At 63.6% G+C, this 56,794-nt stretch carries 54 protein-coding genes (2 of these 54 only partly in view); 39 read left to right on the forward strand and 15 right to left on the reverse strand.

The genetic code is table 11. From position 1 onward, the window contains the following. Positions 1-635: the 5' portion of a LysR family transcriptional regulator gene (locus CV770_RS00770; RefSeq protein ID WP_165637142.1), read on the reverse strand. The gene continues 334 nt to the left of window position 1, outside the view; the window shows 635 of its 969 coding nt (coding positions 1-635); it begins with the start codon at positions 633-635; the stop codon falls past the left edge of the window. A gap of 173 nt (positions 636-808) precedes the next feature. Here CV770_RS00770 and CV770_RS00775 point away from each other — a divergent pair, with 173 nt between their 5' ends. From CV770_RS00775 to CV770_RS00815, 9 genes are all read left to right on the forward strand, one after another. Then, a complete protein-coding gene (locus tag CV770_RS00775) occupies positions 809-1,429 on the forward strand; it encodes a UbiX family flavin prenyltransferase (protein WP_104461000.1) in 621 nt (206 codons plus the stop codon). Between the two features lie 28 nt (positions 1,430-1,457). Further along, positions 1,458-2,891 carry a UbiD family decarboxylase gene (locus CV770_RS00780; RefSeq protein WP_104461001.1) on the forward strand — a complete coding sequence of 478 codons (1,434 nt, stop codon included), beginning with the start codon at positions 1,458-1,460 and terminating at the stop codon, positions 2,889-2,891. A gap of 123 nt (positions 2,892-3,014) precedes the next feature. Next, positions 3,015-3,854 (forward strand): helix-turn-helix transcriptional regulator, encoded by an 840-nt coding sequence (locus CV770_RS00785; protein ID WP_091952531.1) that lies wholly within the window; start codon positions 3,015-3,017, stop codon positions 3,852-3,854. Positions 3,855-3,997: 143 nt separating this feature from the next. Continuing rightward, entirely contained in the window at positions 3,998-7,009 is a 3,012-nt protein-coding gene (locus tag CV770_RS00790) for a xanthine dehydrogenase family protein molybdopterin-binding subunit (RefSeq protein WP_104461002.1), read from the forward strand. Continuing rightward, positions 7,006-7,821, forward strand: coding sequence for an FAD binding domain-containing protein (locus tag CV770_RS00795; protein WP_104461003.1), 816 nt, complete (start codon positions 7,006-7,008; stop codon positions 7,819-7,821). Before CV770_RS00790 ends, CV770_RS00795 begins: the two co-directional genes overlap by 4 nt. Next, positions 7,818-8,336, forward strand: coding sequence for a (2Fe-2S)-binding protein (locus CV770_RS00800; protein WP_104461004.1), 519 nt, complete (start codon positions 7,818-7,820; stop codon positions 8,334-8,336). Before CV770_RS00795 ends, CV770_RS00800 begins: the two co-directional genes overlap by 4 nt. Next, complete coding sequence (locus tag CV770_RS00805; RefSeq protein ID WP_104461005.1) at positions 8,329-9,873, forward strand: AMP-binding protein; 1,545 nt, start codon at positions 8,329-8,331, stop codon at positions 9,871-9,873. The genes CV770_RS00800 and CV770_RS00805 overlap by 8 nt, the downstream gene beginning before the upstream one ends. Positions 9,874-9,902: 29 nt before the next feature. Beyond that, positions 9,903-10,709 carry an enoyl-CoA hydratase/isomerase family protein gene (locus CV770_RS00810; RefSeq protein WP_104461065.1) on the forward strand — a complete coding sequence of 269 codons (807 nt, stop codon included), beginning with the start codon at positions 9,903-9,905 and terminating at the stop codon, positions 10,707-10,709. 76 nt (positions 10,710-10,785) lie between these two features. Beyond that, the gene (locus CV770_RS00815) at positions 10,786-12,117 is read left to right on the forward strand and encodes an MFS transporter (protein ID WP_104461006.1); all 1,332 of its coding nucleotides are present in this window, start codon (positions 10,786-10,788) and stop codon (positions 12,115-12,117) included. Between the two features lie 60 nt (positions 12,118-12,177). Here the strand turns inward: CV770_RS00815 and CV770_RS00820 are convergent, their stop codons facing one another. Together CV770_RS00820 and CV770_RS00825 are read right to left on the reverse strand one after the other, a co-directional pair. After that, a complete protein-coding gene (locus tag CV770_RS00820) occupies positions 12,178-12,912 on the reverse strand; it encodes an SDR family NAD(P)-dependent oxidoreductase (protein ID WP_104461007.1) in 735 nt (244 codons plus the stop codon). Between the two features lie 9 nt (positions 12,913-12,921). Beyond that, positions 12,922-13,962 (reverse strand): LacI family DNA-binding transcriptional regulator, encoded by a 1,041-nt coding sequence (locus CV770_RS00825; protein WP_091952513.1) that lies wholly within the window; start codon positions 13,960-13,962, stop codon positions 12,922-12,924. Between the two features lie 168 nt (positions 13,963-14,130). Between CV770_RS00825 and CV770_RS00830 the strand changes: the two genes are divergently transcribed. The 8 genes from CV770_RS00830 to CV770_RS00865 all read left to right on the forward strand — a co-directional run bounded on the left by CV770_RS00830 (position 14,131) and on the right by CV770_RS00865 (position 22,470). Then, positions 14,131-15,432: an ABC transporter substrate-binding protein gene (locus tag CV770_RS00830; protein ID WP_091952511.1), complete on the forward strand. Its 1,302-nt coding sequence runs from the start codon at positions 14,131-14,133 to the stop codon at positions 15,430-15,432. Between the two features lie 61 nt (positions 15,433-15,493). Next, on the forward strand, positions 15,494-16,381 hold the full coding sequence (locus CV770_RS00835) for a carbohydrate ABC transporter permease (RefSeq protein WP_104461008.1): 888 nt from the start codon (positions 15,494-15,496) through the stop codon (positions 16,379-16,381). A 4-nt stretch (positions 16,382-16,385) separates the two neighbouring features. Further along, positions 16,386-17,213, forward strand: a complete 828-nt coding sequence (locus CV770_RS00840; protein WP_018316074.1) for a carbohydrate ABC transporter permease — start codon at positions 16,386-16,388, stop codon at positions 17,211-17,213. A gap of 7 nt (positions 17,214-17,220) precedes the next feature. After that, positions 17,221-18,225, forward strand: a complete 1,005-nt coding sequence (locus CV770_RS00845) for a zinc-dependent alcohol dehydrogenase family protein (RefSeq protein ID WP_104461009.1) — start codon at positions 17,221-17,223, stop codon at positions 18,223-18,225. A 5-nt stretch (positions 18,226-18,230) separates the two neighbouring features. Further along, positions 18,231-19,304 (forward strand): ABC transporter ATP-binding protein, encoded by a 1,074-nt coding sequence (locus CV770_RS00850; protein WP_104461010.1) that lies wholly within the window; start codon positions 18,231-18,233, stop codon positions 19,302-19,304. A gap of 62 nt (positions 19,305-19,366) precedes the next feature. Then, positions 19,367-20,260 (forward strand): sugar kinase, encoded by an 894-nt coding sequence (locus CV770_RS00855; RefSeq protein ID WP_245453636.1) that lies wholly within the window; start codon positions 19,367-19,369, stop codon positions 20,258-20,260. Further along, a complete protein-coding gene (locus tag CV770_RS00860; RefSeq protein ID WP_104461012.1) occupies positions 20,257-21,294 on the forward strand; it encodes a tagatose 1,6-diphosphate aldolase in 1,038 nt (345 codons plus the stop codon). The genes CV770_RS00855 and CV770_RS00860 overlap by 4 nt, the downstream gene beginning before the upstream one ends. Before the next feature lie 48 nt (positions 21,295-21,342). Then, positions 21,343-22,470 carry a mandelate racemase/muconate lactonizing enzyme family protein gene (locus tag CV770_RS00865; RefSeq protein ID WP_104461013.1) on the forward strand — a complete coding sequence of 376 codons (1,128 nt, stop codon included), beginning with the start codon at positions 21,343-21,345 and terminating at the stop codon, positions 22,468-22,470. A gap of 19 nt (positions 22,471-22,489) precedes the next feature. On the opposite strand, the gene CV770_RS00870 is transcribed toward CV770_RS00865, so the two are convergent. The 5 genes from CV770_RS00870 to CV770_RS00895 form a co-directional block, all read right to left on the reverse strand. Next, positions 22,490-23,362, reverse strand: coding sequence for an ABC transporter ATP-binding protein (locus CV770_RS00870; RefSeq protein ID WP_177237457.1), 873 nt, complete (start codon positions 23,360-23,362; stop codon positions 22,490-22,492). Next, on the reverse strand, positions 23,359-24,255 hold the full coding sequence (locus tag CV770_RS00875) for an ABC transporter permease (RefSeq protein WP_104461014.1): 897 nt from the start codon (positions 24,253-24,255) through the stop codon (positions 23,359-23,361). Before CV770_RS00875 ends, CV770_RS00870 begins: the two co-directional genes overlap by 4 nt. Beyond that, complete coding sequence (locus tag CV770_RS00880) at positions 24,252-25,673, reverse strand: ABC transporter substrate-binding protein (protein WP_165637085.1); 1,422 nt, start codon at positions 25,671-25,673, stop codon at positions 24,252-24,254. Before CV770_RS00880 ends, CV770_RS00875 begins: the two co-directional genes overlap by 4 nt. Before the next feature lie 181 nt (positions 25,674-25,854). Next, a complete protein-coding gene (locus CV770_RS00885; RefSeq protein ID WP_104461015.1) occupies positions 25,855-26,628 on the reverse strand; it encodes a Crp/Fnr family transcriptional regulator in 774 nt (257 codons plus the stop codon). A gap of 211 nt (positions 26,629-26,839) precedes the next feature. Further along, on the reverse strand, positions 26,840-27,139 hold the full coding sequence (locus CV770_RS00895) for a gamma-butyrobetaine hydroxylase-like domain-containing protein (RefSeq protein WP_104461066.1): 300 nt from the start codon (positions 27,137-27,139) through the stop codon (positions 26,840-26,842). Positions 27,140-27,324: 185 nt separating this feature from the next. On the opposite strand from CV770_RS00895, the gene CV770_RS00900 reads away from it, so the two are divergent. From CV770_RS00900 to CV770_RS00915, 4 genes are all read left to right on the forward strand, one after another. Continuing rightward, positions 27,325-28,098: a ferredoxin--NADP reductase gene (locus CV770_RS00900; RefSeq protein ID WP_104461017.1), complete on the forward strand. Its 774-nt coding sequence runs from the start codon at positions 27,325-27,327 to the stop codon at positions 28,096-28,098. A 104-nt stretch (positions 28,099-28,202) separates the two neighbouring features. Continuing rightward, positions 28,203-29,945 (forward strand): fumarate reductase/succinate dehydrogenase flavoprotein subunit, encoded by a 1,743-nt coding sequence (locus CV770_RS00905; protein ID WP_104461067.1) that lies wholly within the window; start codon positions 28,203-28,205, stop codon positions 29,943-29,945. Positions 29,946-29,979: 34 nt separating this feature from the next. Continuing rightward, entirely contained in the window at positions 29,980-30,213 is a 234-nt protein-coding gene (locus CV770_RS00910; RefSeq protein ID WP_007593252.1) for a 4Fe-4S dicluster domain-containing protein, read from the forward strand. A 2-nt stretch (positions 30,214-30,215) separates the two neighbouring features. Beyond that, a complete protein-coding gene (locus CV770_RS00915) occupies positions 30,216-31,193 on the forward strand; it encodes a HEAT repeat domain-containing protein (RefSeq protein WP_104461018.1) in 978 nt (325 codons plus the stop codon). A gap of 91 nt (positions 31,194-31,284) precedes the next feature. Here the strand turns inward: CV770_RS00915 and CV770_RS00920 are convergent, their stop codons facing one another. Beyond that, on the reverse strand, positions 31,285-32,109 hold the full coding sequence (locus CV770_RS00920) for an SDR family NAD(P)-dependent oxidoreductase (protein WP_104461019.1): 825 nt from the start codon (positions 32,107-32,109) through the stop codon (positions 31,285-31,287). A 23-nt stretch (positions 32,110-32,132) separates the two neighbouring features. Then, positions 32,133-32,966, reverse strand: a complete 834-nt coding sequence (locus CV770_RS00925; protein ID WP_104461020.1) for a MurR/RpiR family transcriptional regulator — start codon at positions 32,964-32,966, stop codon at positions 32,133-32,135. Positions 32,967-33,150: 184 nt separating this feature from the next. Here CV770_RS00925 and CV770_RS00930 point away from each other — a divergent pair, with 184 nt between their 5' ends. The 9 genes from CV770_RS00930 (at position 33,151) to CV770_RS00970 (ending at position 43,882) form a co-directional block, all read left to right on the forward strand. Beyond that, a complete protein-coding gene (locus CV770_RS00930; protein ID WP_091952479.1) occupies positions 33,151-34,395 on the forward strand; it encodes an ABC transporter substrate-binding protein in 1,245 nt (414 codons plus the stop codon). 89 nt (positions 34,396-34,484) lie between these two features. Next, positions 34,485-35,405 carry a branched-chain amino acid ABC transporter permease gene (locus tag CV770_RS00935; RefSeq protein ID WP_091953844.1) on the forward strand — a complete coding sequence of 307 codons (921 nt, stop codon included), beginning with the start codon at positions 34,485-34,487 and terminating at the stop codon, positions 35,403-35,405. A gap of 3 nt (positions 35,406-35,408) precedes the next feature. Further along, positions 35,409-36,452 carry a branched-chain amino acid ABC transporter permease gene (locus CV770_RS00940; protein ID WP_104461021.1) on the forward strand — a complete coding sequence of 348 codons (1,044 nt, stop codon included), beginning with the start codon at positions 35,409-35,411 and terminating at the stop codon, positions 36,450-36,452. Continuing rightward, complete coding sequence (locus tag CV770_RS00945; protein ID WP_091952477.1) at positions 36,449-37,192, forward strand: ABC transporter ATP-binding protein; 744 nt, start codon at positions 36,449-36,451, stop codon at positions 37,190-37,192. Before CV770_RS00940 ends, CV770_RS00945 begins: the two co-directional genes overlap by 4 nt. Continuing rightward, entirely contained in the window at positions 37,189-37,890 is a 702-nt protein-coding gene (locus CV770_RS00950) for an ABC transporter ATP-binding protein (RefSeq protein ID WP_091952476.1), read from the forward strand. The genes CV770_RS00945 and CV770_RS00950 overlap by 4 nt, the downstream gene beginning before the upstream one ends. Before the next feature lies 1 nt (position 37,891). After that, positions 37,892-38,551: an ATP-binding cassette domain-containing protein gene (locus CV770_RS00955; protein ID WP_091952475.1), complete on the forward strand. Its 660-nt coding sequence runs from the start codon at positions 37,892-37,894 to the stop codon at positions 38,549-38,551. A 33-nt stretch (positions 38,552-38,584) separates the two neighbouring features. Beyond that, a complete protein-coding gene (locus tag CV770_RS00960; protein ID WP_091952474.1) occupies positions 38,585-40,021 on the forward strand; it encodes an NAD-dependent succinate-semialdehyde dehydrogenase in 1,437 nt (478 codons plus the stop codon). A 747-nt stretch (positions 40,022-40,768) separates the two neighbouring features. After that, positions 40,769-41,968 carry an ABC transporter substrate-binding protein gene (locus CV770_RS00965; RefSeq protein WP_104461068.1) on the forward strand — a complete coding sequence of 400 codons (1,200 nt, stop codon included), beginning with the start codon at positions 40,769-40,771 and terminating at the stop codon, positions 41,966-41,968. A 111-nt stretch (positions 41,969-42,079) separates the two neighbouring features. Continuing rightward, a complete protein-coding gene (locus CV770_RS00970; RefSeq protein WP_104461022.1) occupies positions 42,080-43,882 on the forward strand; it encodes an AMP-binding protein in 1,803 nt (600 codons plus the stop codon). 109 nt (positions 43,883-43,991) lie between these two features. On the opposite strand, the gene CV770_RS00975 is transcribed toward CV770_RS00970, so the two are convergent. Further along, the gene (locus CV770_RS00975) at positions 43,992-44,504 is read right to left on the reverse strand and encodes a winged helix-turn-helix transcriptional regulator (protein WP_091952473.1); all 513 of its coding nucleotides are present in this window, start codon (positions 44,502-44,504) and stop codon (positions 43,992-43,994) included. Between the two features lie 236 nt (positions 44,505-44,740). Between CV770_RS00975 and CV770_RS00980 the strand changes: the two genes are divergently transcribed. The 7 genes from CV770_RS00980 to CV770_RS01010 all read left to right on the forward strand — a co-directional run bounded on the left by CV770_RS00980 (position 44,741) and on the right by CV770_RS01010 (position 51,462). Next, positions 44,741-45,370 carry a 2-hydroxychromene-2-carboxylate isomerase gene (locus CV770_RS00980; protein ID WP_104461023.1) on the forward strand — a complete coding sequence of 210 codons (630 nt, stop codon included), beginning with the start codon at positions 44,741-44,743 and terminating at the stop codon, positions 45,368-45,370. A 43-nt stretch (positions 45,371-45,413) separates the two neighbouring features. Further along, on the forward strand, positions 45,414-46,151 hold the full coding sequence (locus tag CV770_RS00985; protein ID WP_091952469.1) for an SDR family oxidoreductase: 738 nt from the start codon (positions 45,414-45,416) through the stop codon (positions 46,149-46,151). Positions 46,152-46,164: 13 nt separating this feature from the next. Next, positions 46,165-47,346, forward strand: a complete 1,182-nt coding sequence (locus tag CV770_RS00990; RefSeq protein ID WP_104461024.1) for an acyl-CoA dehydrogenase family protein — start codon at positions 46,165-46,167, stop codon at positions 47,344-47,346. A 24-nt stretch (positions 47,347-47,370) separates the two neighbouring features. Beyond that, positions 47,371-48,501: an acyl-CoA dehydrogenase family protein gene (locus CV770_RS00995; protein ID WP_104461025.1), complete on the forward strand. Its 1,131-nt coding sequence runs from the start codon at positions 47,371-47,373 to the stop codon at positions 48,499-48,501. Positions 48,502-48,516: 15 nt separating this feature from the next. Next, positions 48,517-49,704 (forward strand): acetyl-CoA C-acyltransferase, encoded by a 1,188-nt coding sequence (locus CV770_RS01000; protein ID WP_104461026.1) that lies wholly within the window; start codon positions 48,517-48,519, stop codon positions 49,702-49,704. Positions 49,705-49,727: 23 nt separating this feature from the next. Further along, a complete protein-coding gene (locus CV770_RS01005) occupies positions 49,728-50,732 on the forward strand; it encodes an NAD(P)H-dependent flavin oxidoreductase (RefSeq protein ID WP_104461027.1) in 1,005 nt (334 codons plus the stop codon). 118 nt (positions 50,733-50,850) lie between these two features. Beyond that, complete coding sequence (locus CV770_RS01010; RefSeq protein WP_091952457.1) at positions 50,851-51,462, forward strand: TetR/AcrR family transcriptional regulator; 612 nt, start codon at positions 50,851-50,853, stop codon at positions 51,460-51,462. A 92-nt stretch (positions 51,463-51,554) separates the two neighbouring features. Here the strand turns inward: CV770_RS01010 and CV770_RS01015 are convergent, their stop codons facing one another. Continuing rightward, positions 51,555-52,715, reverse strand: coding sequence for an iron-containing alcohol dehydrogenase (locus CV770_RS01015; RefSeq protein WP_104461028.1), 1,161 nt, complete (start codon positions 52,713-52,715; stop codon positions 51,555-51,557). A gap of 319 nt (positions 52,716-53,034) precedes the next feature. Next, positions 53,035-53,208 (reverse strand): dihydroxy-acid dehydratase domain-containing protein, encoded by a 174-nt coding sequence (locus tag CV770_RS44170; protein WP_146101227.1) that lies wholly within the window; start codon positions 53,206-53,208, stop codon positions 53,035-53,037. A 168-nt stretch (positions 53,209-53,376) separates the two neighbouring features. On the opposite strand from CV770_RS44170, the gene CV770_RS42045 reads away from it, so the two are divergent. Continuing rightward, complete coding sequence (locus tag CV770_RS42045; protein ID WP_161499969.1) at positions 53,377-53,754, forward strand: hypothetical protein; 378 nt, start codon at positions 53,377-53,379, stop codon at positions 53,752-53,754. 489 nt (positions 53,755-54,243) lie between these two features. After that, positions 54,244-55,533, forward strand: coding sequence for a c-type cytochrome (locus CV770_RS01025; RefSeq protein ID WP_201759642.1), 1,290 nt, complete (start codon positions 54,244-54,246; stop codon positions 55,531-55,533). A 5-nt stretch (positions 55,534-55,538) separates the two neighbouring features. Here the strand turns inward: CV770_RS01025 and CV770_RS01030 are convergent, their stop codons facing one another. Then, positions 55,539-55,838: a hypothetical protein gene (locus tag CV770_RS01030; protein WP_245453637.1), complete on the reverse strand. Its 300-nt coding sequence runs from the start codon at positions 55,836-55,838 to the stop codon at positions 55,539-55,541. 50 nt (positions 55,839-55,888) lie between these two features. Continuing rightward, positions 55,889-56,794: the 3' portion of a 4Fe-4S binding protein gene (locus CV770_RS01035; protein WP_104461031.1), read on the reverse strand. 1,065 nt of this gene lie beyond the right edge of the window; 906 of the gene's 1,971 nt are visible here — the last part of the coding sequence; the start codon falls outside the window, past its right edge; it ends in the stop codon at positions 55,889-55,891.

A 56,794-nucleotide genomic window follows, 5' to 3' on the forward strand; every position in this document is an offset into this window, starting at 1 on the left:
GGCCGCAGGTCGATGCCGAGGGCTGCGGCGTGCTCGTCCAGGATCAGCCGCAGGCCGTGGCGCTTCGAGGGTAGCACCAGATCGAAATTCGCGATGTGGTCAAAGCGCAGCTTGGCCGGCGGCCGGATCGGGCCGTCCTTGCGGCAGGCGAACACCATCTCCTCGTCCATGATGTGATGCGCGGCGAGTGGCGTCCTTCGGCGCGGCACGTTGATCAGCGCGAAATCGAGTTGGCCGCTGTTGACCCAGTCGACCAGCGTCTCGGTGTAGCCTTCGCACGCGGAGAGGATGATCTCGGGATAGCGGCGCGCGACAGTCGCCGACGAGCTTGCCATGGTGCTCTGCGCGACCGAGGTGATCAGCCCGACCGAGACGCGGCCCGAAATTCGTCCGCCCAGCTGGGCCATCTCCTGGCGCGCATACTCGGCATCGCGGACGATCGGCGCCGTCAGCCGCACCAGCGCCTCGCCGGCGCTGGTCAGCGTCATGCCCTGGACGCTGCGGTCGAACAGCTTTTGGCCGAGCTCGGCCTCGAGCTTGGCGATCTGCATGCTGAGCGCCGGCTGCACAATGTTGAGCCGGCGCGCGGCCCGCGTGACGTTCTTTTCATCGGCCAGGCACAGGAAATATTGCATCTGCCTGAGTTCCACGGGGCCAGTCCTTCGTTCACCAACTCGCTCGCGAGCCATCATCTCCGATGATGAGCGATATAATCAATCATTATTTGTTGTGATGGCCGAGATTGCCTAGTTTTGCGGCCGGCCACGTGACCTCGAGGGTACGTGCCCACGGGAGCGAAATCAGACATATGCAGCACGCAGCGCCCAAGCGGATGATCATCGGCATTTCCGGCGCCTCGGGCGTCACCTATGGCGTGCGCCTGCTGCAACTCCTGCGCAATGCCGGCGTCGAGACTCACCTGGTGATGTCGAAGACGGCCGAGCAGACCTTTGCCTACGAGACCGACCTGAAGATCGCGGAGGTGAGGGAGCTCGCCAATGTCAGCCATGCGATCGACGACATGGCTTCGGCAATCTCGAGCGGCTCGTTCCGTACCGCGGGCATGATTGTGGCGCCATGCTCGATGCGCTCGATGTCCGAGATCGCCTCGGGCGTCACCACGACGCTTTTGACCCGCGCCGCCGATGTTGTGCTCAAGGAGCGCCGGCGCCTGGTGCTGATGGTGCGCGAGACCCCGCTGCACACCGGGCATCTCAGGACGATGACGGCGCTATCAGAGATGGGCGCGATCATCGCGCCACCTGTGCCCGCCTTCTACGCAAAACCCGAGAATCTCGAAGACATGGTCGAGCACACCGTCGGCCGGGTGCTCGACCTCTTCGATATCGATATCGGCGTGGTGCGCCGCTGGGGTGAGGACAAAGCGCTCAAGCGCCGCTCGCCGTCGCTGCGCAAGATCGCGCCCTGACCCGAATGCCCGAGGAGAGGTACGTCAGATGCGAATTCAAAATTCGGCGAGGCAAAATTCGGCGAAGAGCACGAACGCACCGGCCGATCTGCGTGCCTGGCTTGCTTACCTCGCCGAGCGCGGCAAGCTCGCGATTGCCCGCGAGGGTATTGCGCTGACCGATGAGCTCGCCGCCATCGCGAAGCGGCTGGAGCGCGACAGCGCGGTGCTGTTCCCGCGTCCCGATGGGCACGAGATTCCCGTCATCGCCAACCTGTTTGCCGGTCGTGATTGGGTCGCCGATTCCATCGGCGTCACCGAGGACCAGTTGCTGCCGCGATTCCTTGCCGCCGCAAGCAATCCGCTGCCGACCCGCGAGGTTCCGGACGGTCCAGTGCAGGAGGTCGTTCACGACGACATCGACCTGCTCCGACAACTTCCGGTGCCGAAGCACAATGAACGCGATAGCGGTCCCTATATCACGGCCGGCCTGTTGATCGCGCGCAATCCGAAGACCGGCGTTCAGAACGTTTCGATTCACCGTTGTCAGGTCAGCAGCAAGAATCGTATCGGCGTTCTGTTGCTGCCGCGGCACACGTTCTCTTACTATCGCATCGCGGAAGAGCTGGGCCAGGCGCTGGAGATCGCCATCGTCATCGGCGCGCATCCGGCGCTGCTGCTGGCTTCGCAGGCGATTGCCGCGCTGGACGAGGACGAGATGGCGATTGCGGGCGCGCTGCTCGGCTCGCCCGTGGACGTCGTCAAATGTCGCACCAATTCGGTTCGCGTTCCCGCCCATGCGGAGATCGTGATTGAAGGACGGATCCTGCAAGGCGTGCGCGAGCCGGAGGGCCCGTTCGGTGAGTTCCCTCAATATTATGGCCCGCGCGCCAATCGCGAGGTGATCGAAGTCGATGCCATCACGCATCGCGCCAAGCCGATCTTCCACACCATCGTCGGCGGCGGTTTCGAGCACCTGATCCTCGGCGGCGTGCCGCGCGAAGCGACGCTGCTCCAGCATCTGCGCCGCAGCTTCCCGACCGTGCTGGATGTTCGCCTCACGCGCGGCGGCACCTGCCGCTATCATCTCGCGATCAAGATGGACAAGACCAATGAGGGCGAGCCGAAGAACGTCATGATGTGCGCCTTCGGCGCGCATTACGACATCAAGCAGGTGGTTGTGGTCGACAAGGACGTCGATATCTCCTCCTCCGAGGAGATCGAATGGGCGGTGGCGACGCGCTTCCAGGCCGACCGCGATCTCATGGTCGTCGCCGGCGCGCTCGGCTCGAAACTCGATCCGACCACGGATGACGGTATCGGCGCCAAGATGGGCCTCGATGCGACAGCGCCGGTCAGCGCGTCCGATCTCGCCTTCAAGCGCATCCGCGTCAAGGGCGAGGAGGACGTCGACCTGACGACAGCGTTGCAGGCCGATCCGGGCGCTGCGGTCGCGCGCCTTCTTGCGGAGGCGCGGATGTGAGCGGGTTATCGCCCGGAAGCGGCTTGCGTCCGTTTGCGCCGTTGGAATAGTAGCTGGGGCGGCCTATAGTGCCGCACCAGCAAGGCAACCATTTTGCGGCGCAACGCCGGGAGGAAGAAACTGATGTCGACGGCCCTGCGCATCGCTCATGGCGCTTTCGGCAGGGTCGCTCTGCTCGACATGGACCGTTCGCTGGTCCGCCACGCTCATCATCACTGCCACGTCCTGCTCAAGGTCGAGGGCGCCGACACCCAGTTTCTGGTCGGCGACCAGGTCACGCCGCTCACGGACACGGCCGCCGTTCTCGTCGACGGCTGGAAGCCGCATGCCTATGTGCATGACGTCAATCGCCCGCGCACGCTCATCATGGCGCTCTATATCGAGCCGGAATGGCTGAAGGAGTTCCGACCCGGATGGGCCGCGAGCGGCGCGCCCGGCTTTTTCGAGCGTCCCTCGGGCGAAGTCTCGCCGCGCATTCGGCAACTCACGCTGCATCTTGCGGCCGAAATGATGGCGAATCCCGATGCGGTGCGAACCCACGAGCAGACCCTTTCGGACCTCATGATCGCGGTGATCGAGCGCTTCACGCCCTGGCGCAGCTTTCCGACCTCGATCCGCGGCATGAGCGCGGTGAGCTGCGACTGGCGGATCCGCCGCGCGATGGACGCGATGCGCGTGAACGATTCCTACGCCAACGTCGATCAGTTCGTGAAGGGCGCGGGCCTGTCGCGCGCGCAGTTCTTCCGCCTGTTCGAGACCTCGCTCGGCGTTTCGCCGAAGCTTTACCTCAACGTCGTCCGCATGGAGCGCGCGCTCGACGCGGTGATGCGCGAGGACACGCCGCTCGGCGAGCTCAGCGAGCGCTTTGGCTTTCCGGAGCCTGCGCATTTCACGCGCTTCTTCCGCGATCATGCCGGTGTTAGCCCGCGCGAGTTTCGCAACGTCTCGCGCCTCGCGGGCTGATCCTTGCGGGCTGATATTGCGCTGCACGCTCTCGAATGAGACGATTTGGTAAGTCGTGAGAGCGGGCGGTATGGCCCTCGCGCCTCCTGTCCTGACAAACGTCGCCGTCGCGTCAGAGAACGCGTCGGGAGGTATGCCGGGACATGGTGCAGGCTGCGGTTCAATCCGCAAATTCGGTTGATCAGAGCGGCGACAAGCCGTGGGTCGGGCGTTCAATCGAGCGCGTCGAGGATGCCGCGCTGCTCAGTGGCCGCGGCCGTTTCATTGACGACCTCGGCGTCCAGCCGGGCACGCTGCATGCGACGATCCTGCGCTCGCCGCACGCGCACGCCGATATCGTTTCGATCGACGTTGAAGCGGCCAGGCGGCTGCCGGGCGTTGCCGCGGTCCTGACCGGCGAACAGATCAAGGCGGTCACCACAAGTCTCGTCGTCGGTGTGAAGGCGCCGGTCGAGTGCTGGCCGATTGCGGTCGAGCGCGTGCGCTATGTCGGCGAACCGGTCGCCGTGATCGTGGCGACCGATCGTGCCCGCGCCGAAGATGCGGCCGAACTCATCAATGTCGCGTATCGCCCACGAGCGGCCACAGTCGATCCGCTCGGAGCGATAGCACCAGGTGCGCCCGTTCTGCATGACGGCTTTCCCGGCAATCTCGCCAGCGACCGCGCGTTTCGCTACGGCGATCCTGAAAAAGCGTTTGCGGATGCGCCGCATCGCTTCTCCATCGACATCCGCTATCCCCGCAACTGCTGCACGCCGATAGAGACTTATGGCGTCGTTGCCTCGCATGATGCCGGCGAGGATGCCTTTGAGGTTCTCGCGAATTTTCAAGGGCCCTTCAGCATCCACACCGTGATTGCGCGTGCACTGAAAGTTCCGGGCAATCGGCTGCGGCTGCGCACGCCGCCGGATTCCGGCGGCAGCTTTGGCGTCAAGCAGGGCGTGTTTCCGTACATCGTTCTGATCGCAGCTGCTGCGCGCGTCACGGGGCGGCCGGTGAAGTGGATCGAGGACCGGCTCGAGCATCTCCCGGCGTCGGTGTCGGCGACCAACCGCGCGACGACCTTGGCCGCGGCGGTTGCTGCCGACGGCAAGATCCTCGCGCTCGACTGGGACCAGGTCGAGGATTGCGGCGCGCATTTGCGCGCGCCCGAGCCGGCCACGCTCTACCGCATGCACGGCAACATGACGGGGGCCTACGACATCGGCCACGTCAGGATCCGTAATCGCGTCGTGGTCACCAACAAGACACCGACCGGCCTCAACCGCGGCTTCGGCGGGCCGCAGGTCTATTTCGCGCTGGAACGCCTGATGCAGCGGATTGCGATCGGGCTCGGTCTCGATCCGCTCGATGTCATCAAGCGCAATCTGATCGAGGCAGGTGCCTTTCCCTATCGCACCGCGACCGGCGCGTTGCTCGATTCCGGCAACTACCAGGATGCGATCGCGCGCGCGGTCGAGCAGGGCAAACTTGCGGAACTGAAGGCGCGGCGCGACGCGGCGCGGGCAGAGGGGCGTCTCTACGGGATCGGCTTCACGGCGGTGGTGGAGCCCAGCGTCTCCAATATGGGTTATATCACAACGGTGCTGACCGCGGCCGAGCGCCGCAAGGCCGGGCCGAAGAACGGGGCGCAGGCGACCGCCACTATCGGACTCGATCCGGTCGGCAGCGTCACTGTTCATGTCGCCTCCGTGCCGCAGGGGCAGGGTCATCGCACCGTGCTGTCGCAAGTGGTAGCCGACGTCTTCGGCCTGGAGCCGAAGGACATCCGCGTCAACACCGAGATCGATACCGCCAAGGATGCCTGGTCGATCGCGTCGGGAAATTATGCCAGCCGCTTCGCCGCCGCGGTGGCCGGCACGGCAAAACTGGCAGCCGAGCGCATTGCCGGCCGTCTCGCCCGCATCGCCGCCAGCCAGTTGAACGTCGAAGCTGCGGACATCGTGTTTGCTAAGGGCTTCGTTGCCTCCAGGCACAATCCGGAAAACCGGATCGCGTTCTCGCGTGTCGCCGCGCTCAGTCATTGGTCGCCGGGCTCGCTGCCTGACGATGGCGGTCAGACCATCCGTGAGACTGTGTTCTGGACGCCGCCGGAGCTGACGCCGCCCGGCGAGGACGACCGCATCAACTCCTCGCTGTGCCATGGCTTCATCTTCGACTTCTGCGGCGTCGAGATCGACCGCACCACTCTGCAGACGCGGATCGACCGCTACGTCACGATGCATGATTGCGGCACCATCCTGCATCCCGGCATGGTCAATGGCCAGATCCGTGGCGGCTTCGCGCAGGGGCTCGGTGCCGCGCTCTACGAGGAATATGCCTACGCCGAGGACGGCAGCTTTCTGACCGGAACGCTGGCGGACTATTTGCTGCCGACCACCACCGAAGTGCCGGAGCCCGAGATCTTCCACATGGAGACGCCGTCGCCGTTTACGCCACTCGGCGCGAAAGGCGTCGGCGAAGGCAATTGCATGTCGACGCCGGTCTGCCTCGCAAATGCGGTCGCGGATGCGCTCGGCGTTGCCGACATCACGTTGCCTCTGGTGCCCGCGCGGCTTGCCGAGCTGGTGCGCGGCGCCGAGCCGCCGCCTCCCGCGGGGGGCGTGGCTGCGGTGCCTGCGCGCGAAGCGGATCGGCGGCTTCGCGGCGAAGGGCAGGCCTCGGTGAGGGGGACGCCCGAGCAGGTCTGGGCCATGCTGCTCGATCCCGCCACGCTCCAATCGATCATTCCCGGCTGCCGGCGCGTCGACAAGATCACCGAGACGCATTTCCGCGCCGACGTCACGCTCGGCATCGGACCCGTCACCGGGCGCTATCGCGCCGACGTGGAGCTGTTCGATCTCGATCCGCCGCGCGCGGTCACCTTGCGCGGCGGCGCCACCGGCGCGCTCGGCTTCGGCAGCGCCGAGGGGCGCATCATGCTCGCGCCCGACGGCAGCGGCGGGACGAAGCTGACCTACAGCTATGACGCCGCGATCGGCGGCAAGATCGCAAGCATCGGCGGCCGGCTGCTCGACGGCGCGACGCGGGTGATCATCGGCCAGTTCTTCGCAGCGCTCGCCCGCAAGGCCGGCGGCGGTGGTGATGCCTCGGGCGGCTTCTCGCTGTTCGCTCTGCTGGCGAAATTCGCCGACCGGTTCGGGGGGCGCCGATGAAGCCGCCCGCATTCGACTATCTCCGCGCCGAAACTGTCGGTGATGTCCTCGATGGGCTCGCGCAGCATGGCGGCGATGCCCGTGTGCTCGCCGGCGGACAATCGCTGATGGCGATGCTCAATATGCGCCTGGCCAAGCCGAAGCTTCTGATCGATATCATGCGGATCCGGGAGCTCCGCAAGATCGAGCGGACAGCCGATGCCGTCGTCATCGGTGCCGGCGTGCGCCAGGCCGATCTGCTGGCCTGGCCGGATCTGGCCGAGGCATTGCCGCTGGTGGCGTTGGCGCTGCCCTGCGTCGGTCACATGCAGACCCGCAGCCGCGGCACCATCTGCGGCTCGCTCGCGCATGCCGATCCCAGCGCCGAGATGCCGCTCGCGCTGGTCGCGCTCGGCGGCGAGGTGCTTTTGCGCAGTGCCAGGCGCCGTCGCCGCGTCGCGGCCAAGGATTTCTTCGCCGGCACGATGCTGACGGCGCGCAGCGACGACGAGCTGATCGAGGGCATCTCGCTTCCGGTCATCAATGGATCTAACTTCGCGTTCCGCGAGGTCGCGCGCCGGCACGGCGATTTTGCCATCGTGGCCTGCGCCGCGATGAAGACGCCATCGGGCGTCCGCCTCGCGGTTGGCGGCGTTGCGGACGTCCCAACCGCGCGGGACTGGCCGCGACTTGAGGGCAGCGCGCTCGACGATGCCCTCAACGCCTTTGCCTACGAGCTCGGTGCGCGCGACGACGTTCATGCCACCGCGCGCTATCGCCGCGACCTCGTGCGCATGATCGGCCGCGATCTGATCGGCGAGGTTCTGCGATGACCCGTCTCAAATCCGACGCCCGCCATCCCATCCACGTCTCGCTGAATGGCGAGCCCGTCGCGGGGGAAGCCGAGCCTCGGACGCTGCTGTCCGATTTCCTGCGGCACCAGTTGGGCGCCACCGGCACCCATGTCGGCTGCGAGCACGGCGTCTGCGGTGCCTGCACGGTCGTCGTCGACGGCATGCTGACCCGTTCCTGCCTCACCCTGGCGGCGCAGGTCGACGGCTGCGAGATCAAGACGGTTGAAGGGCTTGCACCCGCGGCCGATCGCCTCGGCGTGCTGCAACAGGCCTTCCGCCGCCACCACGCGCTCCAGTGCGGCTTCTGCACCGCCGGCATCCTGATGTCGCTCGATCATTATCTCGCCAGGAACCCGGCGCCGACCGAGGCGGAGATTCGCGATCTTCTCAGCGGGCATCTGTGCCGCTGCACCGGCTACACGCCGATCATCCAGGCGGCCCTCGAAGCCGCCGCCCAGCTCGCTTCATCGAAAAAAGAGACGTCAGATGCTTGATCTCGCCAGCAGCTTCATGGCCAGCGCCGCGCGCGATCCGCGCGCCATCGCGCTGGTCGACGGCGATCTCCGCCTGACCTACCGGCAATGGTACGACAAGATCTCTGCTTTGGTCGCATCCTTCGGTCGCCTGGACCTCAAGCCCGGCGACCACGTCGTCACGCTGCTGCAAAACCGCTGGGAGGCCGCGACGCTGCATTGGGCCTGCCAGTTCGCAGGACTCGTAATCACCCCGATCAACTGGCGAGCCAAGGCCGACGAGCTGGACTTCTGCATCGAGAACGCCGAAGCCCGCGCGGTTTTCTACCAGGATGTTTCTGCTGAGGCGGTGCAGGGTTCGGCGCTCGCCGGCCGGCTGCTACGCGTGTCGGTCGATCCGGGCACAGGCGAGGCGACAGGCTTTGCCGATCTGATCAGGGGCAGCGCGCCCGACGCCGAGCCGTGCGTCGGCTCTGATGCCTGGTCGATCATGCTCTACACATCGGGCACGACCTCGCGGCCGAAGGGCGTGCCGCGGCGTCATCGCGCCGAGCGTGCCGCGGCGATCGCCCATGTCGCGCAAAATCTCTACGGCCGCGGCGAGCGCACGCTCGGCGTGATGCCGCTCTACCACACCATGGGCGTCCGCTCGTTGCTCGCGATGTCGCTGATCGGCGGCAGCTTCATCTGCCTACCGCGCTATGACAGCCGCCAGGCGCTGGAGCTGATCGAGCGGGAAGGGATCACCAATCTCTATCTGGTGCCGACGCTCTATCACGATCTCGTCCATCACGAGGCCTTTGCCCGGACCGACGTCTCCAGCGTGCGCAAGCTCGGCTTTGCCGGCGCCTCGATGACGGATGGCCTGCTGAAGAAGCTGAACGAGGCCTTCAGGCCGGAGCTGTTCGTCAATCATTACGGCAGCTCCGAGATCTACACCTTCACGATCGATCAGAACGCCGCCGCAAAGCCCGGCTCGGCAGGCAAGGCCGGGCTGAACCAGCACGTCAAGGTCGTGCGCATCGGTGCGCGTTCGGTGACGGAGCTTGCCGCGGTCGGCGAGGAGGGCGAGATCATCGCCACGCTCGCGGGCGACGAGGCTTTTGAGGGCTACTGGCGCCGCCCCGAAGCCGACGCCAAATCGTTGCGCGAAGGTTGGTATTTCACCGGCGACACCGGCTTCGTCGATCCCGACGGCGACCTGTTCGTCACGGGCCGCGTCGACGACATGATCATCACCGGCGGCGAGAACGTCTCTCCTGTCGAGATCGAGAGCTGCCTGTCGCTGCATCCCGGGGTCGACGAGGTCGCCGTGGTCGGTGTGGCCGACGAAAAATGGGGCAAGGTCGTCGCCGCCTTCGTCAAGCGCAATCGCAACGTTTCCGAGATCGAACTGGAGCAGTTCTGCCGCACCTCGGGTCTCGCCAACTTCAAGCGGCCGCGCCGCTACGTCTTCGTCGACGCGATTCCGAAATCGCCGGTCGGCAAGCTGCTGCGGCGCCTGCTCGTCGCCGGAGAATACGAGACCGAGCGTCGGCCTCCATCAGACGCCGCTTGATCGTCACGCATCAACAGAAGGAAGCGAAAATGCCGTCACCCTATACTTTTGCCGATCCCCGGCTTGCCAAGCTCGACGGGTTCAAGGTCGAGATCGATGAGGCGCATGAGCGCGCGGACATCATTCTGGGACGTCCGCCCTACAACGTCGTGGCGATGCCGCAGCGCGACCAGCTCCGGCTGACCTTCGAGACGCTGGACGAGGATCCGCGCGTGCGCATCATCGTGCTGCGCGGTGAGGGCGAGCATTTCTCGAGCGGCGGGAACATCGGAGGCTTCATGGAAGCGAGCCCCGAGCACGTTTCCAAGCTCGCCTGGAACATCGCCGCGCCGGCGCGTTGCGCCAAGCCTATTATCGTCGCCAATCGCGGCTATTGTTTCGGCGTTGGCTTCGAGCTGTCGCTGGCCTGCGACTTCCGTATCGCCTCGGAGACCACGCAGTACGCGCTGCCCGAGCAGAAGCTCGGCCAGATTCCGGGCTCCGGCGGGTCGGCGCGGCTGCAGAAGATGGTCGGCATCACCCGCACCAAGGACATCGTGATGCGCTCCAAGCGCATCTCGGCGAAGCAGGCGCTGGAGTGGGGCATCGCCACCGAATGCGTGCCCGATTCCGAACTGGAGAAGGCGACCGACAAGCTCGTCGACGAGCTCCGCAGCTTCTCGCCACTGGCGCAGCGTACCGCCAAAAAACTCCTCAACGATACCGAGAATTCGACACTCGCTATCGCCATCGAGCTCGAGGGGCACTGCTACAGCCGCCTGCGCCAGTCGGACGATTTCAAGGAAGGCGTCGAGGCCTTCAACGCCAAGCGTCCGCCGAAATTCGTCGGCCGTTGATACGCGACGCAACAAGCTGCCGCGGTTCGCAATGGCGCGGACCGCGGTCCTATTCAAACGGGGAGGGTAAAACAAAATGGCTGAGATGGATATGCCGGTCGCCGGTGCACGGGCATCGACGGATAACAAGCAGATGGTCAATGCGATCATCGCGTCAGTGCTCGGATGGGCGCTCGACCTGTTCGATTTGTTCATTCTGCTCTATGTAGCGCCGGTGGTCGGCGCGCTGTTCTTTCCGTCGAGCAATGCTGCGCTGTCGCTCGCCGCGGTCTACGGTTCGTTCGCCGTTACGCTGCTGATGCGGCCGCTCGGTTCGGCGGTGTTCGGGCACTACGCCGACGTGCACGGCCGCAAGCAGGCCATGCTGATCGCCATCGTCGGCGTCGGCATCAGCACGGCCGCGTTCGGCCTGCTGCCGACCATCGCGCAAGTCGGCGTGATCGCTCCCATCGTGTTCCTGATTCTGCGCCTGGTGCAGGGCGTGTTCGTCGGTGGCGTGGTGGCCTCGACCCACACGATCGGCACGGAATCGGTGCCGCCCCATTGGCGCGGCGCGATGTCGGGTCTGGTCGGCGGCGGCGGCGCCGGCATTGGCGCGCTGCTGGCGTCCTTCATCTTCCTGATCACGTCCTCGGTATTCCCCGGAGATGCCTTTGCCGTCTGGGGCTGGCGCTTCATGTTCTTCTCGGGGCTGCTGAGCTCGCTGCTCGGCTGGTTCATCTTCCGTAATCTTGAAGAATCTCCCTACTTCAAGGAGCTCAAGCGCCAGCAGGGCAATAAGCAGGCGACGGTCTCGAAGGCGCCAGTCAAGGATGTGTTGTCGCGTGAGTATCGCGGCGTCCTGCTGATCAACCTGCTCATTACCTTCGGCGGCGGCGCCGGTTATTATCTGACCTCGGGGTATCTGCCGAGCTTCCTGAAAGTCATCAACGCGGTTCCGAACCAGACCTCCTCGCTGATCCTGATGGGCGCCAGCGTCTCGGCGTTCTTCGCCGCGGTGCTGGTCGGCGCGCTGAGCGATCTCATCGGCCGCAAGAAGACGTTCCTGCTGATCGGGGTCCTGGCGGCGGTGCTGTTGCCGCTATGCTATCTGAACCTAGCCACGACCAAGGACACCACGCAGATCACGCTCTATGCGCTTGCCATCGCCTTCATCGGTAATGCCGGTTATGCGCCGGTGCTGATCTTCCTGAACGAACGTTTCCCCACGGCGCTCCGCGCCAGCGGCACCGGCCTGTCCTGGAATATCGGCTTTGCGCTGGGCGGTATGATGCCGACGTTCGTTTCGCTGGTAAGCGGCAGCCCCGCGGAGATTCCGATGTCGCTGGCCTACTTCGCGGTCGGCGTGTTCGTGATCTATTTGATCGGCGCGGTCGTGATCCCCGAGACCAAGGGCAACTTCCGCTGAGCTGGATCGGCGCGGCTGCACCTGCGGCCGCGCCAGCTTGCGAACGTGTGACAGCTGCCGCTAGCCCGCAAGAAATCCGCCATCCACCGCGACCACCGTTCCGGTCGCGTATTGCGAGGCTGGCATGCAGAGGAAGGCGACGGCACCGGCGATGTCCTCGGGCTGGCCCCAGCGCTTGAACGCGGTGCGGTCGGCGATGCGCTCATAATGGGCGCGGTCGGTGCGGCCGGCGGCATTGATCGCGGTTTCGACATAACCGGGCGCGACGGCGTTGACGCGGATGCCGTCTTCGGCCCACGCCAGGGCCAGCGCCTTGGTCAGCATCACGACGCCGCCCTTGCTGGCGCAATAGGCCGGAATTCGCGGCAGGGCCAAGGTTGCATTCATCGAGGCGATGTTGACGATCGAGCCTTTCATCTTCGCCAGCTGCGAGCGGAACGCCATGCAGGTCCGGAACGTGCCCGTGAGATTGACGTCGAGCACTTTCGTGAAGGTCTCGATTTCGTATTCCTTGTCCCGCGCCAGGATGCCGGCGCAATTGATCAGCGCGTCGACGCGTTGGTGTTGCCCGGCGAGTGACACGACGGCTTCATCGCTCGTGACATCGAGCGTCGTGAGCGCAAGTCCGGCGCGCGGCTTGAGCAGGGAGCGTGCGAGATCGGCGTCATTGATGCCTGTGGCGGTCACCGTCGCCCCGAGGTCGCAGAACTGGTTGCTGATCGCGGCGCCGATGTCCCCGGCGCCGCCGATCACGACGGCATGAAAACCGGAGGTGAGAGAAAAGCTGGTACTCATCGGAGGATCTCACTTCAGGATTGCCGGAGGGGGAGCCGTCGATTCCCGGACCACCAGCGAGAAGTCGATCTCACGATGCATGATGGTCTGCTCGCCGGCGAGGCTGCGCACCAGATATTCTCCGGCGCGCTGCCAGGTCTCGTCGGTTGGGACGTGAATCGTCGTCAGGCTCGGTCGCAAATGGCGGCTCCAGTCGAGGTCGTCGAAGCCGACGACCGACAGATCACGCGGCACCGAAAAGCCGCTGCGCTCCGCTTCCAACAGGACGCCGTAGGCAATGACGTCGTTGCCGCAGACCACTGCCGTCGGGCGATTCTTGAGGTTGAGGAGATGGCGGGCCGCCTCGCGCGCGTCGTCCAGGGTATAGGGCACCTCGACATGCCATTCCGGAGGCAGCTCCAGGCCGTTCTCCGCGAGCGCGCGGCGAAAGCCGGCGACGCGGGCGCCGGCGCGGTCGTTGTTGCGCTGGAGAGCGGAAACGATTCCGATCCGGCGATGGCCGAGCTCGATGACATGCCCGGCCGCCCGATGGGCGGCGGCCTCGTTGTTCGTACCGACGCAAGGGTAGGGCCGGTCGGGCTGATAGATCCCGACATTGATGAAAGGCACCGCATTGTCCGCGAGTAGCTTGCGCAACCCTTCGTGATGGCAGTCGCCCCGCAGCACGAGGCCATCGACGCCGCGGCCGATCAGGTTGCGGGCCTGTTGCAGCTCGACGTCGAGATCGTATCCGCTCGTGGTGAGAAACAGCATGTAACCCACCGAGGAGAGATATTTTTGCAGTGAGGCGATGCCGCGCGCGAACATCGTGTTGTCGATCGTCGGTACGATCGCGCCAAGCGTACGCGATCGCCGCGATGACAGAATCCGGGCCGGCGCATGAGGGATGTAACCGACGGCTTCGATTGCCTGCGCGATGCGCGCGCGCAGGGACGGGCTCACTGCATCGGGATTGTTGAGCGCACGCGAGACCGATGCCGTCGACACGCCGGCCCGTGCCGCGACGGCGCGGATGCCTTGCTTCGTCAATTTGGCGGACGGTCGATTCATGATGTAACGTTACAATCTCGGATCGCGGGCGCGGCAAGGAGAATATCTGCAATATTGCCGCACAAAATATCGATTGTCCATCGCTTGACAGAGGTGCGTCGGCGCTTAGGATGTAACCGTTTACAGAATACGCCGACAGCATAAGGCGGCCAGCGGGAGGAGAGTTCGATGAAGGCCAGGATGCTCGCGACGCGCGTCGCGTTGCCCGTTCTTGCGATTGCCGCCGTGAGCGCGCAGGCGCGCGCGGCCGAATTCGACTGGATGAAGTTCAAGGGCAAGACCGTCACCTTTCTCGCCAACAACAATCCGGTTTCGCAGGCGCTGCTCACCTATAAGGCCGATTTCGAGAAGCTGACCGGCATGACCCTGAAGGTCGACGGCTATCAGGAACAGCAGATGCGCCAGCGTCTGGTCACCGTCATGAATGCGAACAGCGACGAGGTCGATGTGTTCATGACGCTGCCCTCGCGCGAAGGCGAGCAGTTCGCCGCTGCTGGCTGGTACGGCGATCTCACCGCGATGGCCAAGAACGAGGTCGCCAAGGACTATGACCCGGCGGGGTTGAGCCAGGCCTTGCTGAAGGCCGCGACGTTCGGCGGCAAGCTGACCAGCATGCCAATGAACATCGAGGGCCCGATTTTCTATTACCGCACCGATATCTTCAAGAAGTGCGGCCTCGAGGCGCCGAAGACCATCAAGGACGTCGAGGCCGCCGCCGAGAAGATCAAGACCTGCGACAGCACGGTGACGCCGTTCGTCTCGCGTGGCCTCAAACCTGCGATCGCCTACACCTTCAGCAACATGCTGCACAATATCGGCGGCACGTATATCGCGAGCGGCAAGTCGAGCCTGTGCTCGGCCAAGGGCAAGGAGGCGCTCGACACCTATAGCCGACTGCTGCGCGACTTCGGACCGCCCGGCGTCGTCAATTACAGCTTCCAGCAGATTTCGGCGCTGTATCGCGGCGGCCGCGCGGCGATGGCGTTCGAATCCTCGAATGAATTGCGCACGGTGATGGAAGGCGGCGCGCGCCTGAAGGACACCGGCCTGTTGCCGTTCCCGGCGGGCGAGGCCGGCCAGGTGCCGACCACGATCGGCTGGGGCATGGCGGTGTCCTCGCACAGCAAGCAGCCGGATGCCGCCTGGTACTTCGTGCAGTGGGCAACGAGCCCCGAGGTGCAGAAGAAGATGGCTTTGCAGGGCATTGCCCCGCCGCGCCCGTCCGTCGCCAAGGACCCCGAATATCGCAAGTGGATCGACGAGGAGCCGGTGCGCAAGGAATGGCAGGCCGCGCTCGACGTGCTCGCCACCAAGGGCTCGTCCGAAGTCGGCTATCCCATCGTCGCCAATCCGCAATCGCGCGAGTTCATTGGTCAGGCGGTGCAGGATTTGATCCTGAAGCAAAAGACCGTCGATCAGGCTTGCGCGGACGCCGACAAGGCGCTGGACGCGCTGATCGCGCTGAACTGACCGCCCGGTGCCGGCTGGTTTCGCGCCGGCCGGCACCTAACTCGATCGAGGACAGGAATACATGTCTGACACGGCTGCGACACTCACGCAGGACCGGCAGAAGCTGGAAATGGCGGCGCTCTCGGCGCCGGCCGTGATCTTCACGGTCGCGATGATCGCATTTCCGGTCGTCTATACGATCTGGCTCGGCTTCCAGACTTTCTCTTCGACCGGCAAGCAGTCCTTTGCCGGCCTTGCCAATTACACGAAGCTGATGTCCGACGTCGAGTTCTGGCATGGGTTGTGGATCACCATTGCGCTGTTCGTGCTCTCGCTGGTGCTGCAGCTCGTCTTCGGCGTCTGGCTTGCGCTGGTGCTGTTTCATGCCAAGCGCCTTCCTGGGATCGTGCGATCGCTGTTCATCTCGCCCTTCATGATGCCGCCGGTGGTCGCCGGAATGATGTGGCTAGTGATCCTCGATCCGTCGCTGGGCGCGGCCAATTACATCCTGCAATCGCTCGGCCTGCCGCCGTCGGACTGGCTGGCCTCGCCGGCATGGGTCATTCCGACGGTTGCGTTGATCGATAGCTGGCAGTGGACACCGTACGTCGCCCTGATCGTGCTCGGCGGCCTGCAATCTCTGCCGCCGAGCGTCTACGAGGCCGCGCAAATCGATGGCGCATCTGCGTTCAAGACCTTCCAGCGCATCACGCTGCCGCTGCTGCTGCCGACCATCGTCACTGCAGCCATTCTGCGCAGCGTCGATCTCCTGCGCTTTTTCGACATCATCTACATCACGACCCAAGGCGGGCCCGGCAGCGCCTCGAATACGCTCAATATCTACGGTTTCCGGGTTGGCTTCGAATTCTTTAACATCGGCTATGCCAGCGCGTTGATGCTGACGCTAACCGCGATCGTGTTCGGCGCCGTGCTCGCCTTCAACCGCCTGCGCGGCGCAGTGGCGTGGTGATCTCATGACCGACGCAGTCAACACCGACCGCTGGATACGCTGGCTCAACCTGGTGCAGCTCGTGCTGGCCGGCGTTATCATCATGACGCCAACGGTCTGGATGGTGCTGTCCTCCTTCAAGCCGTCCTTCGAGGTGACGGCCTATCCGCCGACACTGATCTTCACGCCGACGCTGGACAATTATGTCGAGCTGACCAAGACGACGCCGTTCCTGAGCTACGCCCTCAACAGCCTGATCGTCACCGTCGGCTCGACGGCGCTCGGGCTCCTGTTCGGAATCCCTGCCGCGTTCGCCGTTTCCTGGACGCGTATTTCGTGGCCGGCGATCTTGACGCTCGCGGCGCGCATGGCGCCCGGAACGCTGTTCCTGCTGCCGTGGTACGTCATGTTCCGGCAGGTCGGCATGATCGGATCGTACACAGCGCTGATCCTCAGCCACGCGGTGATCACGCTCCCGATCGTGATCTGGGTGCTGCTGCCGTCGTTCGATGCCATTCCACGCAGCGTGTTCGAGGCGGCACAGGTGGATGGATGCAGCGTCACGCGCATCCTCTGGCGCATCGCGCTGCCGCTGGTGGCGTCCGGCATCGCCGTCTCGGCCATACTCGCCTTCGTATTCTCTTGGAACTACTTCCTGTTTGCGCTGGTGCTGTCCAATGGCGACACCAAGACGCTGATCGCGGCTGCCTTCAATTTCATCGGCGAAGGCTCGACGCAATGGGGCGCCCTGATGGCCGCGGCGACGCTGATCGCATTGCCGCCGCTGGTCCTGGCCGCCCTGGTTCAGCGCTGGCTGGTGTCCGGCCTGACGCTCGGTGCGGTGAAAGGCTAGGTATTTGATGAACGTGTCCCCCCGTCCGAACTCAATCATGCAGGCCGCGGTCTTCCACGGCAACGACCGCATCACCATCGAGCGCGTCGCAATGCCTGATGTCGGCAGCGGCGAAGTGCTGGTCCGTGTCTCGCGCACCGCGTTGTGCGGCTCGGACTTCAAGCTCTGGCACAAAGGCGCCGAGTTCACCGCCGGCCACGAGATTTTTGGCGTCGTGGAGCAGCCCGGCCACCGCCTGCATGGCCGCCGCTGCGCCGTCTATATCCCGCTGCACTGTGACCACTGTGCGGCCTGCAAGCGCGGCGACACCCAGATGTGCCTGGAGGTCTCGAGCCTGATCGGCTGGAACAGGCCGGGCGGCTATGCCGAATACGTGCCGGTGCCGGAAAACTGCCTGCTGCCGGTGCCCGACGATATCGAGGACAGCCTCGCGCCGCTCTTGCTCGACACGATCGGCACCTCCGGCCACGCCGTGCGGTTCGTCAGCCGCGTAGTGCCGCCGGACGAGGCAGGTGCGGTGCTCGTGATGGGAGCGGGGCCTGTTGGTCTCGGCGTCGTGCTGGCGCTCCGCAGTCTCGGTTATGACGATATCCAAGTGGCTGATCCGAACGCGGCACGCTTGAATATCGCCCGATCGTTCGGCGCGAAACCGCATCCGGTCGGCGACACGTCGAAACGGTTCGCCCTCATCATGGAATGCTCCGGCGCGCATGCGGCGCGCAACCTCGGTATCGAGCTGGTTCTGCCGCGCGGGGCGCTGGTGCTGGTCGGCGAGAACGCCGCGCCCTGGACCATCGAGGAAGGCAAGGTCTTCCGCCGCAAGGATTTCTACATGATCCGGACCTTCTACTTCCCGTTCCAGGATTTCGAGCCGAACGTCGAACTGCTGCGCAGGTACAAGGACGAATACCGCGTTCTCGTCGACGGCGAGTTCGGCCTGTCCGCTTTGCCCGAGAATTTCGCCCGCTTCGCCAAGGGCGAGTTGATCAAGCCTGTACTGGCGCTGGACTAAGCGATATGGCCTCGATCTCGATCCGCAACCTTACCAAACGCTACGGCAATTTCACTGTGATCCCGGATCTCAACCTTGAGATCGCGGACCACGAATTCGTGGTTTTCGTTGGCCCGTCCGGTTGCGGCAAGTCGACCTTGCTCCGGATCATCGCAGGCCTCGAGCCGATTTCCTCCGGCGACCTCTACATCGGAGATACGCGCGTCAACGGCGTGCAAGCGGCGCAGCGCGACATCGCGATGGTGTTCCAGGATTACGCGCTCTATCCGCACATGCGGGTCTACGACAACATGTCCTTTGCGCTGGAGCTGCGGGGAACGCCGAAGGCGGAGATCGACGCGCGGGTGAAGCGCGCGGCGGCGCTGCTGCACATCGAGCCGTATCTCGACCGCAAGCCGAAGGAGCTCTCCGGCGGCCAGCGCCAGCGCGTCGCCATGGGGCGTGCGATCGTGCGCAATCCAAAAGCCTTCTTGTTCGATGAGCCGCTCTCGAATCTTGACGCCAAGCTGCGCGGGCAGGTGCGCGCTGAGATCAAGGCGCTGTCGCAGGAGCTCAAGACCACCATGGTCTTCGTGACGCATGACCAGATCGAGGCCATGACCATGGCCGACCGCATCGTGGTGCTCCAGAGCGGCACCATCCAGCAATACGATACGCCTGAGGCGGTCTACGAGCGGCCGGCCAACCAGTTCGTGGCCGGCTTCATCGGCTCGCCAGCCATGAATTTCTTTCCGGTCGAATGGCGACAGGAGCGTGCGATCCTTTCGCAAGGCGGAACGGTGGTGCCGCTGGGCGAGGAGACGGCGAACGGGCTGCGGCGGGCCGGCAGCGCTGTGCTTGGCATTCGTCCCGAACATTTTGCCGTTGCCAACGATGCGGCCGACGGCATTGCAGTGAATGTCAAGCTCGTTGAGCCGCTCGGCTCGGACACGCTGATCCATTTCGATCTCGCCGGCGCGGCATCCATCGCGCGGGTCGATCCGTCGCTACGACCGAAGGTCGGCGATCGCCTCAGCCTCCGCCCGCAACCCAGCCGGACGCATCTGTTCGACGCCGCAAACGGGCGGGTCTTGCGGTGAGCTCGCTAGCGAACATTGGAAATCCGTCGGCGCTGGCAGAGCTCGTTTCTAAGGCGGATCGCGTGCAGGTGATCTGCCTCGGGCTGTCGGCGCTCGACCAGATCTGGCGCGTCGACCGGCTCTTTGCGGGCAGAAGCGAGAAGATCAAGGCCGCCGGCTACGGGACCCTCGGCGGCGGCATGGCCGCCAACGCCGCGGTTACGGTTGCAAGGCTCGGCGCGGCGGTCGCGTTCTGGGGCCGGGCAGGCAATGATGCCGCCGGCCAGGAGATGCGGTCCGCCTTCGGCGCCGAGGGCATCGATGTCGAGAATTTCCGGCTGTTTCCCGATGGCCGCTCGTCGGTCTCCGGGATCATCGTCGACAGCTCGGGCGAACGGCAGATCGTCAATTTCCGCGGTCTCTATCCGGAAGCAGCCGACTGGCTGCCGTTGGAGACGGTTGCCCGCGTATCTTCAGTGCTGGCAGATCCGCGCTGGGTCGAGGGGGCGGCAACGTTGTTCCGCGAAGCCCGCGCGCGCGGGATCCCGACGGTGCTCGACGGCGACATGGCCGATGCCGAGGTGTTCGAGCGGCTGTTGCCCCTGACCGACCACGCAATCTTCTCCGAGCCCGCGCTCACGGCTTTTGGCGGCTCGGCCAAGGATGAAACCCTCGCCGCGCTCGCCCGCTTCGGGTGTCGCATCATCGCCGTGACGCGCGGTGGCGAGGGTGTGAGCTGGTTCGAGAACGGCCGCCTGCACCGACAGGCGGCCTTCGCGGTCGATGTGGTCGACACCACCGGCGCCGGCGACGTCTTCCATGGCGCTTATGCCCTCGCGGTCGGCGCCGGCCTCGACGTGCGCGACGCGATGGCGTTTTCCGCCGCGGCGGCCGCGATGAAATGCCGCCACGCAGGCGGACGCAACGGAATCCCCACCATCAACGAGTGTCTTGCATTCATGAGGACGAAGCCATGAGAACGATTGGAAAGAACCGCGGCCTGGCGCGTCTGGCCGACGCGGACGGTCATTTTCGCATGGTCGCGCTGGATCAGCGGCCGCCGCTGTTTGACGCCATTGCGAAAGCAAAGGGGATTACGCGGGACCAGGTCGAGTATTCCGACGTGACGGCAGCAAAGCGTCTGCTCGTCGAGAACCTCGCGCCACATTGCAGCTCGATGCTGTTCGATCCGAATTTCGCGGTGCCCGCGGCGATCGATCTTCTGCCACCGCGTTGCGGTCTCATCATGACCCTTGAAGAGCACCGGGTGGATGAGACCTCGGGCGGACGCAAATCGCGGGCGATCACCGATTGGAGCGTTGAGAAAATCCGCGCCATGGGCGGCGACGCCGTCAAGGTGCTGGCGTGGTACCGGCCGGACGCCGATGCTGCGGTCAACGAGCATCAGAAGCGGTTCGTTCGCGAGATCGGGCAGGACTGCGCCCGTCACGACATTCCCTACGTTCTGGAGCTGTTGGTCTATCCGTTCCTCGGCAGCGCCAATCACACCGCCGACTACGTGGAATCGCCCGGAAAACTTCCAGGTCTCGTCATCGATAGCGTGCGCGAGTTCGCCAAGCCGGAATATGGCGTCGATCTTCTGAAGCTGGAGAGCCCGCTTGCGGCCAACAGTCTGCCTGCCCGGGATGGCAGCACCGAGGCGAAAGCCGCGCAGACGGAGTTCGATGCGATCGGCGACATCTGCCGCGCGCGCAGCATCCCCTGGGTGCTGCTCTCCGGCGGTGCTGCGCCGGAGAAATTCGAACGGGTACTCGACTTTGCCTATGCCGCGGGCGCGGGCGGGTTTTTGGCGGGCCGCACGATCTGGCTCGATGCCGTCTTGAAGAATTTCCCGGACCGCGCGGCAGTTGCCGCCAGCCTGCGCAAGGATGGCCTTGGTGTGCTCGAACGGCTCAACGAGCTGACCAAGGCCAAGGGAACGCCGTGGAAAGCGCGCTTTCCCGTATTTACTGATATCAAGCGGGAAGGGGACTTCGCGCGCGCATACTGAGCTGGTGGCCGTTCCGGGTGGTCCGATCCCGATCGCAGGATCTGCAACATGACGTCTGACAGCTTCACTATCCGCTCGATCGAAGCATTCTGCTATCGCTATCCGTTGGCGACGCCGGTGGTGACGTCGTTCGGCCGGATGCTCAACCGCCCCGCCGTCTTCATTCGCGCCGTCGATGAAGATGGCGTCGAGGGATGGGGCGAGGCTTGGTCGAATTTCCCTGCACCCGGTGCGGAGCATCGCGCGCGGCTCGTGAACGAGGTGCTCGCGCCCGGTCTCGTCGGGCGCAGGTTCGACGGTCCGGCTCAAGCCTTCGAGAGCCTGACGAGGGGCACCGAAGTGCTGGCGCTGCAATGCGGTGAACCCGGTCCCTTTGCGCAGGCGATCGCGGGCATCGATCTCGCGCTATGGGACCTCTCGGCGCGCCGTCGGCGCTTGCCGCTCTGGCGGCTGCTCGGTGGGCACGGCAGCACGATCAAGGTCTATGCCAGCGGCATCAATCCCGGCGGCGCTACGCAGACGGCCGAAGCCGCACTCGAGCGTGGTCATCGCGCGTTGAAACTGAAGGTCGGATTCGGCGCCGACATGGACCTCGCCAATCTCGCAGCCCTGCGCCAGATCGTCGGCGCGGGCATGCTTGCGGCGGACGCCAATCAAGGCTGGTCGGTCGAGCAGGCGCTTCAGATGCTGCAGCAGCTTGGCGGGTTCGATCTGCGCTGGCTGGAAGAGCCTATCCGCGCCGATCGGCCACGCGAAGAATGGCAAAGACTGCGCGCAAGCGCGGACATGCCGATCGCCGCCGGCGAGAACATCTCGAGCGCCGAAGGCTTCAGGCAGGTGTTGACCGAGGACGTGCTCGGCGTGGTTCAGCCGGACATCGCGAAATGGGGCGGGCTCACGGTCTGTGTCGGAGTGGCGCGTGATATCCTCGACGCGCGCAAGACGTTTTGCCCACACTATCTCGGCGGCGGCGTTGGACTGCTTGCCTCGGCTCATCTGCTTGCCGGCATCGGTGGAGATGGCTGGCTGGAGGTCGACGCCAACGACAATCCGTTGCGCGATTTGTTTTGCGGTTCCCTGGTCGACGTGCGTGAAGGCACGGTTCAGCTGAGTGACGACCCGGGACTCGGAACAGTGCCGGATCTTTCAGCTATCGAGCGCTATCGCAGCGTCTAAACAGTTCGGGGGGCTTCGCCTAAAGTACCTCGGCCAAAGATTGGCCGTGCAGCTCGATGTTCAATCCCCGCATGCCGAGGTCGTTGATCTCGCCGCCCATCGCCTTCAGGCTCTCCTCGCGGATCAGGGACATCAGCCCGCGGCGTAGCGCCAAAAATTCCGAGGACATCATCATGGATTGCTGTCGCGGCCGTTCCAACGGAATTGGGATCTCCGCCTTGATCGAGCCGGGGCGTGCGGTCATGCAGTAGACGCGGTCGGACAGGAAGATCGCCTCGTCGATATCGTGGGTGACGAACAGCACCGAGATCTTCAGCCGCTGCCACATGTTGGTGAGGATCTGCTGCATGATGACGCGGGTCTGGGCGTCGAGTGCACCGAAGGGCTCGTCCAGCAACAGCACTTTTGGCCCCGTGGCGAGCGCGCGGACGATGCCGACGCGCTGCTTCATGCCGCCGGAGAGCTTTTCCGGATAGTGCTTCTCGAAGGCCTCCAGGCCTGCTAGTCCGAGCAGCGTCCGGGCCGCGCGCTCACGCTGCGAGCGCGGCATGCCCCGCATCTTCAGGCCGAACTCGACGTTCTCCCGCACCGTTTTCCAGGGAAACAGCGAATATTGCTGAAACACCATGCCGCGCTCGGCGCTGGGTCCGCTCACACGTTCGCCGTCGACGGTGACAATACCGGTGGTCGGCTTGAGGAAGCCTGCGACCGCATTGAGCAGCGTCGATTTTCCGCAACCGGAGGGCCCGACGATCGAGACGAACTCGCCCGGTTTCACGTGGATCTGCGTATCGGTGACCGCCTGGACCGGTCCCTCGATGCTGTCATAGCTGAGGGAGAAGCTCCTGACTTCGATATGGCCTTGCGGTGCCTTGGCGGGGATCTCGCTCATTTCGCTCTCCACGGCATCACCAATTGTCCGGCGCCCCGGATCAGCAGGCTCGATCCCAGGCCGAGAACGCCAATTGCGATCATGCCGAGCGCGATGTCGGCGTACTGGACCAGCGAATAGGCTTCCCAGGTGAAGTATCCGATGCCGTACTGGCCCGAGATCATCTCGGCCGCGATCAGCGAGACCCAGGCTACGCCCATGCCGACCGTGAGGCCGGTGAAGATGTGCGGCAGCGATGCCGGAAAATACACCTCCCGGAAGATCGAGCGCTCCCGCGCGCCGAGGCACTGTGCCGCGCGCACCAGCACGGGATCGACCAGCGTCATGCCGTGAAGTGTATTCACCAGGATCGGGAAGAACGAGCCGAGGAAGGTGATGTAGACGATGCTCTGCTCGTTGGTCGGCCATAGCATGATCGCCATCGGCACCCAGGCGATTGCTGGGATCGGTCGCAGCACTTCGGCGACCGGGAAGATGATCTCATGGACGAGCTTGAAGCGACCCATCACTAGACCGAGCGGCACCCCGACGATGGCTGCAAGGGAGAAGCCGACGAGGATGCGCCGGCAGCTCAAGAGAATGTGCATCAGGAATTTTGGATCGTGGATCGCCTTGGTGAAGCTGGCATAGACCGCGAGCGGCGAGGGCACATTGGTGAAGCGCACGAAGAACACGACGCGATAGGTCGTGAGCAGATGCCAGACCAGGAGGAATGCCAGCAGCGAGGTGATGCCGATCGCGATCGCGCGCAGGCCGCTGCGGTTCAGTCGGTACCAGCGCAGCGCGAGCGTGCCGAAGGACGGTGGGGTGGCGACGGGCCCCGGGCCCGCTTCTGCAATGGCTGTTGCCGGCATGCTGTCCTCGGGATGTCTGAGGATGGCGGGACTGCTCACGTCTTGCCTCCGCCCACCGCCGCCTTCACCGCGTCGTCGAAGCCCAGCACCTTGCCGCCGATCTTGGCGGCATAGGCTTCGGCGTCCTTCTTCAGCAGGAACGGCGCGACGTCGCCATCGCCGACGGCGAAGAAGGCCTGGTCGGCGAACAGCTTGATGCCGCGCGTGGTGTCGAAGACGTAGGCGACGTTGATCTTCTTGCCCTTGGCCTTGAAGTCGGCATAGGCCCCCAGGGTGCACGCCGCGGACGCAAACGGCATGATGCCGGCATCATCCACCCAGACTTCGCCGGCCTTGCGCGGATCGGTGATCGGCTTCTTGCAGAAGGCGTCTTCGCCAGCGATCTCGTAATTCTTGGTGCTCGCGAGTTGCGCGTCGTAATCGAGCTTCATCTCGGCATGGGCTTTGCGGATATAGCCATCGTCGACCCACTTTTTCGGATCGAACTCCTTCATCCGGCCGAGATTTTGCAGAACCTTGACGTCGGCGGTGGCGGCGTCGATCAATGCCGGTTTGACCGTGGGATCGGTGGTCATGTTGCCGCTGGGCCCCAGGAAGATGTACACCACTTCCTTGCTGATGCCGGTCCATTCCTGGATCTTCTCCGCGGCGCGCTTGGGATCGTCGCGCAGCCACTGATTGGCGGCGATGACCGCCTTCAGATAGGCGGTGACGACCTCCGGATATTTATCGGCGAAATCGGTGCGGACCACGATGCCGTGGAAGGTCGGGACATTGGTCTCGACGCCGTCAAAAATCTTCCGCGCGAAGCCGCGGAACGGCAGCAGCTCGGCAAAGGGAACGAAGTCGGCATGCGCGTCGATCTTCTTTTCCTGGAGATTGGTCGAGCCGACCTCCGGGCTCTGGCTGACGAGCTGGAAAAAGTCAGACGTGTAGCCACGGTCCTGCATCGCCTTGAGCACCATGCCATGGGCGGCGGAGCCGAACGGTACACTGACGAGCTTGCCCTTGAGATCGGCGAGATCGTAATAGGGCGAGTCCTTGTGAACGACGATGCCGTTGCCGGAGCCGGACAGGCTGTAGGCGGCGATACCGATCAGCCGGCTCTTGCTTTCGGGGTTACTTTCGAAGGTGAAGCCGTTCACGATCAGCGGATAGTCGCCCATCATGCCGATCTGCAGCTTGTTCGCCATCATCGCGTTGGTGACGGGCGGGCCGGAGGTGAAGTTCTGCCACTCCAGCTCGAACTTGATGTTGCTGTATTTGCCGTCTTTCGGCAGGTATTTCTCGAGCAGGTGCAATTGGCGGATGACGACGCCGGCGGTTACCGTGTTGGTTGTCGTATCCTGCGTTCCGATGCCAAGCGTGACGGTTTCCGCCGAGGCCGGCTGCGCGACCAGAAGGGCCAGCGACGTCACCGACGTCGCGATCGAGAGCGTGGAAAGACGGCGGACCATTCTCATCCTCATTCGGTTGGATGTGCTGTGGTTGCCATGATTGGGTGAGGGCCCGGTCAGGGCAAATCCGGAATGAGCGCTGCAGTCGATTAGTTGCCGGGAAAAGCTGATTGCATACTCCTTGAGCAGTCCTGCACTATAAAGCCGCTTGCCTGAGCACGGGCGGTGGTCGCAAATTCGGTCAATCGGATGCGTGGCCGCGCATCTCCTCCAGCACGTCCGTCCGGCAGACCACGATCTGTGACCGCTTGGTTTGCACGATTCCCTTCTCTTGCATCCGCTTCAGGCTGATCGTGACCCATTGCCTGGTGGCACCGACCATGTGCGCAATGTCGGCATGGGTGAAGGCGGCCGCGATCACCCTGCCATCGGCGTCCTCGACACCATAGAGTTCGACGAGATGCAGCAGCAAATGCGCAAGGCGCTGCGTGATCGAGCGCGTTCCCAGCATCTGGGCGAGAGCCGAATAGCATTTGCCCTTGAACGTCAGGCCTTCGATCAGGCCGATCGCAAGGTTCGGGATCTCGACGGCAAGGGATCGCAGCTCCTTTCCGGGAAGATGCACGACGCTGCAATTGCTGGACGCAACACCGGACCATTGATGCACGGTGCCCTCGAACACTTCCGGCCCGCCGACGAAATTGCCGACATGCCAGTAGGCGAGCGTGATCTCGCGTCCGAGCGGGGAGGTGTAGAACACCCGGATACGGCCGCTCTCGATCAGCCAGATGCCGTCGTGCTTGCCGCCCTGGCTGAACAGCGTCTGGCCGCGGTTGAGCACTTTTCGGCGGCCTTGCTTCAGCACCTGCTCCCGCTCGCGCGGGGAGAGCTTGTCCATCAGCGGCGGGGGCCCGCCGATCCATTGCTGGTTCTCGGTGAGCAGCAGCGAGGAGCTGCCTGCAGGCCGGACTGCCGGGGGAACAGCCCCGCGAACCCCATTCGCCGCCTGCAACATCGTCTGCCTCCGGAACGTTCAAATCGTTCTAAAGAGGAGCAATGTCCGTGCCAGATTCACTCAACTGTCGTCGCCCGGCTTGTGCGCAATTGCGCACTGGGGCGGGCGACCCAGTATTCCAGAGACGTCCGTGGGATACGGAGAGGCCGCAGCGTACTGGATTCCCCGCCTTCGCGGGGAATGACAGCGATATGCGTTGGGAGATCGAGGCCTACCGCCCGGCCAAGCTCAGCAGATACGGCTTGGGATAAATCCCCCTGTTATGTCCGTCCGAGAACGAGATGTTCAGCCCATAGCCGAGATCGCCGATCTCGGTGATGGCGATGCCGGGAAAGTGTTTAGGGAAACGGCCGTCGAAGCGGGCGCGGGTGCAGTGGGCGCATTTGCAGGAGAGGCGAAGTTTTTCGGCAGGGACGCTCAGCGCGTCGTCCAGCGTGGTGCGGACGAGGAGCGTCGCCAGATCGGCGCTCGCTTCGTAGTCGGCCACGGTCGGTACTACCAAGGTCCTCATGACGTATCTCCGACCCTCTTCTACGGCGTCGCAGACGAGTGCGGATAGCAACTAGTTGCCAACGCCGGCTGCTCTCCGATCATCGCCCGCGAAATGTGAAACTAATCGACCGGGAATTTCACTTCCGCGTTGCCGGATTCCCGTCTCTCCGAAACCTTGTGCGCGATCGAGGCACGGAGACGAGGATGAGCGCATTTCAGAAAGAGACGGTTTTGTCGGTCCGGCACTGGACCGAGTCCCTGTTCAGCTTCACCGCGACGCGCGATCCCGGCTTTCGCTTCCAGAATGGCCAGTTCGCCATGATCGGGCTGGAGGTCGAGGGCAAGCCCTTGATGCGGGCCTACAGCATGGCGAGTGCCAATCACGAGGAAGCGCTCGAGTTCTTCTCGATCAAGGTGCAGGACGGTCCGCTGACCTCGCGCCTCCAGAAGGTCAGAGAAGGCGACATCATCCTGGTCGGCCGCAAGGCGACGGGGACGTTGATCACCGGCAACCTCATTCCGGGAAAGCGCCTCCTGCTGCTTTCGACCGGCACGGGGCTCGCGCCGTTCGCCAGCCTGATCAAGGACCCCGACGTCTACGAGAACTACGAGACGATCGTGCTCGCCCATGGCTGCCGCCAGGTCTCTGAGCTCGCCTATGGCGAGCACGTGGTCGAAGGCCTCCGCAATCACGAGTTCTTCGGACCGCTGATCCGCGACAAGCTCGTCTACTATCCGACCGTCACCCGCGAGCCGTTCAGGAATCGTGGCCGCATCACCGATCTGATCGCCTCGGGCCAGCTCTTCGACGATATCGGGCAGGGCAGCCTCGATATCGAGACCGACCGCATCATGCTCTGCGGCAGCCCGGCGATGCTGGAGGAGCTCCCCGCGATGTTCTCTGCGCACGGCTTCGTCGAAGGAAACCACAGCCAGCCCGGCCATTTCGTGATCGAGAAAGCCTTCGTCGAGCGCTGAGGCGCAAATCGCGTTCCGGCGACAACTAATTGCTATCGCCGCGACGCCCTCTGAACAAATCTGATGCAAAGGCGCCGGAGATGCCGGCGAACCAGGAGCAAGCGATGGCACTAGATCAGATCGTCGACGGACTTTCGGAGGTTTCCTGCGATGTGCTGGTCATCGGCGGCGGCACGGCCGGCCCGATGGCTGCGCTGAAGGCGAAGCTGAAGAATCCGAAGGCCAATGTCGTCCTGCTCGAAAAGGCCAACGTCAAGCGCTCCGGCGCGATCGCGATGGGCATGGACGGCTTGAATAACGCCGTCATCCCCGGCTATGCGACACCGGAGCAGTACACCAAGGAAATCACCATCGCCAATGACGGCATCGTCGACCAGAAGGCGGTCTATAAGTACGCGCAGAACTGCTACGGCATCATCGAAGAACTCGACAGCTTCGGCATCCGCTTCCTGAAGAACGAGAACGGCGACTACGCCGTCAAGAAGGTGCATCATATCGGCACCTACGTGCTGCCGATGCCGAACGGCGAGACAGTGAAAAAGGCGCTCTACCGCCAGCTCCGGCGCGCCCGCATCCTGATCTCCAATCGCTACATGGCGACGCGTCTGCTCAAGTCGGCAGATGGGCGCATCGCTGGCGCGGTCAGCGTCAATACACGTACCGCAGAGATGCTGGTGATCAAAGCCAAGGCCGTCATCCTGTGCATGGGCGCGGCCGGCCGCCTGGGTCTGCCGACCTCCGGCTACATGTTCGGAACCTACGAGAATGCTGCCAATTCCGGCGATGGCTATTCGATGGCCTATCACGCCGGCGCCGCGCTTGCGAACCTCGAATGCTACCAGATCAATCCGCTGATCAAGGATTACAACGGTCCCGCCTGCGCCTATGTCGCCGGTCCCTTCGGCGCCTTTACCGCCAACAACGAGGGATCGCGCTTTATCGAATGTGACTACTGGTCCGGACAGATGATGCTCGAATTCTACAACGAGCTGCTGTCGGGTAAGGGCCCGGTGTTCCTCCAGCTCAAGCATCTCCACCCGGATACGATCTCGGAAATCGAATCAACGCTGCACAAGGTGGAGCGGCCGACGCGTGGCCTGTTCCAGCAGGGACGCGGGGTCGATTACCGCAACGATTCGATCGAGATGCACATCTCCGAGATAGGCTTCTGCTCCGGCCATAGCGCCTCCGGCGTGTTCGTCGACGACAATGCGCGCACCACCGTGCCCGGCCTCTACGCCGCCGGCGACATGGCGAGCGTGCCGCACAATTACATGCTCGGCGCCTTCACCAACGGCGCGGTGGCCGGCATCGACGCGATGGAGTTCGCCGACAACCACGACTTCGCGGAGTTCGATGCCGCCGACGTGGCCAGGGAGCGCGACCGCGTGATGGCGCCGACCAGGCGCGAGGACGGCATTCCGCCGAACCAGGTCGAGTACAAGACGCGGCGCCTCGTCAACGATTATCTCCAGCCGCCGAAGGTCACGCGCAAATACGAGCTTGGCATGCGCCGCCTCGCCGAGGCGCGGCAAGACATGCAGGAGCATATGATCGCACGTAACGCACACGAGCTGCTCCGCGCGCTTGAAGTGCAGTCGATCATGGACTGCGCCGACATGGCGGTACATGCCTCTTTGTATCGCGAGGAGAGCCGCTGGGGCCTCTATCACTGGCGCACGGATTTCCCGGAGAAGGACAACGAGAACTGGTTCTGCCACACCCTGCTGAGCAAACAGAACGGCAGGATGACCAGTGAGAAGCGCGCGGTCGAGCCCTATGTCGTCCCGATCGCGGACGACGAGAAGGACCTCTACGACAAGCAGCGCATCCGCGCGACCGCCTGATCCATCGCCAACGACAAGCAACAGGAGATCTACGATGCCTCTCGCGTCCTATCAGACATCGGTCCCGGTGGTCGTCGACGACGCCAAATGCATCGCCGACAAGGGCTGCACCGTCTGCGTCGACGTCTGCCCGCTCGACGTGCTCCGCATCAGCGACATGACCAACAAGGCCTACATGGCCTATGACGAGTGCTGGTACTGCATGCCCTGCGAGGCCGATTGCCCGACCGGCGCCGTCACCGTGAACATTCCCTATCTCTTGAGGTAGTCATGTCGAGCCCGTTCGAATCCTATGACGATCTCGAAGACGCCGACGAGCGGTTGCAAGCCGCAGATCCAGCCGAGCGGCGCGTCGCCATCATTGCGCTCGGCCATTCCGGCGATCCGGCCGCGGTCGCGCATCTCGCCAACATGGTGTCAGATCCCGACGCGGGCGTACGCCAGCAGGTCGCGATGGCGCTCGGCGAGTTCGACGGGCGGGAAGCGGCGAATGCACTCGTCAAGCTGCTCGTCGATCCGGAGCGAATCGTGGCGTCGGCCGCAGCCGACAGTTTGGCCGAATTCAAGGACCCCGCTTGCGCCGAAATCATCCTGCCGCTGGTCAAGCATGCCCACGCCTTCGTCCGCATGGGCGCGCTGCGCGCGCTCAAGGAGTTGCGCCGCAAGGACACGCTGAAGCCTGCGCTGGAAGCGCTCCAGGATGGTGACGCGGCCGTCCGCGTGCAGGCGATCGGCGTCATCGGTTTCCTGAAGCTCGAAGAGTCGATCCCGGCGCTCACCGCGCTGATCCATGATCCCGACGCCCATGTGCGCCGCGCCGCGGTGAGCGCGCTCGCCTTCTCCCAGATGAAGCCGGCGGCCGAGACGATCACCCGCGCACTCAGGGATGCCGACTGGATGGTCCGGGAGATGGCAGCCGAGACGCTCGGGCTCAACGTCAACGGTTCGCTCGCCGCCGATCAGCTTATCGTCTCACTTGCCGACGAGTTTTGGCAGGTTCGGCTCAAGGCGATCCGCAGCCTCGGCAAGATGAAGGTCGAGCGCGCCCTTCGTCCGATCGGTAACTGCATCAACCATGAGCAGGCGAATTTGCGGAAGGAGGCGGCTGCCGCGCTCGGCGAGATCGCCGCTCCCGAAGGCGAGGCATACCTCGTGGTGATCGCCAACGATCCCGATCCTGACGTGCGCAAGAACGCGCGCTGGGCGCTCCAGCAGATCGCCGCGCGCAAGGGGAAGGCGGGGCCGTAGGGCGGAAAGGGCCAGTACAACTTCGTTGTACCGCTGTGCTAGCCGCGACATGCACCCTGGAGCATGCACCCTGGAGCATGCACACCGGAGCTCACGCCGGCCATGCCTGTCCGCCACCGTCGATGCGCAGCACCTGACCCGAGACGAAGGCGCCCATGGGGCCGGCGAAGAATTCGACGACCCGGGCGACCTCGTCGACGGTCGCGATACGGTCGAGCGTGCCGGTCTCGACCATCCGGCTCGGATCGACTGCGCGGGTGCCGAGAAATCGGCCGGTGCGGGTGTCACCGGGCGCGATGCAGTTGACGGCGATGTCGTAGGAGCGGAGCTGGTCGGCGAGGCAACGCGTGTAATGCGTCACGCCGGCCTTCGCCACCGCATAGATCGAGCCGTGAGTGCGCCCCTTGAAAGCGGCGACCGAGCCGAGCGTGACAATACGGCCGCGCCGCCGCTCCATCATGCCCTTCGCGACCGCCTGGCAGGTCAGAATCGTCGAAAGCAGGTTGCGCTCCAGCACGGCGCGCACGTCGGCCTCCCTGATGTTCACGGCGTCGTTCGGATCGGGCTTGCCGCCGGCAGCCGCGATGTCGCCACCGGCATTGTGCACGAGGATATCGATCGGACCGAGAGAGCTTTCCGCCTCGGCGATCACGCGCGCGATGTCCTCTCCCTCCGTGAGATCGCCAAGCACGCGTTGGCTGCGGACGCCATAGTCCTTGCCGATTTCCGCGGCCACCGCGGTCAGCGTGGTGCCCTCGCCATATTCTGCCGGCCCGTTCTCGCGCATGCCGTGGATGGCGACGTCGGCGCCGAGCGCGGCAAGCTTCTCTGCAAAGGCGCGGCCGAGCCCGCGTCCGGCGCCCGTCACCAACGCGACCTGACCAGCCAAGACCTTCGTTCCGTCATGCGATGCCATGATCTTCCCCTTGTTATGAAATGTCAGTCCGCCGCGAGGTCGAGGCCGATCGCCAGCGCCTGCACCAGGCACATCGGCGCCACCAGCGTGCGCAGGGCCGGCTCGGGCATGTCCTGGATCTCGAAGACGACGCTTGCGCCCTCGACGATCGGGCTCAGCAGGCTGTCGGTTATCGATATCGTGGGCACGCCCCGCGCGACGAGCTCGGGGAACAGCCGTGCCGTGTCGGGATAGTAGTTTCGGAAGCTGATCGCGACCAGCGCATCATCCGCGGTGGCCGCGTGCGACTGCTCATGAATGCTGCCGCCGACACCGTCGAGCAGCACAACGCGGCGTCCGAGCTTGCGCAAGACGTAGGCGAGATGTATCGCGACCGGAAATGAGCCGCCGAGGCCGAGCAGATAGATGTCGCGCGCTTTCGCAAGGATCGCGGTCGCCGCCTCGAGCTCGCGCGTGTGCACGGACTGGCTCAGCGTCACCAGCGCCGATTGCGCCTCCGAGACGAAACGCGAAAGCACTGCGGCCGGCTGACGGCCGAGCACCGATTTCTCCTCGCTCTTCATGCGGGCGAGCCGAGCCTTGTAGCTTGGCGCGACACCGGCGACGAGGCGGGAGCGGAACACCTGCTGCATTTCGGTGAAGCCCCCAAACCCGAGCGCATGGGCGAAGCGGACGATCGCCGAGGGTGGCACGCCTGAGCGCTGTGCGACCTCCGCCACGGTGCCGAGTGCGACATCGGTCGGATGATCGAGCACGAATTCCGCGATCTGCTGGAGCCGGCCCGACAGGGCGCGGTGCCGCTGCGCAATCGCGCCGCGCAGCTCGTCATAACTCATCACGTCCTGGGCCTTGTTCATCGAGTCGGGTCTCCGGATCGGCCACCTGTTTAACGGCATTTCACCATTTGGATCAAATATTCTACTTTACTTCTATAATGGAATTAATATTCTAAACGCAAAAGAAGAGCAAAAACATCCAAAACGGGAGGAAACGATGAGAGGGCGTCAGATCTCACGGCGAAGCGTTTTGAAGGGCAGCTTGATGGCGAGCGTCATCGGCGGCACCGGCAGCTTCTTCGGGCCGTGGCGGGAGAACCATGCCTGGGCGCAGGGAGCAAAGCCAATCAAGCTCGGCCTGACATGCGATGCCAGCGGTCAATATGGCAACAGCGGCCAGGATGATTTCCGCGGCATCAAGATGGCAATCGACGAGTTCAACGCCAAAGGCGGCGTGCTCGGGAGACAGGTGACATTCATCACCGCGGACACTGAGACGACGCCGGCGACCGGCAGCCGCGTCGCCGAGCGCTTCATCACCCGCGAGGACTGCACGATCCTGGTTGGCGCGCTGCATTCCGGGGTTGCCAATGCCATCACCCAGGTCGCCAGCAAATACGGCGTCATCTACATGAACACCAATTCCTCCGCGCCAAGCGAGGCCGGGGAGAACTGCTCGCGCGTGAAATTCGTCTGGGACGGAAACGGCACCAATTTCTCCAAGGCATCGGTCAAGAACTCGGTCGATTCCATCGGCAAGAACTGGATGTTGCTGACCAACGACTATGTCTGGGGACACACGACGTCTGCCGCGACCAAGGCGCAGGTCGAGGCTGCCGGCGGCAGGATCATCGACAATCTCCTGGTGCCGCAGAACACGCGCGACTTCACCGCGTATCTCCTGAAGATCCAGCAAGCAAAACCCGACGTGGTCGCGACCGCGATTGGCGGTGACGACATCAAGGCGCTCCGCGAGCAGGTCGCGCAGCTCAAGCTCGACGGCAAGCCCGCCTGGATCAACAACCAGCAGGACTGGCCCGACGTTTGGGGTGCGCCCGACAGCCTGTTCGGCGTGTTCGGCACCACCTGGTATCACAAGCTGCAACTGCCTGGCGTCGCCGAGTTCGTGAAGAAGTGGCAGGCTGCCAACAAGGACGGTCCGATCCCGGTGCCGGGGAACGTCTCCTACAACGGATATATGTCGACGCGCGAACTGCTCCGGGCGATCGAGCGGGCAGGGTCGACCAACAACGTCAAGATCATCAAAGAGCTCGAGAACCTGAAAGTCTCCGCGACCGACCGAATGCAGCATTTCGATGCATACATGGATCCGGTGACGCATCAGATGCAGCAGACGATCTATCTGGCGCGGCGCAACGCCAAGCCGGCGGACAACACCGATCTGTTCGAAATCATCAGCTGGACGGAACCGAAATCGGCCGCCGATGACGCCGCGCCCACCAAGTGCAAGCTCACGCCCTATGAGCAGGTGCCGACCGTCGATTCCTGAGGACGGGTCGTCTAGTCGCAGAACGATGGCGCCGCCAGCGCGGCGCCATCCGCGCCCCGGCCCTGGAAAGACAGTTGCGAGACGAGACCTTGTTCGACCTTCTTCCGCATCTTTTGAACGGCCTGACGCTTGGCCTGTTGTTCGCGCTGATCGCGCTCGGATTCATGCTCATCGTTGGGCTGATGGAGCAGATCAATCTCGCGCACGGCTCGCTGTTTGCGCTCGGCGCTTATGTCGCCATGCAGCTCACGGGGCCTCGCCCGCCCTTACCGGCTGATCTTGCAAAGTTGTGGCTCGCGCTGCCGCTCGGCTGGCGCTACGCGGCAACCCTCGTCATCGCGCCCGTCATCGTCGGCCTTATCGGCATGTTGATCGAGTTCTGCATGCGACGGACCTACGGAAAGGACCCGCTCTACGGCCTGTTGCTGACCTTTGGCGCGGCGATGGTGATCGAGGAATTGATCCGCCTGGTCTGGGGCACGCGCGACTATGTGCTGCAGGTGCCATCAGCCATCAATGGCGGCTTCCTGTTCGGCGACCTGATCTGGTCGAGCTATCGCTTCTACGCAGCCGGCATCGCGGCCGGGATCATCGCCCTGGTCTGGGTCCTGATCGAAAAGACCTCGTTCGGCGCGACGGTGAAGGCGGGAGCCCATGACAGCGAGATCGTGCGCGCGCTCGGCATCAATCTGTCGCGGCTGCGGCTCCTGGTGTTCGTGTTCGGCACCATGCTTGCGGCGATCGCCGGCATCATCGTCGCCCCGATCTGGGGCATCCGACCGCATATGGGCGTGGACGCCGTCATCCCCGCGTTCCTCGTGATCGTGCTCGGCGGGGTCGGAAGCTTTTGGGGCGCGGTCGTTGCCGGCCTCCTGGTCGGGCTCTGCGTCGGACTCGCCGGTGCCTATGCGTCCGAATGGTCGCTGCTATCCATGTATATCCTGCTCGTTGCCGTCGTGACGTTCCGCGCGCGCGGCCTCTGGGGCAAGAAGAGCGTGCTCGAGGTCTAGGGAATGATGGCGAATTCGACGACCTCATCCGACGCTGCGCGTCTGGTCACGCCGACGATGCTGGTGCTCTGGCTGGTGCTGGCGACGGTGCCGCTCTGGATCACGCGAATTGGTCTTTATCCCTATCTCGGGATCGAGATCCTGATCTGGTCGCTCTATGCGCTGGCCTTCAACCTGGTGCTGGGTACGGCCGGGCTGCCGTCGTTCGGACATGGGGCCTATTTCGGCATCGGTGCCTATGCGTTCGGACTCTGCCAGTTCGATATCGTCGCTAATCTCTGGGTTTGTCTTGCTGCTGCAGCCGTGGTCGCTGGGATTGCCGGCGCGCTGGTGGCGCTGTTCATCTCGCACCGGCGCGGCATCTATTACGCCTTCATGACGATCGCCTTCGGTCAGATCTTCTGGACGCTTGCGATCAAGTCTCACAGCGTCACCGGCGGGGAAGACGGGCTTCTCAAGATCAGCCGGCTGCCGGCGGATTTCGGCCTGGTGTCGTTCGATCTCACCGACAATGTCGCGTTCTACTATTTCGTGCTTGCGGTCTTCGCGGTCGGCACTGCCATATTGTGGCGGCTGGTACATTCGCCCTACGGCCGCGTGGTCGCAGCCATCAGGCAGAGCGAGGTTCGCGCAGCGCATCTGGGCTATAATGTGTGGCTCTACAAGGCCTCGGTCTTCACCCTCTCGGCCGCGCTATCAGGCTTTTCCGGCGGCCTGTTCGCGATGGCGCAGCTTGCCGCATTTCCCGATGTCATGAGCTTGCATCAATCCGGCTACGTCGTGATGATGACGCTGGTCGGCGGCGGGCTCGTCAGCTTCTGGGGTCCCATGATCGGCGTGTTTCTCTTCCTCACGGCCCGCGACGTGATCGGCGCGCTGACCAATGCCTGGATGCTCTATTTCGGTCTTCTGTTCATGGCGATCGTGCTGTTCCGTCCCGAGGGCATCGCAGGCGCGCTCTCGGCCGCCGTGCAACAACATTCCATCAACGCTCTGAGGCGGCGCGGTACGTCCGCGATGCGGTTGCTAGTCGGGGGTGGGCGATGAGCATGATCGAGGCCGCGGGCGTACATGTCCGCTTCGGCGACCGCGTGGTGCTGGAGAGCGTCGATCTCGCGGTCGGCGAGGGCGAGTTCCACGGTGTGATGGGGCCGAACGGTGCCGGCAAGACCACGTTTTTCAACGTCCTCACCGGCCGGGTGAAACCGAGCCGCGGTTCGATCCGGCTCGGTGGCGAGGACGTCACGGGCTTGAGCCCGCATCGCATCGCTGCCAAGGGCATCGCCCGCTCGTTCCAGATCATGACGCTGTTCGACGAATTTTCAGCGCGCGACAACGTCATGATGGGCTTGCCGGCGTTTCGCGCGCGCGGCCTTGACATAGCGCGCGCAGCGGCTGGTGACCGCCGGCTTACCGATCAGGCGACCGAAACGCTCTCCGGGGTGGGGCTTGCGGACAAGGGCGACATTCGCGCCAAGGATCTCTCCTATGGCGATCGACGCGCGCTGGAGATCGCGGTCGCGCTGGCACAGGCGCCGCGGGTGCTGTGCCTGGACGAACCGACCTCCGGCCTCGGCTCGGATGGTGTGCAGCGGCTGGCCGCTCTCGTTGCACGGTTGAAGGGCAAGCTCACCATCGTCGCCATCGAGCACGACATGGAGTTCCTGTTCTCGCTCGCCGACCGCATCTCCGTCATCCACTGGGGCCAGGTGGTGGCGCGTGGCACGCCGCACGAATTGCAGCAGAATGAATGGGTCCGGCGCTCCAATCTCGGGAAATTCGCATGATCCTCGAAGTGGACGGGGTCGATACTTTCTACGGCGAGACCCAGGCGCTGTTCGGCGCCTCGCTCGCCATCGAGCACGCAAAGGTCTTTGCGCTGCTCGGGCCGAATGGCGCTGGCAAGACCACCATGCTGCGCTCGATCCTCGGGCTGACGCGGCCGCGCCGTGGCGCAGTGCGCTTCGACGGCCATGACGTCACGCGCAACCCGACTCACGAGATCGCGCGCGCCGGCATCGGCTGGGTGCCCGACGACCGGCGACTGTGCCCGACCCTGTCAGTGGCGCGCAATCTGTCGATCGCGCAGAAGCGCACGCGCTTCCGCAACTGGTCCGTCAAGGAGGCCGCTGCGATCTTCTCGCCGCTCGAATATCTGATGGAGCGCGACTGCGAGAATCTGTCGGGCGGCGAGATGCAGATGGTGGCGATCGCGCGCGCGCTGGTCGGCTCGCCAGGGCTGGTGCTGTTTGACGAGCCGAGCCAGGGGCTGGCGCCGAAGATCGTTGGCGACGTGCTCGCGACGATTCTGCGGATGAAGGACGAGGGCATTGCCTCGCTGGTGGTCGAGCAGAATGCCGAGATCGCGCTGTCGGTCGCCGACCATGCCGCGGTGATCGACCGCGGCCGGATCGTCTGGACCGGGGAGGCCGCCACGCTCCGCGACGATCGCGGGCTTCGTCAGCGCTTGCTGGGAGTGCAATAGAGTGTCCGCGCCGCTGCTCGTTCTCGATGATATCCGCAAGGTCTACACCAGAGGCCGCGTCATCCGACGCCCCACCTTCACGCTTGAAGCAAATCTGTCGCTGGAGGAACCCGGCATCGTCGGCGTCGTGGGGCCGAACGGAGCCGGCAAGACCACGCTGTTCGAGATGATGACCGGTTCCAATGCGCCCACCTCAGGCCGCGTGCTAGTCGCCGGCACCGATATCCACGGCGTCAAATACCGCGAGCGCGACCGGCTAGCGATCCACTATCACCAGTCCTACCAGGTCCGGCGCTTTCGCAAGCGGATCCCGTCGGCCTTCCTGGCGCCATCGCCGACCCGGACACCGCTGGTGCACCTGTTCGACGAGCCGCAGTTCAACCTGCAGGATGGCTATATCGGCTTCATGCTCGATTTTTTCCGCAAGCTGCGGGACGAGGGCAGGCTGGTCATTCTCTGTATGCATCCGACCGCGAGCTGGCACCTGGACATCTTGGCGGAGATCGCCGGGCAATTCCTGTTCGTAGCCGGCGGCGGGGTGACGCGCATGGCGGATTTCCGCTCCCTGGTCGCCGAGCAGCGCTTCCGCCTTTATCTCGGACCGGAGATGACGCGGGCCGCCGATGCCATTGCCATGGCGGCCCGATCGTCCACACGTTGAAACCAATACAGAAGCGATTACAGGGAGAGACCGTTGGCTTATTCGAACACCCAGCTTTTCATCGGCGGCAAATGGCGTCCGGCCCAGTCGGGCAAGGTCATCGAGGTCCTCAACCCCGCGACCGAAGAGGTGATCGGCACCGTAGCCCATGCCGGCAAGGCCGACCTCGACGAGGCACTCGCCGCGGCCGCGGCAGGCTTCAAGGTCTGGCGCAACGTCGCTCCGTTCGAGCGCTGCCGCATCATGCGCAAGGCCGCGGCGATCATGCGCGAGCGCAATGACGAGATCGCGCCGCTTCTAACGATGGAGCAGGGCAAGACGCTCGGCGAAGCCAGGATGGAAGCGATGGCAGCCGCCGACGTGATCGAATGGTTCGCCGAAGAAGCCAAGCGCTCCTATGGCCGGCTGATCCCGGCGCGCGGACCGGGCATCTACCAGCTCGCGATGAAGGAGCCGGTCGGTCCGGTCGCGGCGTTCACGCCGTGGAATTTCCCGATCAACCAGGTCGTGCGAAAGCTCTCGGCCGCGCTCGGCGCCGGCTGCTCGATCATCGTCAAGGCGCCGGAGGAGACGCCCGCCTCGCCCGCCCAGCTCATCCGTGCGTTCGCTGACGCGGGCGTGCCGGACGGGGTCATCAATCTCGTCTATGGCGTGCCGGCAGAGATTTCCGAATATCTCATCCCGCATCCGGTGATCCGGAAGATCTCCTTCACCGGATCGACCCATGTCGGCAAACAGCTCAATGCGCTTGCCGGCCTGCACATGAAGCGCGCTACCATGGAGCTCGGCGGTCACGCGCCGGCCATCGTGTTTAGGGATGCCGACGTCACCTCAGCTGCGAAGGTTTTGGCGGCGGCGAAGTATCGCAATGCCGGCCAGGTCTGCATCTCGCCGACCCGCATGCTGGTGCAGGACGATGTGTTTAGGGAGTTCGTCGACAAGTTCGTGGACGGCGCCAAGACGTTCAAGGTCGGCAACGGCCTCGATCCCGATTCCAAGATGGGCTCGCTGGCCAATCCGCGCCGTGTCACGGCGATCGAAGGCATGGTGCAGGACGCTGTCGGCAGGGGCGCCAAGCTCGAGACGGGCGGCCAACGCGTCGGCAACAAAGGCTACTTCTTCGAGCCCACGGTGGTGAGCGACGTGCCGAAGGATGCACGGGCGATGAACGAGGAGCCGTTCGGCCCTCTGGCGCTGATCTCGCGCTTCTCGACCTTCGACGAAGTCGTCGAGGAAGCTAATCGCCTGCCGTTCGGTCTTGCCTCCTACGCCTTCACCAGCTCCACCAAGACTGCAACCGCGATCGGCTCGGCGATCGAAGCGGGCATGATGTCCATCAACAGCTTCGGTCTGGCCTTGCCCGAAGTGCCGTTCGGCGGGATCAAGGATTCCGGCTACGGCTCGGAAGGGGGCACCGAGGCGATGGAAGCCTACCTCAACACCAAATTTATAAGCCAGACCGGTCTGTAGATGCGATGGCCCCAGACCCCGTGAATGTCACCGTTCAAGCGAGGCTCATCGTTCGGCGGCAGGTCAAATCACGGGTTCTTCTTGGAAGCCTGAAGTGTGCGCTTATCTTCAGCGCGGTCCACGGATTGGCTTGCCAGTATGACCCGTAGCGTCCGTGTCGCGAGATCACGGGCGGCGTCGCCTGCGCCCTGAACGTCTTGAAGACCTTGGAATTCGCCCCTCTCAGTGGAGCGTGCTCCCGCTTTGACGTTCCTTTGTCTATAGCCTGAGCCCTTCAATCCGCGCATCTAAAGCGGATCGCTGGCCTACTGGCCGGGCGTGTTGCAGCGCAGCCGTCGGTGCTATTTGACGGCTCACCTCCGATCATCTCTTAAGTTCAATAACAGAATGAATTGGTCTGATATTGTGACGCGCGATATCCGGGCCGAGAGGGGCGTCTCCGCGCCTGGACATCGGTATCAGCCTCTAGCTCTGCTGTTGTCGAATCATGCGTACAACTCTTCACAAAATCGCAAGCGCTTCGTCCTTTGTCAGGGGGAGATGCATCTAAGCGCTTGACGAGTTCTAAAAAAGAACTGTAGGTTCGAGGAATGAGGCGGCCAATCCAAGAGCCGCAACGGTTGACGCGTTTGGCCATCGACGCTCGGCGAGCGCGCTCGATTTCGCACGGCATTACGCCTAGCGAGCCGTAGAGACACATAAGAATCGAACGGCGCACCGGAAGAGTGCGCCTCAGGGAGGATGCCGATGTTGCCGAGATGGAAGAGTCTTGCCGTTCTGCTGGTGCTATTGGGCAGCCCGGCATCCGCGGCCGACGAGCCCGGGGTTACCGCGACCGAAATCAAGATTGGCGGGGTGTTTCCGTTCAGCGGACCGGCTTCATCGATCGGTCTCGTGGGCAAGGGGCTGATCGCCTACATTCAGTCCCTGAATGACCGCGGCGGCATCAGCGGGCGCAAGATCAATTACGTCGCCTACGACGATGCCTATAGTCCACCCAAAGCGGTGGAGCAGGTTCGCAAGCTCGTCGAGAGCGATGAAGTTGCATTCATGTTCGGCCAGCTCGGCACTCCCGCCATTTCGGCGACGTCAAAATACCTGAAGTCGAAAGGGGTGCCCAGCATCGCGATCGTCAGCGGATCGTCCAAGTTCACCGACGTCGCCAGTTACCCGCTGATCACGACAGGTCTCGTCAGCTACGATACCGAGGGAAAGATCTACGCTAAATACCTCACGAAGGCTCTGCCGAACGCCAAATATGCGATCCTCTACCAGAATGACGACCTCGGAAAAGACTACGTCAACGCCTTCAAGGCGTTTCTCGGTAAGGACTACGATCGCAGGGTCGTCACCGCGTCCTATGAGGTCACTGAACCGACCGTCGATTCGCAGATCACCAACCTGAAGAGCTCCGGTGCGGATGCCCTGATGATCGCGGGCACGCCGAAATTCGCTGCGCAGGCGATCCGGCAGGCCTCTTTGATTGGCTGGAAGGCGACCGTCATCATCAACTTTCCGTCCGGTTCGGTTGGAGGCACGCTCACGCCGGCCGGCCTCGACAAGTCGACTGGCGTGATCGTCGGCACCATCAACAAGGATGTCGTGGATCCGAAGTGGAAAGATGATCCCGGCATGCAGGCCTATCGGGCGTTTATCGACAAATATCTGCCCGGCGTCGATATCACCAACGGCAGCTATCTCACCGGTTATCAGCAGGGCATCCTGCTCGAGCAGATCCTGAAGCAATGCGGGGACGACCTGTCCCGCAAGAACATCCTGGCGCAGGCCAAGAACCTCCGGGACTTCGTCGTCCCGACCGCACTGCCGGGCATCAAGATCAACACCAGCGAAACCGAGAACATGATCTGGACGCAGATGCGTCTGCAGCGCTGGACCGGCTCGACTTGGGAAGCCTTCGGAGAAGTGTTGGACGCCAGGTCCGAATGAGCGCGTAACAGGCGTGAGGGCGAGCGGCATTGACGACGTGCCGGCGCCGGCGTCCTGCGCGACGAGCGCAAGGGGGCGATCGCCATTCCGGTACTTCAGGAGATCAATTCGATGTCGACGAAGGCACTGACGTTTGCGCCGCGCGAGGTTTCAATCGAGCGCCGACCAGATGGCGCGCTCATATTGAGCTCACCCCTGGAGTGGAAGCCCTGTGACTGGCGCATCACGGACTTCTTGCCGAGTTGGGCAAGCGCCACCCCGGACCGGATATTCCTCGCGCAGCGCAACGCGAGGGGCGGGTGGGACGAGATCACCTACAGCGAGGCTTGGTCTCAGGTCCAGGCGGTGGGCCAGAGTTTGCTTGATCTGGGCGCAAAGCCAGCGGACAAGCTGGCCATCCTCTCCGGAAACTCGATCGAGAACGCGGTGGTTTCGTTTGCTGCGATGTCAATCGGCGTCATCCTGGCGTCGATATCGCCAAACTACACGCTGATGCCCGGTGGACTTGCTCGTCTCAAGGACATCGCCGAAGTGTTGCGCCCGAGCTTCGTGTTCGTCCAAAGCGGACGTGAGTTTTCCGCAGGCCGTACCATTCCGGAATTGGCAGCCGCGACCTGGATCAGTGTCGATGGCGCGCCGGACACGGTGCCCTTCCGCACCCTGACAGCCAAAACCGCGTGCGACGGATTTGCCGGGGCATCTGGTGCGGTCTCGTGCGACGCGGTCGCCAAGATACTCTTCACGTCGGGTTCGACGGGCTTTCCGAAAGGCGTGCTCAACACCCACCGCATGATGGCAAGTTCCCTGCAAATGGGTAGCCAGCTCGTGTCTCCTCCGGCTGCGCCAGTCCAGGTGGAGTGGTTGCCTTGGCACCACACGATGGGCAGCAACGTCATTCTTCACGGCATCCTCAAGAACGGCGGGACGCTCTATATCGACGACGGCCGTCCGCTGCCACAGCTCTTTCACAAGACGGTCGCCAATCTCAAGGAAGTGTCGCCGACCGCCATGTTCAACGTGCCTGCCGGCTATAACCTCCTGTGTGACGCGGTCGAGAAGGATCTCGATCTGGGCGCCAGTGTATTCAAGCGGATGGACCGAATGAGTTATGCCGGCGCTGCAATTTCAAAGGACACGCTGGAGAAGCTCTATCGCTTGACACTCTCGGTGACCGGCCGGCGAATTCCGGTCATGTCGGGCTACGGTACGACCGAAACCGCCCCGACCATCAGTACGACCCATTGGGCGACAGATCGACCCGGCGAGATCGGTCTTCCCGCGCCGGGACTGCGGCTCAAGCTCATTCCGGTCTCGGATACTTACGAGGTCAGGGTCAAGGGACCCAACGTCACGCCGGGTTATCTCGGGCGGCAGGATTTGACGGAAATGGCCTTCGACGAGGAAGGCTTCTATCGCATCGGCGATACTGTCTCGTTTCTGGATCCGCAGAAGCCTGAACTCGGGCTGCGCTTTACCGGACGAATTTCCGAGAACTTCAAGCTTGCGAATGGGACCTGGGTCTCGATCGGCAATATGCGCGCGGCAATCCTGGCCGCAACGCGCGGTGTCTTGCTCGACATGGTGGTCGCGGGCGAAAATCGTGAGGCGTGCGCGCTGCTCTGCTGGTTGAACCCCACGGAGGCCGCACGGATCTCGAAAACTCCGGGTGCGGATCTGACCTCGGATCCCGCCGTGGTCGGGTTCCTGCTGGATCGCTTTCGGGACTACAATGAGACCGTCGGAAGCAGCGAACGGATCTGCTCCTTCGTTCTGCTGAAAGATCCGCCATCAATGGCGGCAGGAGAGATCACCGACAAGGCCTATGTCAACCAACGCGCTGTGCTGAAAGTTCGATCCGAACAGGTTGAGTGTCTCTACACCGACGAAGCTGGCGCCGATGTGATCCGGGTCTGAGAGCGAGCTTGGCGCTGTGCGGACGTTACGGACTCCCTGGCCGCCAGATCGCGTCTGCCGGTACCTTCCGCGCCACTCTCTGCCGCGGGACGGCTTCGATGCGCAGGCCTCAGGCCGCCCGCGAGCGCGCCTTTGTTTTCGAGGTCGTCGGCGCCGCTGCCGCCGGGGCGCTGCGAGCACCCGGGCCGGGATGAGTATGAACCTCCTTGGCCGACAGCGGCTCGCCGCATTCGGAGCACACCATGACCGGATCGAAATCTTTTCCGCACTTGCGATGCTGGTGCAGCAAGGGGCGGCCGCGCTCGTCGACCATGTGAGTATCGCCCCAATGCACGATTGCCATCATGATCGGATACAGATCGAGCCCCTTCTGGGTCAGGATATATTCGTGCCGTTTGGGGGATTCCTGGTAGGGAATGCGGCGCAGAATGCCCTGCCGAACCAACTTCTTCAGACGTTCGGCAAGCAAATGCCGGGTGATTCCGAGTGCCGACTGAAATCCCTCGAAGCGGCGTGTGCGCAGAAAGCACTCGCGCAGGATCAGAAGAGTCCAGCGGTCGCCGATCACGCCGATAGTTCGGGCCATCGAGCACGGCTCTTCCTCGAGTTCCTTCCACTTCATCCACACACTCCAATCGCCGCCGCGGCACGGACCTCGTCTCGAATCGTTGCGGAGGCCGGCGCGAGATTTGCCATTCTAGATAGGTACTAAACTCCAAACAATACCCTTCCAGGCAAGACGAAATCAGCAGATTGCGGGAGGGTTTGACAGTTCTATTTTAGAACTGTATGTTTGAGGAAAGTCAGGCCGGCGACCGGATCGCCAGTGCAAGCACATGTTCCGCGGGAGGAGCCGAGATGACCTTGAAGATTGAATTCCAATTCGATTTCGGCAGCCCGAACGCTTATCTGGCAGAGGTGGCGATTCCGGGCATCGAGCAGCGCACCGGTGCGAAATTCGAGTATGTTCCGGTTCTGCTCGGCGGCATCTACAAGGCGACGGGCAACATGTCACCGTTCGACTCGCTTCGTGGGATCAAGAATAAGCCGGAATATCAGGCGCTCGAGACCCAGCGGTTTATCCGCCGCCACAACGTCACGAAATTCCGCCAGAATCCCTTCTTTCCGGTCAATACGCTGATGCTGATGCGGGGCGCCGTGGCAGCCCAGTTCGAAGGCGTGTTCGAGTCCTATTTTCGCGCGGCCTATCACCATATGTGGGAAGAGCCGAAGAAGATGGACGACCTCGAAATCTTCCGGAATGCGTTCATCGCTTCGGGGCTCGATATCGACAGATTGATCGCTCGCGCCCAGCAGGACGACGTCAAGAAGAGGTTGATTGAACTGACCAGCGACGCCGTCAACCGAGGCGCGTTCGGTTCGCCAACCTTCTTCGTCGGCAAGGAGATGTTCTTCGGCAAGGACCAGCTTCGTGACGTCGAGGAGTCCATCCTCGAGCAAACGAGGCCAGTCGCAAGGACGGCATAGAGCTGCCGAGTTAACGAAGTTCAATCCAACCGGGAGACGATCCATGCAAAAGAGAAACGCTACTGTCGCAGTGATCGGTGCCGGCGACTATATCGGCGGCGAGATCGCCAAGAAGTTCGCCTCTGAGGGCTTCACGGTGTTTGCCGGGCGCCGGAACGGGGCCAAGCTCGAGCCGCTCGTCAAGGAGATCGAGGCCGCCGGAGGCGAAATCCACGCGCGCTCGCTGGATGCCCGCAACGAGGAGGAGGTCATCTCCTTCCTCGCCGATGCCGACAAGCATGCGCCGCTCGAGGTCTGCATCTTCAACATCGGCGCCAACGTCAACTTTCCGATCCTCGATACGACCGAACGCGTCTTCCGCAAGGTCTGGGAGATGGCCTGCTATTCCGGCTTTCTCGCCGGCCGCGAAGCCGCGCGGCTCATGCTGCCTCGCGGCGGCGGCAACATCTTCTTCACCGGCGCGACAGCGTCGCTCCGCGGCGGCAGCGGCTATGCCGCCTTTGCCAGCGCGAAGTTCGGCCTGCGGGCGGTGGCCCAGGCGATGGCGCGCGAGCTCGGCCCCAAAAACATTCACGTCGCGCATCTCATCATCGATTCCGGCGTCGATACGGAATGGGTGCGGCAGCGCCGGCTCGAGGCGCTCGGTCCGAATGCGCTCGACGATCCCGATCTGCTGATGCCGCCGTCGTCCGTCGCTGCGTCCTATTGGCAGCTTTATCAGCAGCCGAAGAGCGCGTGGACATTCGAGCTGGAAATCCGTCCCTTCGGCGAGAAGTGGTAAGGAGACCTTTGCGATGGAGCTTGCGCTGTCTGCCGAGGACGCGGCTTTCCGCGATGAGGTGCGCGCCTTCATCGTGGATAATTATCCGGCGGAGATGCGCGTTCCCAATCCGGAGACCGACCTGACCAAGGAGCAGTCACTGCTCTGGCACCGGATCCTCCACAAGAAGGGCTGGATCGCGCCGCTGTGGCCCAAGGAGTATGGCGGGCCGGGCTGGACGGTCACACAGCGGTTCATCTTTGAGCAGGAAACCTCCCGGGCGGGAACGCTGCCGCCGCTTGCCTTTAGCGTGACCATGGTCGGGCCGGTGATCTACACGTTCGGCAACAAGGCGCAGAAGAAGAAGTTTCTGCCGCGAATTCTCTCCGGCGAGGATTGGTGGTGCCAGGGCTATTCGGAGCCGGGCTCCGGCTCGGACCTTGCGACCGTCAGAACCAAGGCGGTGCGCGAGGGCGACCACTACGTCGTCAACGGGCACAAGACCTGGACCACGCTGGCGCAGCACGCCGACTGGATCTTTTGCCTGGTGCGGACTGATCCGAATGCGAAGCCGCAATCGGGCATTTCCTTCCTGCTGATCGACATGAAGTCGCCCGGCGTCACCGTGCGGCCGATCATCACGATCGACGGTAGCCATGAGGTCAACGACGTCTTTCTCGAGGACGTCCGCGTGCCCGTCGAGAACCTGGTCGGCGAGGAGAACAAGGGCTGGACGTACGCCAAGTTCCTGCTCGGCAACGAACGCACCAGCATGGCGGGCATCGGCCGGTCCACCCGCTATCTCCGCAAGCTGAAGCAGATCGTGAGAGCCGAGATACCGGCCGACGATCCGGCGCATCTGGAATTTCTACGCGACATCGCCCGCGTCGAGCTCGACGTGTTGGCGCTGGAGGCGACCGAACTGCGGGTCGTCGCCCAGATGGCGCGTGGCATCGATCCCGGTCCGGCGGCGTCGCTGTTCAAGATCCGCGGCACCGAGATCTTCCAGGACATCACCGAGCTCACGCACCGCGCGATCGGCAATTATGGTCTTGCGATCCGCGAGCATCCGATCAGTTCCAATCGCTTCATGCCGGGCCTGGACTACGGCCACACCGCGTCCGAGAAATATCTGAACGCGCGCAAGCTCAGCATCTACGGCGGATCCAACGAGATCCAGCGAAACATCATCGCCAAAGCCGTGCTCGGGCTCTAAGCCACGGCGGATCGGGAGGACCGGATGGATATTCAGTTCACGGAAGAGCAGGAATTGCTGCGATCCAGCGTTCAGCGCCTTCTGCGCGACCAGTATGATTTCGAGGCGCGGCGCAAGATCGTGGCGAGCGAGGAGGGGTTCAGCCGGACGCGGTGGAAGGCCTTCACCGAGCTCGGCCTGCTCGCTGCGCCGTTTTCCGAGGACGCCGGCGGCCTCGGCGGCGGTCCTTTGTCGACCATGATCATCATGCAGGAGTTCGGCCGTCACCTCGTCGTCGAGCCTTTCGTCGAGACGGTGGTGCTTGCCGGCGGCCTGATCGAGCAGCTTGGTACGTCCGAGCAGAAGCAGGGAATCATTCCAGGCATCGTCGACGGCTCCAGGATCTGGGCGCTGGCCTGGACCGAGAGAGCCTCCCGGTTCGATTTCGCCAATGTCGCGACCAAGGCGCGGCGTGAGGGAGGCGACTACGTTCTGAGCGGCGAGAAGACCATGGTGATGGCAGCGCCTTGGGCGGATCATCTGATCGTCTCGGCGCGGACCGCCGGCGATAATCGCGACCGCGGCGGCGTCAGCCTGTTCGTGGTCGACCGTCATGCCGCGGGCGTCAATCTCCAGAGCTTCAAGACGATCGACGGACGCCGCGCCGCCGAGATCAGTTTGCGCGAGGTCCGCGGGCAATTGTTGGGAGCAGAAGGCGAGGGCGTTGCCGCGCTGGAAACCTGTCGTGACCGCGCGATCGGCGCGCTCTGCGCCGAGGTCGTCGGCGCGATCGGAGAGCTGAATGCCGCAACGTTGGACTATTCAAAGACCCGCAAGCAGTTCGGCACCACCATCGGCTCCTTCCAGGTGTTGCAGCATCGCATGGTCGACATGTTCATTGCCCATCAAGAGGCACTGTCTCTGATGCAGCATCTCAATCTCAGCCTCGACGCCGGTGATTCTGGCCTGTCGCGGCTCGCCTCCGGGGCCAAGTCGAAGATTGGCTATGCCGGGAAGTTCGTAGCCGACCAGGCGGTGCAGCTTCACGGCGGCATGGGAATGACCGACGAGCTGAATGTCGGACACTATTTCAAGCGAATCTCCTCCATCAACATCCAGTTCGGCGATCCCGCATTCCACGTGCTGCGCTACGCGCAGCTGGATGCGGCCGCGTAAAGAGAAGAGGCCAGCATGACGACTGAAGCAGTCATCGTTTCCACCGCCCGGACGGCCGTCGGCAAGGCCTATCGTGGCGCGCTCAACAACACGGACGGCCCGACCATGGCCGGGCATGTGATGGCCGAAGCCGTGAAGCGCGCCGGCATCGCGCCGGGTGAAGTGGAAGACGTGGTGATGGGCTGCGCGATGCAGCAAGGCACCATGGTGATGAATGTGGCGCGCAAGGGCGCGATCCGCGCTGGGCTGCCCGTGACGGTGGCCGGCACCACGATCGACCGGCAATGCGCGTCCGGCCTGCAGGCCATCGCCGTTGCCGCGCGGTCGGTGATGCTTGATGGGGTCGAAGTCGCCATCGGCGGCGGCATCGAATCGATCAGCCTCGTGCAGAACGAGCACATGAACAAGTTCCACGCCGTCGACGACGAGCTGATGGCGATGAAGCCCGAAATGTACATGTCGATGCTCGATACGGCGGAGGTCGTTGCCGAGCGGTACAAGATCGGCCGCGACAAGCAGGATGAGTACAGCCTCGAATGCCAGCGCCGCGTCGGCGCCGCTCTGCAGGCCGGCCGCTTCAGCGATGAAATCGTGCCTTTCACGACCAGGATGGCGCTCGTCAACAAGGACACCAAGGAGGTCACCTACGAACAGGTGACGCTCACGAATGACGAGGGCCCGCGTCCGGAAACCACGGCCGAGGGCCTCGCCAAGATCAAGCCGGTGTTCGAGGGCAAGACCATCAGCGCGGGCAATGCCAGCCAGCTCTCGGACGGTGCTTCGGCCTGTGTGATCACGAGCGGCAAGTTTGCAGCCAGCAAGGGGTTGAAGCCGCTCGGTATCTTCCGCGGCTTCGTCGCCGCCGGGGTCGAGCCGGACGAGATGGGCGTCGGCCCGGTCGCCGCGATCCCGCGCCTGCTCAAGCACCACGGTTTGAGGATCGACGACATCGATCTCTGGGAGCTCAACGAGGCCTATGCGGTGCAGGTAATCTATTGCCGCGACAAGCTCGGCATCGATCCGGACAAGCTCAACGTCAATGGCGGTTCGATCGCCATTGGTCATCCCTACGGCATGACGGGGGCGCGGCTCACCGGCCACCTCCTGATCGAGGGGCGCCGGCGCAAGGCGAAATACGGCGTGGTGACCATGTGCATCGGTGGTGGCATGGGCGCCGCGGGCTTGTTTGAAATCATCCACTGAGCGGAAACGCGGGGAGATCATTCGTGAAGACAGCGATCACTGAACTGTTCGGTATCGAACATCCGATCATCCAGGGCGGAATGCACTATGTCGGCTTCGCCGAAATGGCAGCCGCGGTATCCAACGCCGGCGGGCTCGGCTTGATCACGGGCCTCACCCAGCGGACGCCTGAGCTGCTCGCCAAGGAGATCGCGCGGTGCCGAGACATGACGGACAGGCCGTTCGGCGTGAACCTGACCTTCCTGCCGACCTTCAGCGCCCCGCCTTATCCGGAGTACATCGCTGCCATCAGGGAAGGCGGCGTCAGGATCGTCGAGACGGCCGGGCGCAGCCCTGAACAATACATGCCGGCCTTGAAGGCGGGCGGCATCAAGGTGATCCACAAATGCACCTCGGTTCGGCATTCGTTGAAGGCCGAACAGATCGGCTGCGATGCCGTCAGCGTCGACGGCTTCGAGTGCGGCGGTCATCCGGGCGAGGATGACATGCCGAACATGATCCTGCTGCCGCGTGCGGCCGAAGAACTGAAGATCCCGTTCGTGGCTTCCGGCGGCATGGCCGACGCGCGCAGCCTGGTTGCGGCGCTGGCGATGGGAGCGGCGGGAATGAACATGGGTACGCGGTTCATCGCCACCAAGGAAGCGCCGGTGCACGAAAACGTCAAGAAGGCGCTGGTCGCGGCGTCCGAGCTCGACACCAGGCTCGTTATGCGCGCGCTCCGGAACACCGAGCGGGTCCTGAACAACCAGGGCGTCGAGCATCTGCTTGAGATCGAGCGCGAGAAGGGCAAGAGCCTCAAGATCGACGACATCCATGATCAGGTGGCAGGCGTCTATCCCAAGGTGATGATCGACGGCGATATGAACGCGGGCGCCTGGAGCTGCGGCATGGTCGTCGGACTCATTCACGATATTCCGACCGTGAAGGAGTTGATCGACCGCATCATGGCGGACGCCGAGCGGTTGATCAGGGGCAGGCTGACGGGATTCCTTGATGCCGACAGTGAGGCCAATCTCAAGGTCGCGTGAAGCCACGGCTTGGCGATCCGCGCTGCAGACGACATTTCGTCGTCTCTGCGCGGGCTGGAAGCTTCGGCCGTGATGGGACCGTCATCAGCGAATATCTTGTGCCATCCCGGAGCAGGCGATGCGTTACCCGAAAGACCATGGGCAGCATACCCGCAGACGCATCGTCGAAAGCGCTTCCCGCGGTCTGCGCCAGGCCGGCGCCGATGGTCTGAGTGTGGCCGACTTGATGAAGCTCGCCAATCTGACGCATGGCAGCTTCTACGCCTACTTCAAATCGCGCGACGCGTTGGTCGTCGAAGGGCTCGCCCTGGCCATGGATCGAACGATCGTGCATTGGCTCAGCCTCACGCAGGGGCTGCCCGCCGGGAAGGGATTCGACGCACTTGTCGAGTCTTACCTGGGTCCTCGCCACCGTGACGATCCGGGGCGCGGTTGCGCGCTGCCGGCCTTGGCCGCCGACATCGGACGTTCAGGTCCGGAGGCGCGGCGCACCCTTGAACGGGGGCTCGGCAAGATGATCGATATCATCGCGCGGCTGATCGCGGCGAGGCCATCATCGGATGTAAGGCAGACAGCCGCCGGCGCGATTGCGACCATGGTCGGCTCGATCGTTCTGGCGCGCGCGGTCGACGACAAGCCCTTGTCTGACCTCCTGCTGGAGGCCGGACGACAGGCTTTGGGCAGTCCGGTCGCGAGCGACTGCGAGAGAACGCATTCGGCCGACAATTGAGACACGGCTTAACCGACGTTGGCTTCTCGACGGGGCGGGCCGATGGCGGAGGCAAACGGCCGTGCCTCTACCATCGGCCGCCGCCATGGCAGCTACGCGGCCATTCGCAGCAGATCGACGATTTCGGCTTGGTCGTTGAAGGGACGCGGATTGGCTTTGACGAAGCGATGGTTGATCGCGATTTCGCTGATCTTGCCGAACTTGTCTTCGCCGATGCCGACCTCAGCGAGGCGGCCTGGTAGTCCAAGTTGCCTGACGAACTCCGCAAAGGCGTCTGCCGCGTCCCCACCGCGAGCACCCAAAGCTGCCGCCAAACGCTTCTGCGCGTCATCGGTGAACGGCTTGTTATAGCGAAGAAGGCTCGGCATGATGACGGGCGTGCAATAGTAGTGAGGAACCCCGAAAGTCCCACCAAGCACGTGGCCGATGCCGTGGCTTGCGCCCATGGGAACGCGTGCCTGCAGTCCAAAGGACGCAAGCCATGAGCCGTATTGAGACAAGCGGCGCGCCTCGAAATCGTCAGGTTGTTGCAGGGTCCGGAGCATTCCATCGCGCAGCGTGCGGATACCCGCCAGAACCACTTCGTCAGCAAGGGGGGTGCCAGCTGGCGAGCACAATGCTTCGATGCCGTGATCCATGGAGCGAGTGCCCGATCCCATCCAGAGGTTCGAAGGCGTATGAAGCGTGAGGGCAGGATCGAGGATGACTGCCACCGGCATCATGTGGGGGTGAAAGAATATTTGCTTCAGCTTGTTGCGCTCATCGGTGACAAGCGCTGCGGCATTGTATTCGCCGCCATTCAGCGTTGACGGCACGGCGATCTGTCGGACTGCGGGCGCGCGGAACGGGGAATGGCTCACGCCCGGGCCCATGGGGAACGGATCGAAGCCGGCTTCATCGCGGATATCGTGCTCCATCGCCATGATGACGATCTTGGCGAGGTCAACGGCAGAACCGCCGCCGACGGCCACGACGAGATCGGCGTGTGCTTCCTTGGCGTGGAGCGCAACTTCGGCGGCTTGCTTGCGCGTGGTGTGCTGTGCAATTCCGTCGAAGGTCGCAGCATGTTTGTCGCCGAGCGTATGCCGGATTTTCTCAATCTCGTCGGTCTTGGTGTTCAAGGTGCGGCTGACGATAAGGAAGACGCGCGTTGCCTTCAGTCGCTCCGCTTCTTCGTTGATGGCCTCAGCCGCCGGTCTGCCATAGATCACGCGATCAATTGCCGGAAAATTGTGTGCACCAGTCCTGCGCATTTTATCCTCCCATCGGAACTGCGGTCGAAGCCGAGATAGTCTTTTATATTATGATTATCATGCAATAGTGGTTCAAAAATATCGCACGAACTCAGGGTTCTGCGGCCTTCGCCAGGTTCCACGCGAAGCACTGGCCTGGCTTGCTTGCCGACTTCGCGGTCACCCATCCTTCGGCGCGCTTGCGCCGTCGGAAAGTCACAGCCGCATCAATGTCTTGCAGCGAACTCGGACGCGCCAGTTTCCTGATGCCAATTGAGTGAAGGCCACTACGCCTGTGCACTCCAGCTTCGTGTGCACCGAAAGGCCAAAACGGGTGGGGCTAGTCGAGAAAAGCTGACGCCGAACGCTGCGATAGTTGACGCCCTCGGCGTGCAGTATACCTTGCACCGCAAACGCCAAGGCCTGTGCACGAATGTTGCTCGATGCTCTCGAACTCCTCGCGTGTCATCTTGCCGGTACAGGATGCCCCGACGGTCTCGAAAGCCGAGACGATCGTGGGGTCTTTCGCACGCGGAAGCGTGGAGAATGGCGCACCGGCCGACGGGGCCTAACGCTCTGCGAGATTTGAGTGTCTCAGAGACGCACCCCAGTCGTAGCAAACGCTTGGGCGACGGGCTCCTGGACCCGATTCAAGACCACCATTCCCACAATCGCGATCACCATGGCCGCGACGCAGCCAAGAAGAAAAGCCTTCATCCGCAGCCTCCTTCGATCGAAACGTCAAAGTGTTTATACGACACGGCTTGCCGTGAGCAAACTCGTTGATCGCACTAAGGCACAAACGATCTTATGGGCTCTTGAAGATGGGATCGACGGAAAATCCATCGCCCATCAAGCCTGCGGACTGAAGCGCCGCGCTATTCAGGTCGACTTCCAATATCGCAAAAAGAAGCGCAAGCACGATGGCAACGAGGATCAGGAAGGGCGAGGCTTCTCGGGAAAAGGGATCTTGCGGCCCATCAAGCGCGCGCAGAGCGCGCAGCCGCGCCATCATCCGCAGAAATGGCCGCGTCGGCCCCTGCATGTCAGTCGTCCCTGACTTGACCAGCCAGAGACTAGTCTCCGGACCCACGGCGTTCAAGCGGAGGATGCGCGAAGTCAGGTTATTGCAATGCACGCTCAGGAACGGAAGGCAGCGTTGCCCGGTTTAGTACACGCACCGGAGGATCCGACGTGAAACTGCCAACAACGATCTTGTGCTTCGCAGCACTCTGCTTCTTCCAGAGCGCCTCCGCCCAACCCGCGCAAACCAACTCATCTGCGCCACCAACCCCTCCCGAGGAAAAGGGCCAACCACAGCCGCAAGGCTGGACGGGCCCAATCAATACAGGTTCGGGTGGCGCGCCCGCCGAAAGTCCCCAGGGTCAGAGCCCGCCCGGAATGCAGGCCGCGCCTCAAGGATCGTCCAAGACCACGACGGCACCAGCCAAATAGATCGGTTCGGATATTCATCTCCGTCGGCTCTTCTGGCAATCTTGAGAGCGTGCAATCTTGAGAGCGTGAACGTGACGCGGCGAGGCGAGGGTCAATGAGACTACCTTTCTGCGCGGGCGGCGCCGCAGCCTTGTGGGCCATCTTTGCCGTATCATCCGTGCAAGCCGACATGGCTGGACACGGCGGCCCCGTACGGGCGCTCGCCGTCTCCCCCGATGGGGACGGTCTTTTGTCGGGCAGCTTCGACACAGCTGCCGTTCGCTGGTCGCTGAAGACTGATACGGCGGAGCAAGTGCTGCGGTACCATGCTGATGCTGTGAACGCTGTCGCCTTTCTGAAGGACGGGGCCGTGGTCACGGCCGGTGCCGATGCACGAATTGCGGTGTGGATGGCAGGCCGGCAGCAGCCCGACCGGGTATTCGAGGGACATGTTGGTCCGATCGCCGCGATCGCGGTCTCTCCGGAGGGGGCGCTTCTCGCGTCGGCTTCATGGGATCGGACGGTGCGGCTCTGGTCGATGTCGGACGGCGCGTCGCGCGTGCTCGAAGGGCATTCGCAGAACGTCAACGGCGTCGCTTTCACGCCGGACGGCGGGTCGATTGTCAGCGTCGGTTATGATCTTTCGTTGCGCATCTGGCGTTTGCCGGATGGTCAGCCCGAAATCGTGATGTTGCCGGCGCCACTCAATGCCGTGGCCGTGGCGCCGGATGGTGAAATCGTCACAGGCGCGGTCGATGGCATGCTGCGGATGCTGACCACTGACGGCAAGGTCAGCGGCGAGGTCGCGGCCAGTCCTACACCGGTGGTGGCCTTGACGATGTCGGCGGACGGTGCGTTGATTGCCGCGGCCAGCATCGGCGGTACGGTGGCGATCATCGATCGCAAGTCGCGCAGCCTGCTACGCACGCTGGTCGGGCTTGGGCCGCCGGTGTGGTCGGTCGCCTTCCTGCCGGATGGCAAGACGCTGATGACGGGAGGCGCGGACGGCAGGATCAGGCGCTGGAACGCGCGCACCGGTGATCCCATTGGTTCGAACCTTGTGGGAACGCCGGCCGATCCGCTCGTCGCCTATGCGGGCGATCATGGCGCGGATGTATTTCGGGCGTGCGTTGCCTGTCACACGCTGTCGGACAAGGAGGCGCAGCGCGCGGGCCCGACGCTTGCGGGACTATACGGCCGCAAGATCGCATCGGTCCCGGGCTATCGCTTCTCCGATGCGCTGAAGACCATGGACATCGTCTGGACGCCGGAGACGGTCGCAAGACTGTTCGAGGTCGGACCGAGCGCCTACACGCCCGGCACCAAGATGCCGGAGCAGCGCATCGGTTCGGCCGAGGACCGCCGCGCGCTGACCGACTTCCTTGGTCGCGCGACGTCGCGATAGCGACCTCAGATCGAGTCCCAATTGTCCATCGGGAGATCCCTCATCTCCGGATGTAGCTTGAGGATCTGAATGACGTCGATGTTGGGATGCTCCTTTAGAGTTTCCGCAACGCAGTGATTGACGTATTTCCGGCGCGACAGCCACGCGACCTTCTTACCCTTGGCTTCGGCCTTGCAGGCGACGATCGCTTGCTTCACGGCGGTCTTCTGCGCCTTGGTGAGGGGAGGAGCGGCGGCTTCGGCCGCTCCGCCGGCGAGAGCGATGGAGATCATGCACGTCGACAGAGCTGCGATCCAACGAGACATGGTGATGCTTCCTTGGTTTCCGACCCTGCGAAGATGTCCGTTAGTTTCGTCTAGTCCTTGCCATCGCGCTCGCGCAGATAGTCATCCGTCGTCCGCGGCGGCGTTCGTTCGGGAATGCCCTTGAACGGATCGAATTGCTGTTCGCTCATGAGGATGACGCGGCAGTCTGCGCACATCCTGAGTGCCGCGAGCCGCTTGTCGCCGGCCGGATACATCCAGTGCCTTCCCTCGAGCTTGGCCGCTATGCGGTCGATCGTGCTCTTGACGCCGAAGGCGGTACCGCAGCGGACACAGAGCGCGGGCTCCTCTTCCTTGATGACCGCGGCGGGAGCGCGGGCGGCGCGGAAATCGATCTGCGGCTTGAGCGTGATGACCTTTTCCGGACAGGTGGTCTGGCACAGTCCGCACTGCACGCAGGCATCCTCGACAAACTTCAGCACGGGCCGCTCGGGATCGTCGCGCAGCGCGCCGGTCGGGCACGCCGAGACGCAGGAGAGGCACAGCGTACAGCCGCTGGTATCAACGCTGATTGCGCCGATCGGCGCACCGGGCGGCAGGGCAATCACGTCGACCGGCTTCGGCGCCAGGCGGTGCAGCTCGCTCAGGGCGAACCGCAAAAGGTCGCGCCGCTTGCCGACGGTCTTGAAGGTCGCGGGCGTTGCGACCGCTGCGAGCGCGCCGATATCTGCCAAATGCTCGCCGAGGGCATCGGGATCATCCGTTTCGATGGTGGCGAGGCGGCGGCCCTCGAAGCCGAGGCCGGCAATGATCGCTTCGGCCATGCCGACCGTCTGCGTCAGTCCGGTTACATCATGGCGTGGTCTTGCGCGCAGCAGGAACCGTACCGCCGATACGCCATAGGCAAAGGCGCCGACGATCGCCTCCAGCCCGAGTTGCGTGAGTTCGTTGACGGCAAAGGGAAGCACATTCGCCGGCAGGCCGTCGCCGTATCGCGC

The organism is Bradyrhizobium sp. AC87j1 (genome assembly GCF_002936975.1).
GTDB classification, from domain to species: domain Bacteria; phylum Pseudomonadota; class Alphaproteobacteria; order Rhizobiales; family Xanthobacteraceae; genus Bradyrhizobium; species Bradyrhizobium shewense.

What these genes read in the sequence shown, in the direction of transcription:
- CV770_RS00815 (WP_104461006.1), top strand. Translation starts at nt 10,786, where the DNA reads ATGGCTGAGATGGATATGCCGGTCGCCGGTGCACGGGCATCGACGGAT.
- CV770_RS00870 (WP_177237457.1), bottom strand. Translation starts at nt 23,362, where the DNA reads ATGAGCGAGATCCCCGCCAAGGCACCGCAAGGCCATATCGAAGTCAGG.
- CV770_RS00790 (WP_104461002.1), top strand. Translation starts at nt 3,998, where the DNA reads ATGGTGCAGGCTGCGGTTCAATCCGCAAATTCGGTTGATCAGAGCGGC.
- CV770_RS01030 (WP_245453637.1), bottom strand. Translation starts at nt 55,838, where the DNA reads ATGTCTCGTTGGATCGCAGCTCTGTCGACGTGCATGATCTCCATCGCT.
- CV770_RS00880 (WP_165637085.1), bottom strand. Translation starts at nt 25,673, where the DNA reads ATGGTCCGCCGTCTTTCCACGCTCTCGATCGCGACGTCGGTGACGTCG.
- CV770_RS00925 (WP_104461020.1), bottom strand. Translation starts at nt 32,966, where the DNA reads ATGAACAAGGCCCAGGACGTGATGAGTTATGACGAGCTGCGCGGCGCG.
- CV770_RS00965 (WP_104461068.1), top strand. Translation starts at nt 40,769, where the DNA reads ATGTTGCCGAGATGGAAGAGTCTTGCCGTTCTGCTGGTGCTATTGGGC.
- CV770_RS00800 (WP_104461004.1), top strand. Translation starts at nt 7,818, where the DNA reads ATGACCCGTCTCAAATCCGACGCCCGCCATCCCATCCACGTCTCGCTG.
- CV770_RS00910 (WP_007593252.1), top strand. Translation starts at nt 29,980, where the DNA reads ATGCCTCTCGCGTCCTATCAGACATCGGTCCCGGTGGTCGTCGACGAC.
- CV770_RS01000 (WP_104461026.1), top strand. Translation starts at nt 48,517, where the DNA reads ATGACGACTGAAGCAGTCATCGTTTCCACCGCCCGGACGGCCGTCGGC.
- CV770_RS00915 (WP_104461018.1), top strand. Translation starts at nt 30,216, where the DNA reads ATGTCGAGCCCGTTCGAATCCTATGACGATCTCGAAGACGCCGACGAG.
- CV770_RS00945 (WP_091952477.1), top strand. Translation starts at nt 36,449, where the DNA reads ATGAGCATGATCGAGGCCGCGGGCGTACATGTCCGCTTCGGCGACCGC.
- CV770_RS00990 (WP_104461024.1), top strand. Translation starts at nt 46,165, where the DNA reads ATGGAGCTTGCGCTGTCTGCCGAGGACGCGGCTTTCCGCGATGAGGTG.
- CV770_RS00950 (WP_091952476.1), top strand. Translation starts at nt 37,189, where the DNA reads ATGATCCTCGAAGTGGACGGGGTCGATACTTTCTACGGCGAGACCCAG.
- CV770_RS00865 (WP_104461013.1), top strand. Translation starts at nt 21,343, where the DNA reads ATGACGTCTGACAGCTTCACTATCCGCTCGATCGAAGCATTCTGCTAT.
- CV770_RS00785 (WP_091952531.1), top strand. Translation starts at nt 3,015, where the DNA reads ATGTCGACGGCCCTGCGCATCGCTCATGGCGCTTTCGGCAGGGTCGCT.
- CV770_RS00895 (WP_104461066.1), bottom strand. Translation starts at nt 27,139, where the DNA reads ATGAGGACCTTGGTAGTACCGACCGTGGCCGACTACGAAGCGAGCGCC.
- CV770_RS01025 (WP_201759642.1), top strand. Translation starts at nt 54,244, where the DNA reads ATGAGACTACCTTTCTGCGCGGGCGGCGCCGCAGCCTTGTGGGCCATC.
- CV770_RS00985 (WP_091952469.1), top strand. Translation starts at nt 45,414, where the DNA reads ATGCAAAAGAGAAACGCTACTGTCGCAGTGATCGGTGCCGGCGACTAT.
- CV770_RS00970 (WP_104461022.1), top strand. Translation starts at nt 42,080, where the DNA reads ATGTCGACGAAGGCACTGACGTTTGCGCCGCGCGAGGTTTCAATCGAG.
- CV770_RS01015 (WP_104461028.1), bottom strand. Translation starts at nt 52,715, where the DNA reads ATGCGCAGGACTGGTGCACACAATTTTCCGGCAATTGATCGCGTGATC.
- CV770_RS00905 (WP_104461067.1), top strand. Translation starts at nt 28,203, where the DNA reads ATGGCACTAGATCAGATCGTCGACGGACTTTCGGAGGTTTCCTGCGAT.
- CV770_RS42045 (WP_161499969.1), top strand. Translation starts at nt 53,377, where the DNA reads ATGGCCGCGACGCAGCCAAGAAGAAAAGCCTTCATCCGCAGCCTCCTT.
- CV770_RS00820 (WP_104461007.1), bottom strand. Translation starts at nt 12,912, where the DNA reads ATGAGTACCAGCTTTTCTCTCACCTCCGGTTTTCATGCCGTCGTGATC.
- CV770_RS00780 (WP_104461001.1), top strand. Translation starts at nt 1,458, where the DNA reads ATGCGAATTCAAAATTCGGCGAGGCAAAATTCGGCGAAGAGCACGAAC.
- CV770_RS00795 (WP_104461003.1), top strand. Translation starts at nt 7,006, where the DNA reads ATGAAGCCGCCCGCATTCGACTATCTCCGCGCCGAAACTGTCGGTGAT.
- CV770_RS00980 (WP_104461023.1), top strand. Translation starts at nt 44,741, where the DNA reads ATGACCTTGAAGATTGAATTCCAATTCGATTTCGGCAGCCCGAACGCT.
- CV770_RS00850 (WP_104461010.1), top strand. Translation starts at nt 18,231, where the DNA reads ATGGCCTCGATCTCGATCCGCAACCTTACCAAACGCTACGGCAATTTC.
- CV770_RS00930 (WP_091952479.1), top strand. Translation starts at nt 33,151, where the DNA reads ATGGCGAGCGTCATCGGCGGCACCGGCAGCTTCTTCGGGCCGTGGCGG.
- CV770_RS00830 (WP_091952511.1), top strand. Translation starts at nt 14,131, where the DNA reads ATGAAGGCCAGGATGCTCGCGACGCGCGTCGCGTTGCCCGTTCTTGCG.
- CV770_RS00940 (WP_104461021.1), top strand. Translation starts at nt 35,409, where the DNA reads ATGATGGCGAATTCGACGACCTCATCCGACGCTGCGCGTCTGGTCACG.
- CV770_RS00805 (WP_104461005.1), top strand. Translation starts at nt 8,329, where the DNA reads ATGCTTGATCTCGCCAGCAGCTTCATGGCCAGCGCCGCGCGCGATCCG.
- CV770_RS00885 (WP_104461015.1), bottom strand. Translation starts at nt 26,628, where the DNA reads ATGTTGCAGGCGGCGAATGGGGTTCGCGGGGCTGTTCCCCCGGCAGTC.
- CV770_RS00860 (WP_104461012.1), top strand. Translation starts at nt 20,257, where the DNA reads ATGAGAACGATTGGAAAGAACCGCGGCCTGGCGCGTCTGGCCGACGCG.
- CV770_RS00975 (WP_091952473.1), bottom strand. Translation starts at nt 44,504, where the DNA reads ATGAAGTGGAAGGAACTCGAGGAAGAGCCGTGCTCGATGGCCCGAACT.
- CV770_RS00900 (WP_104461017.1), top strand. Translation starts at nt 27,325, where the DNA reads ATGAGCGCATTTCAGAAAGAGACGGTTTTGTCGGTCCGGCACTGGACC.
- CV770_RS00835 (WP_104461008.1), top strand. Translation starts at nt 15,494, where the DNA reads ATGTCTGACACGGCTGCGACACTCACGCAGGACCGGCAGAAGCTGGAA.
- CV770_RS00845 (WP_104461009.1), top strand. Translation starts at nt 17,221, where the DNA reads ATGAACGTGTCCCCCCGTCCGAACTCAATCATGCAGGCCGCGGTCTTC.
- CV770_RS01010 (WP_091952457.1), top strand. Translation starts at nt 50,851, where the DNA reads ATGCGTTACCCGAAAGACCATGGGCAGCATACCCGCAGACGCATCGTC.
- CV770_RS00825 (WP_091952513.1), bottom strand. Translation starts at nt 13,962, where the DNA reads ATGAATCGACCGTCCGCCAAATTGACGAAGCAAGGCATCCGCGCCGTC.
- CV770_RS00775 (WP_104461000.1), top strand. Translation starts at nt 809, where the DNA reads ATGCAGCACGCAGCGCCCAAGCGGATGATCATCGGCATTTCCGGCGCC.
- CV770_RS00920 (WP_104461019.1), bottom strand. Translation starts at nt 32,109, where the DNA reads ATGGCATCGCATGACGGAACGAAGGTCTTGGCTGGTCAGGTCGCGTTG.
- CV770_RS00810 (WP_104461065.1), top strand. Translation starts at nt 9,903, where the DNA reads ATGCCGTCACCCTATACTTTTGCCGATCCCCGGCTTGCCAAGCTCGAC.
- CV770_RS00840 (WP_018316074.1), top strand. Translation starts at nt 16,386, where the DNA reads ATGACCGACGCAGTCAACACCGACCGCTGGATACGCTGGCTCAACCTG.
- CV770_RS00995 (WP_104461025.1), top strand. Translation starts at nt 47,371, where the DNA reads ATGGATATTCAGTTCACGGAAGAGCAGGAATTGCTGCGATCCAGCGTT.